Source organism: Aporhodopirellula aestuarii, assembly GCF_023701485.1.
In the GTDB taxonomy this organism is placed as follows: Bacteria; Planctomycetota; Planctomycetia; order Pirellulales; family Pirellulaceae; genus Rhodopirellula; species Rhodopirellula aestuarii.
This window is the reverse complement of record NZ_JAMQBK010000029.1, coordinates 115343-173013: the sequence shown is the minus strand read 5'-3', so window position 1 is coordinate 173013 and position 57671 is coordinate 115343. Positions and strand designations below refer to the sequence as shown.

The window sequence follows — 57671 nt, the reverse complement described above, 5'->3', positions numbered from 1 at the left end:
CTCCGACACCCGCACCGGACACCGAAACAGTCTCTTGATCCCACGGAGCCCTGTCATCGGCAGCCGCGCGATCTCCGACGCTTCCGCTCGACGGCGAGCCGACTTCACCGACGGGTCCACGACCGGATATTCCAAGCGGTGAGGAGGCTCCATCCGGAAACGGCCTAAAATCGGCAACGCCCCCCAGACCGGTCGCGTTGGAAGGCTGCTGAGTTGGATGAATCGGCGACGAATAGACCGGCGATCCATCGATGCGATTCACACTCGAGGCGGACGAGCCGATGCCGGCGTCAGATCGATTCGAAGACTCCTGGCCGGTGCGAGCCCATTCGATAACGGATTGGCGTTGTTGATCGACTTCACGGGCCGGCATCCCCATCACCGACTCACTCTGCGTCCGCAACGCATCCCCTTCGACAGGCTCAGGCGCCGGCGCCGAACCCACTCGGTGCGTCATGTCGGTCGAAAGAAATCGTTGTCGCAGTGTCTGCAACAGACGACTGTAAACCCGGCCGCTGTCGGTGAATCGCACCTCGAGTTTCGCCGGATGAACGTTGACGTCGATCATTTCCGGTGGCATCGTCATCCTTAGGAAACACACCGGATGACGCCCCACCATCAACAACCCGCGGTAGGCTTCGCCGAGGGCATGTTGCAATGCACGGTCGCGAATATGCCGCCCGTTGAGGAACAGGTACTGCATCCGGTTGTTGCCGCGATTAACGGACGGGTCACAGGCAAAGCCGAAAATTTTGACTTGCGCGTCATCACTCTCGATCAAGATCAACGATTCAGAAATTTCGGTCCCAAAGAACGCTTCGATGCGATCGGCCCAACGCGGCGTCGGCAACAAGTCGAACATTTCTTTGTCACCGTTGCGCAAAACGAAATGAACCTTCGGGTTGGCTAACGCCAAACGTGTAAACGCCTCAACAATGTGCCCACGTTCGGTCTGCGGCGTTTTCAAAAACTTGCGTCGAACCGGCGTATTAAAAAACAGATTGCGGACTTCGATGGTCGTCCCGACCGGACACCCGCATGGACCGGGTGATTCAATCACGCCACCGCGAATGTCGATCTGGCTACCACTCGACGTGCCCTCCGCACGGCTGCGAATCGTCATCTGCGAAACGCTCGCGATCGACGCCAGCGCCTCGCCCCGAAACCCGAGCGTGCCGACATGAAACAGCGAATCGTCCTCGGGCAGTTTGCTCGTCGCGTGGCTGGTCACCGCGAGCGGCAATTGCTCGGCCGTCATGCCACAACCATCATCGCTAATCCGAATCATCTCGACGCCGCCACCGGCGATCGTCAGTTCGACCCGCGAGGCACCTGCATCAATGCTGTTTTCGAGTAATTCTTTGACCACCGAAGCGGGCCGCTCGATCACTTCACCGGCAGCGATCTGGTTGACCAATTGGGGTGGCAATTGGCGGATAATCCGCGGGCCCGCTGGTGGCTGGGCCGGGGATCCCGATGAATCGGCGGAGACGGTGCTGGACGATGCGGGGGTGGTGGTAGCGCTCATGAGATTGAATGTAACGAATGAGACTCTCTGGACAATCGCAAACCCTACCCGGGCCACGCTAGTGACGCCCCCCGGTGTTCGGATTGCACAGAAAAAGAGGCTTGCCTCCGCTTTAACGACCAACCTCCACCCATCGTGACATTCGGCGGCCGAACGCCCCCTGACCGCCACCGACCTCATACCCGCATCCGGGGCGTCACGACACTGCCCCCAATGGCACGGCCGGGATCAATCGTATTAGCCAAGATCCTGCGCCGAACCAAGCTCTACGCGTGGAGTACTCGGTACCGCCTGAATCGCACCGGCAAGCGTCATCATCCGATGCACCAACACCACATTGATCAGTGCCACCGCGGGAGACAAACAAACAATTTTTGCGGCATAATTCGCCTGCAATTCAATCAGGCGTTCCCAGGGTTCTAGCGAGAGGATCCCCGCCTCCGCTGCCAACATGCTCGCCCACCCCAATCCTGCGACGACGAGCAGGATCAGCCATCGCGTCTTTCGTGAGCACAATCCGGCGATCACGTTTCCCAACAACGCGGTCAACATCGCCAAGCCGAGATACCCAAACGCAACCAAATATTGACCGCCGTCTTGGGAAACCCGCATGACAGTAATCAACAGGGCGACGATGACGGTCATCACCATCAGCCACCCGATCGAGGCCTTTTGGTGGCGTTCCGAATTCGCTGGCCTGACAACCCAGGGTGGGATGCGTGTCATTCGCAACACAAAAACCTGGATCATTGCGACAACGGCGCTGACCACGGTCAACTCGACAAGGCTATCGCTTTGAATCGAAAAAACGACGCCGCCAATCAGAATCGCCGCAGCCGCCATCGCCAGATGAGAAATCCTGAATCCCGGCGATAGCAAAATCGCGGCAAGTGTGGGCGATCCGATCATGAGGCTAATAAACAACACCCAGTCCCACGGACTCTCGCCGTCAAAACCCGTCATTCGCTCAATCGCGAAAAACGCGATGAACTGGCCGACTAGGTACACCGTCGGCATCACCCACCAATTGCGTCCCATCGCGAACTCGCGAAACCGCCCCCGTCTTCTGCCACGCTGCACCTTGCTTTCACGCTGCGCCTTGCTCTCACGCTGGCCGCTGCTCTCACGCCTATCGCTGCTGTCACGCTGACCCATGCTGGCCTTTGGGGTTTTCAATGCACTCAACCAACCACCCTCGACAGAGACCAATCCTCGGTCGCGGATTCGTCCCACAAGACCATCCACGAAAAATGACGACGAGATAGCTGTTGGAAGGCGATTGATCCGGATCAATCAACGGTGGGGCAGACGATCCATCCCCCGCCCAAAACACGATCTCCATCGTAGACGACCGCGGCCTGACCCGGGGCGACCGCCTTTTGCGGCTCGGTAAATTTCACCTCAAACCGACTCGCGTCGGCGGCGTCGAGTTCGACCTGAGCGGCATGGGGACGTCCGTTGTAGCGAATCTGCACGCTTACCTGCTCAGGCAGGTCACTCGGATCGATCAGCCAGTTCGCTTGGTCAGCTTGCAGTCCCGGGGCCAATAAATCGGCAGCGTCACCGAGCACGACCCGCCGAGTTTCGGGCTCGATCCGCACCACAAAATGCGGCTTCCCGAGTGCCACGCCCAACCCTTTTCGTTGGCCAACGGTAAACGCCTCAAAACCATCATGTTCCCCCACGACGCGGCCATCGATGGTGACAATTTCCCCCGCGGTGGCACCGACCATTTCGGGCCGACGTGATTTCACGAAATCGCTGTGATGCCCGTCGGTCACAAAACAAATCTCTTGGCTATCTTTCTTTTCCGAGACACCTAGGCCGAGAGATGCCGCGATTTCGCGAATCCGGGACTTTTCATAATCGCCCACCGGCAGCATCATCCGCGATAATCGCTCGCGACCGATGCCGAACAATGCGTACGACTGATCCTTCGAATCGTCGAGGCCGCGGTGCAGTTGCCGGCCCGATGCTGTTTCGCTAATGCGGGCATAGTGCCCCGTCGCGACGTAATCCGCGTCGACGCCATCGGCGTAATCAAAAAGTTTGCCGAATTTGATCCAGTGATTGCATTTCACACACGGGTTCGGTGTCCGAGCGTTCAGATAATCGTCGACGAAATAGTCCACGATTTTGCGAAAGTCTTCCTGCAAATCGAGTGAATAAAACGGGATGTCCATCGACATCGCCACCCGTCGTGCGTCCGCGGCATCGGTGGCGCTGCAGCAGCCCTGTTTGTGGTCGGCCCGTTTGCCGGTGGATGCGGACGGCGAAATGCCGCCTAAGACCGGCAAACCCAGCGGATTGGTGTCCGTCGCATCGTCGGATTGAATCCGACACGCCGAGGCGGACGCTTCGCCATGGCGCATGAATACGCCGATGACTTCATGGCCGGCTTGTTTGAGCAGGTGGGCCGCGACGCTGGAATCAACTCCACCACTCATCGCGAGAACGACACGTGACATGTATAAACAACTTGGTTAAAAGCTTAGAGCTACAAAAACATTCCCCTTTATCATACCTATGGAGTCCAATCCGTCATGGACGCTGAACTCACCTCACGCAGCAAATCGATCCGAGCTCGCCTGACACAACTACAGGACTCTCTTTGACCACGCTGGCAAAAACGAAAAAATTAAGTCCATCGAGGCCAAAATGTCCGCCCCCGATTTCTGGGACAACAGCGAGGCGGCTCAAAAAGTCGTCATGCAACTCAAGTCTCTCAAAGGGGTTGTCGGACCGCTCGACGATCTGACTGAGTCGGCAGGCGACCTTGAAACGCTGTTCGAAATGGCCGAGGAAGACTCTTCCATCGAAGAGGAACTTCGTGCCGAAATCGATCGCCTCGAAGAAGTGCTCGACGATCTCGAACTCAAAGCCTTGCTCAACGGTCCGCACGATTCGGCGGGTGCGATCCTCACGATTAATGCCCGCGACGGGGGTACCGATGCCAACGACTGGGCGGACATGATGTTGCGGATGTACTCCGCTTGGGCCGTCGGTCAGGGTTACAAAATCGAATTGCTCGACCGTCAGGAAAACGAGGAAGCGGGGATCAACAACGCTTCCATCGCGATCCGCGGGCCGATGGCGTACGGTTACCTCAAAGGGGAACAGGGCATGCACCGGCTCGTCCGGATCAGCCCGTTCAATAGCGAAGGCAAACGCCAAACCAGCTTCGCCGCCGTTAACGTCGCTCCCGAAATCGACGATTCGATCAAGATCGACATTGAAAAGAAAGACGTGCGGGAAGACACCTATCGGGCCGGTGGCGCGGGCGGGCAACACGTTAACAAAACGGACAGCGCCGTGCGGCTGACGCACCTCCCGACCAACACCGTCGTGCAGTGCCAGAACGAACGCAGCCAACACCAAAACCGTGAAACGGCGTGGAAGATGCTTCGCGCGAAAATGGCGCGAATCGAAGAAGAGAGACGTGAGGCCGAGGAAGCATCCAAGTACGCGACCCAGGCCAAAACCGGATTCGGTAGCCAGATCCGCAACTACTTCCTGCACCCCGACCAGCGAGTCAAAGACTCACGCACGGGGCACTACGTCGGCAACTTCGAAAGCGTCCTCAACGGCAGCGAACTGCAAGGATTCTTCGACGCATTCCTACGCCTCAAAGCTGGAAAGATGGAAGCCGTCACCGGCGATGACGACGAGTAATCGTCTCACGACGGAAAGATTCTTTAGCGTGACGGCGGCAATCGGTTCACGCATCATCGTCCGATCAAATGAATAATCGGGCGATGATGCCCATTGCCTAGAAATCAACCTGCGCACGCATCCCCAAAATACCGGCTTCACTCTCACCGGCGCGCCACACGTCGGCATGAATGTAATTGAGCTGGAACTTCGTTCGTGGGTTGAGATACCAGTTCAATCCGGCGGTGAAGTTGGCCATCCGCCCGCCCTGGATGTTTTCGTCACTCAAGTCCATGTACGACCATCGAGCGGCAATCTCCCACGCGCCGATGCCGCCTTCGCTACCAACGCTTTTTTGGGGCGTCACCCGACCGAACACGCCCTCTTTGCCTTTGTAAACGCGTGTCTCACCGGTCAAGAAATAACCGGCGTGAATGTATGCCCCGGGCAGGAAGAGGGTGGGACCACCACGCTGATCGACAACGCTGTAGACGGCTTCGGACTGCGCGTAAAACGATCCGCAAACTGCGGCGAGTTCCGCACCAAATAGCTGCGTGTATTCGGTGTCGATGTTCCCGGTATCGATGAAAGGCGGCAGATCGCTCGGAACGCCTACCGGAACGCCGCCGCCGGTTTCGCCGATGAAGATTTCTGGCGTGCTGCGATAACGCAGCAAGTCATTTGCCGGATCAATCAAACTGTAGGCGCCACCAATATGCAGCAACCCCGGACCATCACCCTGCTGCATGACGACCGCGGTAAGCCGACTGGCTACTGCATAACCGCCGTTGTCACCAACGTTTCCGCCGTAGAAATCGGACGGGAATCGATACACAGACAGCGCCCACGTCGCGAGTTCATCTTCGCGGCTACCCGACAACATCGCACCGGTTTGGCGAAACGGCAGAAACGTCGCCGGCAACGCCCGCTCAAGGAACGTCATCTCACGGGCGCTGGTCATCACATCCATCCCGATCGGTTGACGGTAATACCCGACCCTCAAGTCGTTCCGACCGAGCACATCCTCCACATCCAATCGCACGTCCGCGAAACTCGGTCGCCCCCCGAAGCCGAAATCCATGTCAATGCAATAACCAACATTGTCCCACGCCTTGCCGACTGCCGACAAACGGGTTCGGCGGAAATCGGCACCGTCCTGCACGTCGCCCACCAACGCCAAGTTGGCTGCATCCTGACTAAACCACGCCGCATCGGCTTGCATCATCCCTGACAACCGCACGGTCGGAAACGACGGTTTGGACTCCGCGACACTCTTGGGATTGGCATTCCCGGACGGCGTTCCTGTTTCGTCTCGGCAAAACTGCGTAGACTCGTCGAGAGATCGCAACATCCAAAGTTCGTCGAGCTCACGCCGCATGCGAACCAGTTCCGACGCCATCGACTCCAATTCGGAGGGAGCCAGCCCCGCTTCGATTGAGATCTCTGGGTTGATTGAGATCTCTGGGTTAATCCCCGCTACTTCGGCATGGATGACTTCGTGATCCTGCGTTGCCCCCGCTGGCACCGGGCCATCCGCCCACGCCGGAATCGCAGCCGCTTGCAGACACATCCACGCCCAACCGACTCGGCGTGCCACCCCTCCGAGCCACGAACACCGCCGGCGCACGCGTGCGACGATCCGGCTGTTAGTTTCATTCATGTCGACTCGGACTCAGGCATCTGCAACGAGGTCACTCCTAACAAAGGTGGCATTACTGGTATTGTCGGAAAAACCAGCCGTGCGTCTGAAGCGACTGACGCCAATCGTTACAACCTGACTGATTGAATCCTCTTTTCGTTTGCGTGGTTTCGAATCGCAACCTATTCATTGAGCGACCGTCCACCAGGGCGGACTTTCGACACTGCCGATTCGGCTTCCTCGTATACAAAATGGTTGTGTTGTGGCACTGCTTCGACGCTTTTGGGCTCCCGCCGTCATCCTTCTCATGGTTGCGATACACGCAGCCGTGATCGGATACGTGCGCAGCCGCGTCGCACGACTCAGCAATCTGGAAAGCTCGGCGATCGAGATCGGACGACTCCGATTTCAAAACGTCAACGATCCCGACATGATTTATCAGCTGCACCTCCACGCGGTCGTCGACCCGACGCGTCACTTCCGAGGTGAACAGCGATTGACGCAGACTCAAATGGAAATTGTCGAGTCCTCCGAACAAATGCTCCGCCAAGTCGAGCCGGCGTGGTTGGCCGATCCTTCCCAAAAGGAAATTCGCGAACGGTTGATGGACGTCGTCCTGCAACACCTCGACGAACCGCTCGTCCAACGAGTCCTGATCACCGATTGGCTCCGGGTCCCCAGCTCGGCGACTTCTTCAGCCATCGGCGCGGCGCCTCCGTTGCTCTAAAACGGGCGTGCTTCCGCCGTGAACCCCACGACGGAACTCGTTCCCGTCGACCGATCGACGACGGCCTCGCCCCCCTGACCTGTTGAACTCATGCCGGACTCACCCAACGAGCGTATCACCCAGCTTGAAATCCAGCTCGCACACACCCAACGCACGTGCGAACAACTCAACGAAATCGTCACCAAGCTATCACTCGATGCCCAATCGAGAGACCGGATGCTGCAACGCCTGCTCGACCAAGTCAAAGACTTTAAGAACAAGCTCGATGCCGGGGGCGGCGTCTCACTCGAAGACGAAAAACCTCCGCACTACTAACCGATCGTGGACCTTTTGGATGTCCTCCACCGTGGTGGCGTTAGTCGCGGTAGTTCGGACGGTATCCGTCGTAATACGGCGCAACCGGGTAAGGTGTCCCGCGACCGGCCGGGTAAGGAGCTAAACCGCTTGTCCCCGCCGCCGGGTTCGGACGTTGCCATTGATGCCCTTGTCCGTGTCCGTGTCCGTGTCCGTGTCCGTGTCCGTGTCCTGGCTGATTTGGCCCATAAGGAGCCCCACCACCACCTGGTCCCGATGCCGCCCCTGCTCCCGCACCGCCTGTCCCCGGGAGCATCTGACCGCCACCGCCGCCATAGCCGTATCCGTAGCCTGGATAGACATTGTTGAAACTGAGACCAGCGAACGGTGCGCCCCAATTGGGATACGGAGTGCTGTAGGGGCGATATGGAAAACGCCATTCACCATACGGACGCACGGGATCTCCCCATTGCTCGACTTGGTGGTAATTGTCGGCCGATTGGCCGTACGCGAGTGAGCTGCGGTAATGGGTGTAGCCGCTCGTGCGGAGCGGCGGCATCGCTGCGGTCGACGGAATCTCGACGGGAGCAAATTGGGCCACCCGTTCGCCCGAAAGAACATCGTGCGTGAATCGCCCCGGCAGCGTCAGCCAATCAGCCGAGGCCGGAACGACGCCGTACCCCACGAACATGACGCAGGCGAACGCAAACGGTAGGAATCGGGTGACACATCTCATGACTCCCAAAATAGTTCGCGTTTGCGGTGGAGGCGGTCTTCAAACACAAAAAGCCGCCGGCCATCACTGTCCACCTCGTCACAGTCACGCTAACCCGCACAACCGTCACCCATCGCCACTGGCAGGCGGCTCATCTTAGCGAGATCACGACGAAACTTGAGTCGCCTTTTTGATACGAGCAGTCGCATCGTCGAGAAGTGAACGCATCGCTTCTCGAGCCGCATCGGGATCGCGGGCACAAATCGCTTCCATGACGATGCGGTGTGGCGGTATCGAGGTGCGGTTGTCGGAAGCTTGGCGGTTGGTCACCCGCAAACTCGACGCCAGTGAAACGTGGATCACATTCGCAACCGGAGAGAAAAACAGATTCCCGGTCGCATGCAAAATTTCCGTGTGGAACTGAAGGTCAGCGTCCAAGAACTCTTCAACGCTGTCAGTGTTACTCTCCATGCGTTCAAACGCGTTTCGAATCGCCTGCAACTGCTCCTCACTGGCCCGCTCGGCCGCCAGTGCCGCGGCAGCAGGTTCGATCGTTTGGCGAAACTCCGTCAGATGGAAAAGCTGTGAACCGCCCGTGTCGGCTTGCGACTGCCAATCGAGCACCTCGGGGTCGAGGTAATTCCATGACCGCGTGGGCAAAACGATCGTCCCGCGCTTCGCTCGCGAATCGACCAACCCCTTGGCCGCTAACGACTTAATCGCTTCGCGAATGACCGTGCGGCTGACGCCCATGGTGTCACAAAGCACAGCCTCTTGGGGTAACGGATCCCCCGGCTTCACCGCTCCCGCCAATATTTGACATCCCAAATCGTGAACGACTTGGCCACAAAGATTCCGGCGAGATCGTAGGTGTACCATAAAGCTAGGCTATCAAAACGCGAGCATGTTTAACAGTTAAGGAACCCTGAGGAGGCCGATCATGTGAATTCGGTCCCACTCTGCCAGTGAAAGGATTTCCGACATCGGGCAGATCGAACGCACAATCGATAGGCAATTACCTGGATTTGCGATCATTCTCATTCAACAGCGAAGAACCCGCCTTCGGGAGCTGCCCAACATAGTTTTCATTCAGCACCACTTGCCCCCCATCATAGTAGTAGCCAGCGGCTCAATCTATAGACATAAAACAAAAGTAACCGACCACAGGCCCCGAATCGATCTCAACATTCGCTAACCAGAGTTGATTCTCGCTCGTCACGCCACGCAGACAAGAACCGAGCAGCCAAACAGAATGGCTGGCAATTTCTCATCGGTCACCCCGTGAATCGGCTTTTTCACGTGCCTTGATACGCCATCACGAACCGCAGCGAGCCGCTGGACTGCCCGCTATTTCCTATTCTTCGGTGTCTGCGATTTCATTGGTGCCTGCGATTTCGCCTTGGCGGTCGTAGCAATCGCACGCTGGATCCGTTTCCCCGCATCCTGCAGCATCGACAACATGGCGCCCTCTGCCACCTGCGGTTGGCGATCGCAAATCGCCTTGAGCACCGTCTCATGCAGCGGAACCGAAGAAAGGTTGTCTGACGGCAGACAATTGGTCACCCGCAGACTCGATTCGAGCGACGCGCCGATGACATTCGCCACGGGGGCGAAAAACGGGTTGCCAGTTGCCTGCATGATCTCGCTGTGAAAACGGATATCTGCCGCGAGAAAACCTTCCACATCATTTCCTGCCGTTCGGTCCATTTCTTCCCACGCTTCCCGAATCTGCTGCATCTCCTGCTCCGATGCCCGCTCGGCCGCCATTGCCGCCGCTCGAGGTTCCACCGCTTGGCGAAATTCCGTCAACCGAACCAGATTCCGCCCGTCATCATCCGTCCCCGCTTGCCACTGAATGATCGCCGGATCGAGATGATTCCAGTCGCTGGTCGGACGCACAATCGTGCCTCGCTTGGCCCGTGACTCCACCAACCCCTTAGCCGCGAGCGACTTGATCGCTTCTCGAATCACGGTGCGACTGACCCCCATCTGCTCGCACAGCGTCCATTCCTGAGGGATCGCATCCCCAACGCGGATTTCTCCCATCACGATGCGAAATCCCAGATCGTGAACCACCTGCTCACACAGATTGCGACGAGTTCGAGCCATTTTCTATCTCACCCTATTGATTAACGAAGTCTATTTATATTACAATACCACAAGCCCTGCAAGAATGGGGTACGGATGCTCGCGAGACGCTCGGACGCAGCTTCACCTCGCTGCCAGACCAAATGAAATAAGCGTTCGTCCGCTCATCCCCGATTCGCTTCGGTCCTTGCAGAGTGGTTCAATCGTGACGCAGTAAAAACGGACAACACCCCTCGAGGTAGACGATTCAGACCATGGAAAATCACGAATGGTACCCCGCGACATCGCCGCTGCCGATGGCGACACCGTCTAGACGTGTTCTCCCACGTGGCGAAACGCAGACGAAAAGTCCCAGCATCAACGAGTCGCCACGCATGAATATTCGCTGCATCCGAACCCACCACCTTCGAGACCACCTGGATGTCCCCTTCGGGTTCTCTCAGTGGTACTACAACACTCGCAACACGTTGTGGGTCGAGATCATTGCCGAAGACGGAACGACGGGCTGGGGCGAGAGCTACGGGCCTTCGGAAGTTTATCAAGCGGCGATCAACAGTTTTTATGCACCGCGATTGCTCGGCCAAAACGCAATGGCGACGGACGTCCTCTGGCACCTGATGTGGCGTTCTTCGCTCGACTTCGCACGAGGCGGTGTGATGATGGGCGCGATGTCGGGGATCGACATGGCCTTATGGGACCTTCGCGGCAAAGCGTTGGGGCAGTCGGTTTCTGAATTGATGGGCGGTCGGTACGTCGATCAAATCCCATGCTATGCCACGGGCATGTATTTCAAAGACATGCCTGAGTCTGATTTGATCGCATCGATCGTCGACGAGGCTCGCAGCTACCAACAGCAAGGCTTCCAAGCCCTTAAAATCAAAGTCGGCAAGAATCTGCCGTTTGATATTCGTCAAATCGAATCGATTCGCGATGCGCTGCCAAATATGCAAATGATGGCGGACTCCAATCACGCCTTCGATTTGCCCGAGGCGATTCAGATCGGTCGAGTGCTCGAAGAGAATGACTTCAGTTGGTTCGAAGAACCATTGTCACCCGAGTTCGAAGGACAATTTCGACAACTGCAAGACAAACTCGATATTCCGATCGCGACCGGTGAATGCGAACAAACGCGTTATGGGTTTCAACGTCTGCTCTCGACCGGCGGCGTTCAGATCGCGCAACCAGACCTGGCCTACTGCGGAGGACCTTCCGAAGCCCTCAAGATCCGCAACCTGGCCTCGTCGATGGGAATCAACGTTGTGCCTCACTGCTGGGGTACCATGCTCAACTTAGCCGCCGCGACTCACTTCATCGCCTCTGGATATCGGGAACCGGGCCGCAAAGAAGTGGCCTCGCCTCTGCTCGAATTTGACCGCACACCCAACGCACTGCGTGACGAGTTGTTCGACATCCCCGTGGTTGTCCAGAACGGAATCGCTCAAGTACCGACCGGTCCCGGACTCGGCGTGGTCGTCAACCAAGAGAAGATGAAATCATTTACCGTTCAACAAACCGAACTCAAGGCGTGAGTGGTGCCGGACAAAAATTTTTCAATGTTGATCAATGGCGAATTGGTCACAACCGACAAGACATTTTCAGTCACGAATCCGGCAACCGGCGAAGTGACTGCCGAGGTACCGGAGGCTGACGACGCTTCCGTCCAACTCGCCCTCACATCCGCTCGCGACGCTTTCCAAACTTGGTCGCGGATGCCCTTGTCTGAGCGTCAACCGATCATCTCAAGATATGCCGAACTGCTTGAGCAGAACCGGGACGAGATCATCGATTTACTGATCACCGAAACGGGCAAACCGATCGATAACGCCGAATACGATTTCGGCATGTTAACGACGTGCCTGCGTTTCTTTTGCGAGGAAGCGGCGCGGATCGACCAACAGGTGATCACCGACCCCGATGGTCGATTTTTGAACTACACGCTGCGTCAACCGCTGGGTGTGGTCGTCGGATATCTGGCTTGGAATTTCCCGCTGCTCAATCTCGGATACAAGTTAGGCCCGGTATTGGCATCGGGATGCACCGCGATCATCAAACCGTCCCAACTGACTCCCCTGGCGTCCTTGCGTTGCGCCGAATTGCTTGTCGACGCAGGCATCCCCAAGGGCGTGATCAATGTCATCAGTGGCACCGATTACGACGTGACCACGCCGCTTCTGGAGAGCGACATCCCGGCGATGTTTACGATGATCGGATCAACCCGCGCCGGTGTTGGAGCGATGAAATCCGCCTGCACGAACGTCAAACATTTTTCGGTCGAACTGGGAGGCAATGCACCCGTGCTCGTCTACGACGACGCCGATGTGGTCGCGGCCGCCAACAGCATCGTTGATCTCAAATTCGCCAATTCGGGACAAGTGTGCGTGTCCCCTAATCGTTGCTTTGTCCACGAATCCGTCTACGAAGATTTCATCACCGCTGCCGCGAATCGCACCGCCGGAATCACGCTCGGTGCCGGGCGTGGCGAAGGACGCCGGATGGGGCCAGTCCTCACCGCACGGGCACGCGACCGCATGCTGTCGCTTATTAAATCCGCTCAAGAGAACGGCGCGTCCGTCGTATGTGGAGGCAAAGCTCCCGAACCGAAAATGCGGGGTTTCTACCTCGAACCGACAATCCTCCGCGATGTTCGCCGCGACATGGAGCTCTCCTGTGACGAGATCTTCGGACCGATTTTGCCGGTGATCCCGTTCAATGATGACGACGACGAAATCGCACTGGCCAATGACACCGAATACGGTTTGGCCGCATATGTTTACACGACGAACATCACACGTGGCCTACGCGCCGCGGCCGAAATTGATGCCGGCAGCGTCTGCGTCAATGAAGTTCACTATGCGGTTCACTTGCCCCACGGCGGGTTAAAGCAAAGCGGTGTCGGCAAAGACTGTTCACGGTATAGCTTGCAAGAATATCTCACGCTCAAACGCGTTTCTGTTCTGGTCAGACCGTGAACACGCTCCGGTTGAATTGATCTCACTCAAGAGGGTGTGAATCTATTCGCCGGAGACGAAGCAATGTGGCCGTTTGCTCGGGACGTTGATCGTTTAAGTGCTTTTTTTAGCGGAACGGCGCAAGCCGTCCGGTCCCAAGTCACCGGACGACTCGCGCCGTTCCGCTACATTTGAAATCCTTCAGTAATACAATCGACGTCCCCCACAAACAAAGCTTACGGGAACGCTCGTTCGCGGAGCGAACGGCCACACTCATAACGTCACAGCCTCTCAACAGAATCTCCACAATCCATAACGACTCTTGTCGCCCGCTCATGAGCTTCCCCACCGAAATATTAGATCGACTCAAAAAGTCCGGCGTCGTAGCGGGCTTTTCGGTAGACAAGGTTGAACATGCCGTCCCGCTGGCCAAGGCGTTACTCGCCGGTGGCATCGATGCGATCGAGTTGACGCTGCGAACCGCCGCTGGCATGCAGTCCGTCCAAGCAATCTGTGCGGGCGTTCCCGAAATGCTGGTCGGCGTCGGTACCATCTTGACTCCGGAAACCGCCGTCGAGGTGAAAGCGGCAGGAGCCGATTTCGGCGTCGCCCCGGGGATGAATCCACGTGTGGTTCGCGCCGCACAAGAAGCCGGGCTGCCTTTTGCCCCCGGCATCGCCACCCCATCGGACCTCGAGGCCGCGATCGAACTGGGTTGTCGATTCGTCAAATTTTTCCCAGCCGAACCTGCAGGGGGAATCGCATACCTGCGCAGCATGGCGGCGCCCTATCAGCACCTGGGCATCGAATACTTCCCGCTTGGCGGAATCAACGCGGAGAACATGTCGACGTATCTGAGTGAACCCTACGTGCCCACCGTCGGTGGATCTTGGATCGTCAAAAAAGAACTGGTCGACCGCGAAGACTGGGCCGGGATCACCGCGCGAGCCGCTGCCGTCACCAGTCAAAACCGATAACCCATCAAGCTGCGGCTACGAAATCGTTCAGGGACATTGATTGAATGACTGCGGCATTTCAACTGTAGCAAAACGGCGCGAACCGTCCGGTGACTCGGGACCGGACAGCTTGCGCTGTTCCGCTATAGAAGTACTAAAACAATCCACGTCCCATAACGTTGCTGAGTGCGATTTCGGGGCCCCGGTTTCTACACAAACAACCTGAAGAGAACGCGGAACAATCTCCTTAGTTCTTTGTTGTCCCCATTTAATTTCTGACCCGCGAGTGGAATGAGAGTATGAAAACGGTAGTGACTTTTGGCGAAATCATGGGACGCCTGGCCGCCCCCGGAAACCTTCGTCTTCGCCAGACCCGCGACTTGGAAGTCACCTATGCCGGGGCCGAAGCCAGCGTGGCGGCATCGATCTGTAACTTCGGCGGGACCGCTCGCTACGTAACGGCGCTTCCCAAGCACGCGTTGGCTGACGCGACGATGGATGCGGTTCGCGCCGTTGGGATCGACACACAGTATGTGCTGCGAACCGACGAGGGCCGTCTCGGGCTCTATTTTCTTGAAACGGGTGCGAACCAGCGTCCCAGTAACGTGATTTATGATCGCGACGACTCAGCGATCTCGATCACTCCAGCGGACCGGTACGACTGGGCCTCAATCTTGAAGGGTGCCCAGTGGCTGCATCTCAGTGGCATCACCCCTGCCCTGTCCAAGAATGCCGCGGAAGCCACCCGCATCGCGGCCCAGAAAGCCAAATACGCCGGCGCGACCGTTTCAATCGACCTCAACTTCCGGGGTAAGCTGTGGAAATGGGCGCCGCCGAAATCATCACGAGAACTTGCTCAAGAAACCATGAAGGAAATCCTACCCTTCGTCGACGTGGTCATCGCGAATGAAGAAGACTGCCATGATGTGCTCGGAATCCAAGCCGGCGACACTGACGTGCACTCAGGATCCCTAGACACGTCCCGCTATCCCGAGGTAGCGCGCCAGGTCATTAAGCAGTTTCCCAATATCAGTAAAGTCGCGATCACGTTACGCGAAAGCCTTTCGGCGACCCACAACAATTGGGGCGCCATGCTCTACGACGTCGCTGCGGACCAACCCGTCTTCGCGCCGCTGGACCCCAACGGCAACTACCAGCCTTATCAGATCAAGAACATTGTCGATCGAGTCGGCGGCGGAGATGCATTTGCCGGTGGGCTCATTTTCAGCCTTATCACGGAAGAACTGAGCGAGCCGCAAACGGCAGTCAGCTTTGCGGTGGCCGCGTCATGCTTGAAGCATTCCATCAAAGGTGACTTCAACTATTCGACGCGTGGTGAAGTGGAATCGCTGATGGGCGGATCCGCCTCGGGACGCGTCATTCGATAGCGAGGTCTCGGCGTGTTTATGCCCGGCGAAATGCCTCCGTCCACGTCGGCCGCGACGTGAGAACGGGCGGCGTCGAAATCGGCAAGCAACAACGCCGTTGCCCAAAAAGGCACCCATGCCGGATACGATCCAATCCATCATCCGCTTAACGGTGCCAGACATTTCATAAGAAATCGCTTATCAGCGACTTCCAGCCCATTGACTCTGCGATTTCTATATTGTATTACAATAGGATGTGATGAGCTGGGTAATTCCGCCCGGTTCCCACATCACGCAGCCTCTGCGATCGAGGCGAAACACGTAATCAGTACTCAGAGGTTCTAAATTGCGATTCATCCGGTTCCTGTTGCTCGCGGTCCTTGGGTGCCTGCCGATAGGGTGCATGGCTGCGGACCAACCCAATATCGTGCTGCTGTTTGCTGACGATGCAGGCTATGGCGACTTTGGTTTTCAAGGCAGCCAACATTTCAAAACACCCCACCTCGACCGCCTCGCCAAATCGGGAGTCCGCTTAACCCAGTTCTATGTGTCTGGTGAAACGTGCGGACCGTCTCGCGCCGGCTTGCTCTCGGGTCGCTACCAACAGCGGTTCGGTTACGAGGAAATCAACGTTCCCGGGATCATGAGCCCCCACAGCAAACTGCTCGGCGACGAGATGGGTTTGCCGACTCATCTCAAGACCATGGGCAACCATCTGCAAGACCTCGGTTATCGCACGGCGGTGTTCGGAAAATGGCATATGGGAGTCGCCGATCGATATCACCCGCTCCGTCGTGGCTTCGATGAGTTCTACGGGATGCGAGGTGGCGCTCGCAGCTTCTTTGCGTATGAAAACCTCGATCAGGTCGCTCATGAAAATTGGATCGAGCGAGACTTTGAAAACTATCAGGAGCACGAGGGTTACCTGACCAACGTCATCGCGGACGAAGCCTGCGACTTCATCCAACGCAGCGATGACGCTCCCTTCTTCGCCTACGTGTCCTTCACCGCGGTACACACCCCGATGCAAGCGGACCCCAACGACAAAGACACGTTCCCTCAACTCGAAGGGACTCGCCGAACCGCAGCCCAAATGATGCTGGCCTTGGACCGCGCGTGCGGAAAAATCATCGACAAGCTCAGCGATCTCGGTCTCAGCGAAAACACCATTGTCGTGTTCACGAATGACAACGGCGGTCCAATGGATACCAACGGATCGAGCAATTATCCCTTGAGCGGAATCAAGGGCACCCAACTCGAAGGCGGCATTCGCGTTCCCGGAATCATCTCTTGGCCGAGCAAGTTAAAAGGCAACTCGGTTTATGAATCACCGCTGATCACGCTCGATCTGCTCCCCACATTCGTTGCCGCAGGTGGCGGCGATCCGGAGGCCATCGAAGGACTCGACGGAGTCAACATGTTGCCCTTCCTACAGGGCAAAACAGACGGCAGGCCACACGAAACACTGCACTGGAAAATGGAAACACGCGGTGCCATACGCGAGGGCGATTGGAAGCTACTGCGTTACCCAGATCGCCCGGCGGAACTGTTCGATCTCGCCAAAGATCCCGCCGAGCAAAATGACCTCGCTCGCCAGCATCCCGAAATCGTGAAACGGCTCTTCCGCGATATGTTTGCTTGGGAACTCGAACTCGAACGCCCCCTGTTCATGCTCCGGCGAGCTGAAGAAGGATGGTCATCGCGGCGCACGGATCAATTCCGCTCACCACCCGCAAAAGAATATTGATGCGATCTTACAGAGGTCCTCTTCCTCTCGATCGCCTTTCCCACACCTCCTGTCTATCCAGTCAAGGAAATCACCATGAGCATCGCCAGCTCAGAAATTTCTGCAGTGCGGAGCATCCTCGGCATCAGTCTCTTGTTGATCGCCTCCTCCAACACGCAGGCTCAAGACACTCGTTCGACTACGGTGTACCCCGCCTCGGACCCAACCAACTCAGGCAACTGGATCCTTCGCGAAGACATCAGTGACGAGTTTGAAGGCGACGAGATCGACCAATCCAAATGGTTTGTTGAAGGCCAGAATGGCGAGTATTACATTTGGAAAGGTCGCGCCCCCTCCCAATTCGCTCCTCACAACGTTTTCGTCGAAGACGGCAAACTCAAAATCCGGTCGCAATGGGAACCCGACTTTGATTTCGCCAAGGACGAAGGACATGAAGGAAACACCTACCGCACCCACGAGGGCAAAGACGTCCCGGTCACCACCGGCGGCGTGATCAGCCGCAAACGTTTTCTAAACGGCTACATGGAAGTCAAATCCAAGCCAGGTGATTCTGCGATGACCGCCGCGTTTTGGGCAATCGGCTACGAGTCCGAACTCGATGTCTACGAACAAATGGGCAACCCCAACGCAGGGAATGACATCGAGGAAGACAGCACCAAAATGAGCGTGCATGATTGGCAACCGCCCGCCGAACGACCGACTCGCAAATTCGGCTACAAGAAAAAGCTCCCGTATCGCTTGGCCGATGACTTTCACGTCTTTGGTTGTGAGTGGGGCGAAGATTACTTGAAGTGCTTTATTGATGGCGAACTGGTTTACGAAACGACGCAAGAAAAAGAAGGCAAGCACTGGGTGCTGACCAACCCGCTGGAAATTTGGCTAGATTCCGAAATTTTCGTCTGGCTCGGTTTACCGACCCAAGAAGAACTACCTTCCGATTTCGAAATTGAATACGTACGAGTCTGGCAGAAACCACAAACCAATCTCCTCGATCGCGCCTTCTTCGGATTCGAAGGTCCCTATCTGTTCCAAGAGAACGAACGACCGCTTGACCTCGTTCCTGAAAGTTCTGCTAACAACCGCTACCAACAATTCTGGCGTATCGACCAAGAGTCCTCAAAACACTTTGAGATCGTTCGTCATGAGACGTTTGCATCAGGAACACGGAGCCTCCGATTCACAACGGACGGTGAGATGCAATCCGAAGTCGCGTCGGTGGTCGGCCCCGAAGGAAGCGTCGATCTCCCGGCAGGCGATTATGAACTCACAACCCAAGTTTGGATCGATCCAAAGAGCACTGCTAAAAAGCTACAGATTTCGTTTACCGCGCCGGCGGTCGAACTTCTCACGATCGACCTAGCCGCGTGCGAAAAAGGCGAGTGGGTCACTGTGACACATCGCTTCTCGTTGGAAAGGGGCTCCACCGATTCAGACCGAATGAAAATCTCTTTGAACCGCAGGGATGTCCCAAGCGGCAGTAACCTCATCTACCTCGATGACATCACGATCGAGCGTTTCGAAACGTCGCTCTGAATTCCTCTTTTTTCCCCACGCTGTAGTCAAACAAAATGAAACTGGTCGCTTCCTATTTGGCAATCTTGCCAGCCCTGTTGTTGTCAATGACGTTGCCATCCAACGCGACTGAACCGTCTCCGGTAGGAGCAATCTTTCAAACGAGCCCCGGTGACTGGGAATTCGTTGCGGATCAATCCGACGAATTTGATAGCGGTCAGATCGACACGAAGAAGTGGAACATCGACACCGAAGATTGGGGAACGTGGAGCTGGGAACCCGAAAATGCGTTTCAGCAAGACGGATCGCTGCACTTGCAAATGGTGCAAGAAGATCACCAACGCGGAAGCACGAAACTCGCCTACAAGTCCGGCATCGCCCGTCAGTACTCCACGGCGGTCTACGGTTACTTTGAAGCCCGCGTCAAAGGCTGCGACTTGTTTCCTGGTGCATCACCGGCGTTCTGGCTGCACAGCAAAGGCCCTGAAAACCGCTATCTAGCACGTGATGGCGAGACCGTAGCCTATTCCGAAATCGACATCATCGAACTTCAACAGTGCGAGTTCGACAAAGAAACCAAACAATATAACGGTGTCGACGTGATTGACTGTAACCTGCACGCGGTCTTGATCCGTGACGGCCAACGACAGTGGATCCGTCCTGGCACCCACCCAGAAACGAACAAGAACGAGTACCACGCCCCGTTTGATCCACGTGAAGACTTTCATGTCTACGGCGTGGAAAACAATAAAGACTTCGTCATCTGGTACATCGATGGAAAAGAGGTAGCCCGTAAACCCAATCTGTACTGGCATCTCCCGATGCACGTGACGTTATCGCTGGGGCTGCGTCATCCTTTTGAGGCTTACAAGAATGGGCAACGTGTCGCTGTTCTTGAAAAGACCACTCAAGAAGGATTCCCGACCGAGATGTTGGTCGACTACGTCCGGGTTTGGCGGAACAACGACGTCGTCGCAGAATCATCCACGCCGGCAAAGCAATCCAAAGGGCCGGTCACCAATGCGAAACCTGCGATGGGCAATAAGCCGAAACAGACAGCTACAGGTAACGGAATGAACCGAGACCAATTCATCGCCATGGAAAAAGCCAAGTGGGAAAAAAATGGCTGGCCATGGAATCAAGCCAAGGTAGAAGCCAACTTCGCGGAAATGGATACCAACAACGACGGCATCGCGTCAGGCATCGAACGCCAACAATGGTTTACCAATAAAAAGGCCTCGGCGAAGTAACCCAGGAGCTTTCCAAAAAGCTAAATTGGTCTCATTGATTTTCCGATTGCAACACCCCCACTGTTCGACGAATCAAACATGAAATCTTACAAGACGAACGCCTTGATCTATTCGACGATCGTCGCCATGGGAGGGTTTCTGTTTGGATTGGATGCGGCACTCATCTCGGGAACGATTGACTACATCACCGCGGAATTCTCGCTGACGCCTGAACAGCTCGGAACCGCCGTCAGTGCTCCGGCGTTAGGCGTGTTGGTCGCGTTGCCGTTTGCAGGATATATCTGCAACCAGTTCGGTCGCAAAAAAGCGATCCTATTGATCGCAGTGCTCTATTTGATTTCGGCAATTTGTTCGGCACTGGCTCCCAGTTACTGGACCCTCGTTGCGGCTCGATTCCTGGGCGGACTCGCGTTCAGTTCGATCTCGTTAGCATCGATGTACATCGGCGAGATCGCGCCACCCAAACTACGTGGCAAACTGGTTTCGATGACACAAATCAACATCGTGATCGGGCTCTCAGGAGCCTACTTCGTCAACTATCTGATTAATCACTGGGCCACCTCCGGTGCTCCGTGGGTAGTCAACATGGGACTCGACACGAGCACGTGGCGTTGGATGTTGGGTTCCGAAATTCCGTTTGCCGTCATCTGGTTTGGCTTGCTGCTGACCATTCCAGAAAGCCCCTCGTGGTTCGTTTTCCAACATCGTGATGAAGACGCCAAGAACACATTGCGGAAACTGATGCCCGAAGACGAGATCGAAGCCCACGTGGACGAAGTTCGCGAGAGCATCCACAAGAGCACCGAAGACCATTCGATCGTCGCCCAGCTACGAGTGATCTTTGGCAAGCCGATGCGATTGACGTTTGTGATCGCCATGACCATCGCCATCGCCCAGCAATCGACAGGGATCAACGCCGTCCTGTTCTACGCCCAAACCATTTTCAAACAACTCGGAATCGGGTCCGACGCCGCCTTCGTGCAGGCCATATGGGTTGGCTTGACCAGCATCGTCTTCACCGTGATGGGATTGCTGCTGGTGGATCGACTCGGCCGTCGACCGCTAATCATTTGGGGGATGGTTTGGATCATCGCGAGCTTGGGCATTTGCTCGTACGCGTTCAAGAACGCTCGCTACGTCGTCAGCGAACAAACGATCGCCGCCATGGAAGCCGCGGAAATCAAAGACGCTTCACTCGAGGAATCAGAGCGAACCGCTCTAAACAACGTCGACCGCCTGAATTCCCTGGCCGGCGTCGAGCACACCAGCGACATTGAATTCAAACAGGCGATTCGTGGAGCATTGGGGATAGAAGATGCCAACAAACACATGGGCACCATTTTGGATGCCTCCATCCAGATTAACGCCAAGCTCGTGTTGATCGGGATCCTGAGTTTCATCGCCGCATTTCACTTTTCGGTCGGCCCCGTGATGTGGGTTCTGTTCTCGGAAATTTTCCCGGTCTCGGTGCGCGGGATCGCGATCCCGTTTTTCACGATCGTCACCAGCTTAACCAGTTGGCTGGTTCAGTTTTTCTTCCCGCGACAACTCGAAAGCATGGGAATGACCGCGGTTTTCCTGTTCTATGCCGGTACCGTTTTTGTCGGATTGGTAATCCTGTTCTTCACACTGAAAGAAACCAAAAACATGAGCATCGAGGAAATTCAAACAGCACTACAGGCGAAAACTTAAGCGGCTTAGACGTCACGGGTTCGCAAATGAGTCCGCTGCCCAGTTATCTGAAAGCAGCACTTTCATGATCTCATCTATCACGTCCAATTAACAACCATGATCGACACAACCAATAGCCCACACGTCAAACTCAAAAGCATCGGCATCGGCGATTGCCGATGGACAGATGGCTTCTGGGCCGAGAAATTCAAACAGTGCGAAGAAGTGATGGTGCCCCACATGGGCACGTTACTCAAAGGCGACATCGGCCATGGTTACAATAATTTCAAGATCGCCGCCGGCCTCAAAAAAGGCAAACACCAAGGTTTTGCCTGGCACGATGGCGACTTTTTCAAATGGATGGAAGCCGCCGTCTACATCTACGCTGTCAATCAAGACGCCAAGATCATCGATGAACTCGACGAGATCATTGAGGTCATTGCCAAAGCACAAGAAGACGACGGCTACCTGCATACCAACATCCAAATTGATGGCACCGCCCACTTTTCCAACCGCAAGTACCACGAGATGTACAACTGCGGTCACCTGTACACCACCGCGTGCGTGCATCACCGCGTCACGGGGAAGACGAACTTCTTAGATACCGCGATTAAGAACGCAAATCTGCTTTACAAGCTATTCCAACCACAACCCAAGGAGCTGTCGCGATTCGGTTTCAATCAGTCTCAAATCATGGGTCTGACCGAACTTTACCGCACCACTAAGGACAAACGCTATTTAGAGCTTGCGGAGATCTTCATTAACAACCGGGGCAAGTCCCCAGTCGTCGAAGATTCCAGCACCGAAGGTTACCCGATCGGCGACATGGTCCAAGAAAGGGTGCCGCTCCGTGAAGAAACCGAAGCGGTCGGCCACGCCGTGTTGGCATTGTATTACTACGCCGGCGCCGCAGACGTGTATGCCGAAACCGGCGAGCAGGCACTGATCGATGCACTCGATCGGTTGTGGGACAACGTCGCCAACAAAAAAATGTATGTCACCGGCGCGGTCGGGCAGGCTCACTTCGGGGCGTCAACTCGCCGCGACAAGATCGAAGAGGGGTTCCTGGACGCGTACCTGATGCCCAATGCGACGGCATACAACGAGACCTGTGCCAACATCGCCAACGCGATGTTCAATTTCCGAATGCTCGGCATCAAAGGCGATTCGCGACATGCCGACATCATGGAACTGGTCGCATACAACAGCGCACTGGTCGGCATCAGTGCGGATGGCAAACACTACTTCTACGCCAATCCGCTGCGTTATAACCATGGACAACGTGAGTACCAGGACAACCGCGACTGCACCGAATCAGCCAACCGCGAACCGTACATCGAGTGTTTCTGTTGCCCGCCCAACCTGGTTCGCACCATCGCCAAAATATCCAACTGGGCCTATAGCCTGACCAGCAACGGGGTGGCAGTGAACTTATTTGGCGGCAATCGACTAGCGACAAAGCTTACCGATGGCTCCGAAATCAAACTCCACCAGGATTCCGGCTACCCATGGGAGGGTAACGTCAAGATCACGATCGATGCGTGCAAGCAAGAACCGTTTGAAATCTTGATCCGAATCCCGGGATGGGCCGACCAATGCACACTGCTCGTCAACGGCGACGCCTCGGGCGAGGAAATCAGTCCGGGAACCTTCGCAAGGATCCATCGTGCGTGGAAGCCTGGCGACACCATCGATCTCAAATTGCCGATGGACGTCAAACTGATGAAAGGCCATCCCTTCATCGAAGAAACTCGAAACCAGACCGCGATCAAAGTCGGCCCGCTGGTGTACTGCCTCGAGTCACCCGACTTGCCCGAGGGCACCCGCACGCTGGATGTTTATGTCCCCAGTGACATTGAACTCGAAAAACAAAACGACCCCGATGTCTTGGGCGGCATCACGACGCTGACCGGGAACGTTCACGTCAAGTCAGACGAACGAACGTCGATGTACGAACCGATCGGCAAACCTGAATGGAAGAACACCTCGGTTCGGTTCGTCCCTTATTACGCGTGGTCCAACCGAGGCAACGCCGAAATGACAGTCTGGCTGCCAGTCGTTTGGAAGTAGCGAACCGAACATCGCATCCACTCCGAAACACGTCGGCGGACTGCCGCATTCCCCATACCATCCGACGAAAGAACGGCGCATCCAATGAAAACCGCATGGCTTCCAACCTTACTCTTGATACTTTTTGCTGGCTTGTCGGCGCTGCCGGCTTCATGCGACGCTGCTGAAACATCATCGTGCCCAAATATCTTGGTCATCATGTGTGACGACTTGGGTTATTCCGATGTCGGCTTCAGCGGCGCCCCCGACATTCGCACTCCAAATTTGGATTCGCTCGCCAAAGCGGGCACGATTTGCACCTCTGGTTACGTGGCGCACCCGTTCTGTGGCCCCAGTCGCATGGGCATGATGTCGGGACGATACCCGCATGCGTTCGGCGGCCAATACAACTTGCCGCCAGTGCATGCCGGCATGGACGACTACAACAAACTCGGTATCCCCAAAGACGAAACCATCATCAGCACCGTTCTTCAAACTGCGGGCTACACCACCGGGGCGATCGGCAAGTGGCACCTCGGGGAAGAAGCCGATTATCATCCCAACCACCGTGGTTTTGATGACTTCTACGGGTTTCTCGGCGGCGGCCACAACTATTTTCCCGAACAGTATTCCGCCGCTTACGAAAGACAGAAACGTTCAGGAAAGACAAACATCAACGACTACCTACTGCCGCTCGAGCATAACGGTAAACAAACCACGGAAGACGAATACCTGACCGACGCGCTGTCCAAACAAGCAGTCCGTTTCATCAACGAAGCCTCAACGAAAGACAGCCCGTTCTTTCTGTACCTCGCATACAACGCGCCCCATTCGCCGATGGAAGCCAAAGAGGAGGACCTGGCGGCAAACTCGCACATCAAAAACCGCAAACGACGCGTCGTCGCTGGCATGGTAACGGCAGTCGACCGGGGCGTCGGTCTCATCACGCAAACGTTGAAAGAACAAGGCCAGTTCGAAAACACCTTGGTGATTTTCCTGAGCGACAACGGCGGTAAATCTGTCTTCGGATCTTCCAACGCGCCGTTTCGTGGAGTGAAAGGTGACACCTGGGAAGGTGGTTTTCGCGTACCGATGTTCTTCCACTGGCCGAACAAGATCCCCGCCCAGAGGTTCGACTATCCCGTTACGGCGCTCGACTTCTATCCCACCTTCGCCGCACTCGCCGGGGCCGACATTCCAAGCGGCAAGAAGCTGGATGGAAAAAACATCCTTGCGGACATCACCAGCGGCACCAACCCACGACCCAACGACGTGATCTTTGCGATGCGGCATCGCGATGGTTATAGCGACGTCAGTGCACGACGCGGTGACTGGAAAGCGGTCCGCTATGCCAACCACCCCTGGCGATTGTTCAACATCACCGAGGACTTGGGAGAAACGCACGACCTGGCTGCCAGCAATCCCGAACGACTCGAAGAGTTGATCGCTGCCGCCGAGAATTGGAGTCAAACGCACACGGAGCCTTTGTTCTTCGATTCACCCGTTGCTCGCGACAAATGGCATGAAGCGGAAATGCCTCACTTTGACCAAACATTTGAAGTCAAAGTCGGCGCACCACCGCTTCGCCCTGCCACTCACGTAACCGACAGCGACATCGCCGAGCCGGTCGTCGAAGCCCCTCAAGTGACGTCGTCGGGAATCAAACTCAAACGCGGTGACAGCACACTCGAACACTTCATCGGCTTGGAAAAAGCCAAGTGGGACAAGAACGGCTGGACCTGGAATCAGGAAAAGGTGGAAGCGATTTTTCAGGAGATCGACACCAACCAAGACGGCATCGCATCGGGCTTGGAAAAGAAAGCGTACTGGGCAAAGTAACCCAACACACAACTCACCACGTAGGTCAGTCTCTCGGCTACGTGGTTTGCACACTCCGACAGATTCCTTTTGAAATCCGCGAAGACGTTCCCAGGATTCCTGCTGATGAAAATCATCCCCACACTCTGCCTGCTGCTGCCCCTTCTCTCGGCAACTAGCCAAGCCGCCGATCGCCCCAATATTCTGTTCCTCGCCATCGATGACCTCCGCCCCGAACTCGGGTGCTACGGTTCCGAAATTGCGATCACCCCCAACCTCGACAAGTTGGCATCACAAGGTTTGTTGTTCAATCGAGCGTATTGCCAACAAGCGATCTGCAGCCCATCGCGTGCCAGCCTGATGACCGGAGCACGACCGGACACGATCGGCGTGGTCGAGAACTATGCCTACTTCCGTGAACTCAACCCGGACATCGTCACACTCCCGCAACACTTCATCGCCAACGGGTACGAAGCCGTCTATAGCGGGAAGATTTTTCATAACGATCCGACTGCTGATCAAGACAAGTCTTGGAGCCGCAAACCGACCCGGCCCAAGGTCAAACGGATCAACACAGCAGGCGGTTACGCATTGCCAGAGAACCAAGCGATCTGGCGTACGAACAAAGAAGTCCTCGACGCTAAATACGGCACAGCGATCGCGGGTAGCGGACTGATCCATGGTCCCGCGTACGAAGCCGCCGATGTCCCCGACAACACCTATGAAGACGGATACAACACCGACTCCGCGATCGCGACGTTGAAAGAACTGGTGTCTGACCAGGACAAACCGTTCTTTCTCGGGCTCGGCATGAAGAAGCCGCACCTCGAATTCATTGCACCGAAACGTTATTGGGACCTCTACGATCCCAACGACATCCCGCTGGCGGAACACACCACGCCTCCGGAGAACGGTGCCGCCATGGGGCTGCATCCATCGTTTGAACTACGCGTCCGAGATGGCATCCCTAAACATGGCCCAATCGACGAGGAAATGTCACGCACGCTCAAGCACGCATACCTGGCATGCGTGAGCTACGTTGACGCACAGCTCGGGAGGATGATTGATGCACTGGACGAAGCGGGCGTCCGTGAGAACACGATCATCATCGTGTGGGGCGACCACGGTTGGCACCTCGGCGACATGGGCATCTGGGGCAAGGCGACCAATTACGATATCGCCACGCGGGTTCCCCTCATGATCTGGACGCCCGATATGCCCGAATCTGTTCGCGGATCCAAGACAGATGCCTTGGTGGAGTTGGTTGACATGTACCCAACGCTTTGCGAGCTGGCCGGCATCGCTCAACCCGAGCACTTAGAAGGGCACAGCTTCCATCCCCTCATTCGCGATCCCAACCTGCCTTGGAAAACAGCCGCGTTCAGTCAGTTCCCCAACCCGGCGCTGCGTGAATGGGCAGCCAACCCGTTGTCCGCCGGGATGCGTGAAACGTTCTTCGGCCCGCTGATCCAAGAGGTTGAAGAACGCATCATCGAGCAACAGGGTGATAAGTGGGATCGTGACTTATTCGAGACGCATCTGATGGGTTATACAATGCGGACCGACCGGTACCGTCTCGTGGTGTGGCAAGACTACCGCAACGCGTTGGCCGATCCGATCGACATCGAACTTTACGACCATCAATCCGATCCGTCCGAAACGGTCAATATCGCCGACGATCACCCGGAGCTGGTCGCAGAATTACTCGCAACGTTCAGAGCAGGCTGGAAAGCACAGCTTGCGACCGCAGCCAACTAGCGTGCCGCAGTTCCGAACGCGTCAGAGCCCCAAAAGTGTCAGAAAACGGTCTAATGCCACCAAGTTGAGGTAACGAGCCCGTCTAGCTGTCTTTCCCGGTTGCGGCGGCACCGAGGACGGGTGGGACCAAGAAGAAACCGTCCTGCGAGGCGGGAGCAGATGCTGTGGCGGTTTCGGGGGAAAGACTCTCACCGGGGACGTCATCGCGAAAGCGGTTTTGAACGTCCAGCGCACTCGTCATCGGCTCGACACCCTCGGTATCGAGCTGCGAGAGTTGTTCGACGAAAGTCAAGATTTCGCCCACCTGGCGACCAAAGCTCTCTCGTTCCTGTTCGGTCAGATCGAGCTTGGCCAATCGGGCGAGTTTGTCGATGTCGACGCCGTCAGTCACTATTTCTTCGCGCCGCTGACGTCAAACGGCTTGGTCTTGACCGTTTTACGAACAATTCCGCTGCGGATGCATTGCACACAAACGCGGACGGTTTTGTTCTCACCGCTGGGCAACGTCACGTGCACACGTTGCAGGTTCGGGACAAATTTGCGGCGAGTACAACCGGTGACTTTGGTACCGACACCACCGAGATATTTTGCTTTCCCGCGTGTTTCGATCCGATTGCCCACTTGAACTTTTTTGCCGCACGCTTCGCATTGTCGTGCCATCGAAATTCTCCGCCGCCGTTAATTAAATGTGTAGTTGATCGTGTATACCACCGTGCGAAACACGCACCGAGGCAAGATTTCTTTTTTGGAAGCCCGGTAGAATAGCGACTTTCGCCCTTGATGGAAAGCAGGATTTGGCGGACAGACGCCACTCCTTTGGATGAGGGCCCCATTTTGAGCGGTTGCGCAGCAATCTGGGAGCGGCCAGGGGGCCGGATCGATCATCCCGCAGAGGCAAAAATGGCTGTTGACCCCCAGCAGACAACCTCCTCCCACCCAACCGAGCCGCCTTTCGCGTCCTCAATCGCCACACTTTCCCTGGCCGTCAATGTCACCTGAACCCGCAGCCTTATTCTCACGTGAATGTTAGGACCTGCGATTGGCTGTTCCCTCGCATTTCGACCAGCTTCATAACGGGACGGAGCCTCCACGCACCGATGAAGTTTGCGACGACCCGGTGTGGAACCGGAAACAGCCATTAGTCTCAATCACGATCGTCAGTGGCGGCTGGCGTCGTGGGAGAGTCCGGCAGGACCGAAATGTGTTTTCGGTCGCGGAGGTTCGAAACGTAATGCACTCACGCGAGTGCGTCGCTTCGATCGTCTGGCCACATCGAATTATCTTGGTGCCACAAATCGACCCCATTGGATTGGGATAAACACGGAGAAAGCAATGAAGCTTAGTAAATTAGCCCTGATCGCAGCCGTTGCATGCGGAATCAACGCACACAACCTCACCACTGCGACAGCAAACGATATCAACATGGTTTCCTTCTGCGAAACCAGCTGCGACTGCGGCGAACCAGTATGTGGCTGCGAGCCAACATGCTGCGACCCAGTTTGCGGCGACAATTTGTGCTGCGAGCCTGAGTGCGGCTGCGAAGTGGCTTGCTGCGAAGACACTTGCTGCGACAGCGGCTGTGACTCGGCAGGATGTGCAATCGGCGGATGTGAACTCGGCGGATGCCTGCCTATGGGCGATTGCGGCGACCCCTGCTCGCTCTTCGGCGACATCGGTCACGGAATCAACGTCGGCGGCTGGGCTTCGCTCGGTTATCACTCCGCAGCTCTTCCAGCGTTCAACAACCGCCCCGATGAAGTTCAGCTTCAGCAAAGCTGGTTGTACGCCGAAAAAGCTCTCGACACGTCGAGCGGCTTCGATTTCGGTGGACGCATCGACTACATCTACGGTACCGACGGCCCCAATACCCAAGCGTTCGGTTTAGATAACGGACACTGGGATAACGACTGGGACAACGGTAACGACTACGGCCACGCATTGCCGCAGCTTTACGGTGAAGTCGGCTACGGTGACCTCTCGGTTAAAGTGGGCCACTTCTACACCATCATCGGATGGGAAGTCGTCGGTGCTCCTGGCAACTTCTTCTACAGCCACGCTTACACGTTCAACTTCAGCGAGCCTTTCACGCACACCGGTGCGTTGGCGACCTACAACGTTAGCGACGATGTGACTGTCTGGGGTGGATACAGCCTCGGTTGGGACAGCGGCTTCGAAGACAACGGCGACGCATACTTGGGTGGATTCTCGCTCGGTCTGACGGACAACGTCAACATGACCTACGCAACCACCATGGGTCGATTCGGCGAAACCAAGGCCGGTGCTGGAACTCGTGAAGACGGTTACATGCACTCGCTCGTCTTCGACGTGACCCTGTCGGACCGACTTCAGTACATCTTCCAAAACGACATTCTCGAAACGGAAGATGTTGCGGGCAACACCCAGCGTAGCACTGCCGGCATCAACCAGTACCTGTTGTACTCGATCAACGATTGCCTCGGCATTGGTTCACGCTTCGAGTGGTGGCACGTCGACGGCGAAAGCCAAGGTTTCGGTGGAGTTCCTGGAGCGACTGACGCTGACGTCTACGCTTTGACTTTCGGTTTGAACTACAAGCCTCACTCGAACGTCATCATGCGTCCTGAAATCCGCTGGGACTGGGTCGATACCGACGCCGCCACCCTGGCGGCCTCGACCGTCGCTCTCGAAGATCGTGACGACAATCAGTTCACCTTCGGCATGGACACGATCTTCCTGTTCTAAACAGAACACTTAATCGTTCTCTAGAACCCGCCAAACCGTCCGGTTGCTTCCAGCGATCGGGCGGTTTTTTCGTGCGCGGTGGGCAACGGCGGGCAGTGACAAAATGTCAGCCATTTGCCTCCAGACGCCATTCCCAACGGAAATCAAGCCAATCCGCCATTTTTCGCTGCCGCACGGCGGTCTGATCGAATCGATTTTTCGGGCCCCGCATCCCAAGATGTCCGCAATCGGACCGAAAAATGCATACAAACCGTATTCCCTGCCATCTGTGCGGCATTCACGGTTGCGGCTCCCGATCTCGCCCTCCGGTCAATCCAATTGGATGAGCTACACTAGGGGGTCTGGGGAATTGATACCTAGACGAATTGGTTGCTTGCGGCTAAGAAGCTCGTTTTTGGTCGCACCAGATTGCCCTTAAATAACAATGTCTCGTGGACTACGAAACCGGAATCCAATCGTCGCCCCAAGTGTCCGGAATATGGACACACGGTAGTCCGCCACCGGCGGATTCATCGACGTTGATTCATTTCTGCCGATTTCACGCCTGCGGTGAATTCGCTGATTCGCCGGCGTTCACGCATGTTTTGGGCGCACCCGGCGACCACGATCGACTGAGTTTCTCTCAATTGGATGCGCGTGCCCGAGCGATCGCCGCCGAGATCCAAGCCCGCGGCGGTGTCGGAAAACCGGTCCTGATCGTGCTCGATCCCGGTGCCGATTACGCTGCGGCGCTGTTCGGATGCATGTACGCACGCGCGATCGCCGTCCCGATCTACCCGCCGCAAATGCTCCGGCTGCAGCACACCCTGCCACGTCTCAAGGCGGTGATCGCCAATACGGGTGCCCAATTGATGCTTAGCGACCGGGCCACGATCGGGCCATCGCTCAGCAATCTTTGGCAGATGCCGGAGCAGGGCGCCATTGCCGTCGATGAAATTACGTCGGAATCGGCGGTCCGCTGGGACGGTCGACTGCCCAAACCCGATGACATTGCGGTCCTGCAATACACCTCCGGCTCAACCGGTAACCCTCGCGGCGTGGTCCTGACGCATCGGATTCTGCTCAGCAATCTGCATGCAATTATCGAACACATCCACTTTGAAGGCGCCCGCAGCGTGCAGTGGGTTCCTCCGTATCATGACATGGGATTGATCGGCGGAATCTTGCTGCCCATTTATCGTGGCGTCGAGACCGTAATCATCTCGCCCACCGATTTTGTCCGCAGCCCGCTGCTTTGGCTCCGCTGCATCGACTACTACAACGGATCGAGCAACGGGGCGCCCAACTTTGGCTATGAACTCTGTGTACGTCGAATCGACCACGCCGATTGCGAAGGCCTGGACCTGAGTTCTTGGAAGGTTGCCGTCGCCGGGGCGGAACCCGTACGCGCCTCGACGCTGCGTCGCTTTGAAGAGAAATTTGCCCGCTACGGGTTTGAATCCACGACGTTCTGCCCCGCTTTCGGGATGGCAGAGACGACCGTGATGATGACGGGCTCGCGATTGGGGGAACCATACAAAACCTTCCAAGTTGACTCCCAAGCGTTGCGGCTCGGCCACGTCATCACCCTCCCCAAAAGCACTCGCCCCACAAGCGATGCGACACCGAATACCCAGGAACTGGTCAGTTCCGGCACTCCGGTAGAAGGGATGCAGTATGAGATCGTCGACCCGCAAACATTCCAAGCCTTGCCTGATGGCCAAATCGGAGAGATCTGGGCACGAGGCGGTTCCGTCGCGGCCGGTTATTGGAATGACCCCGAAGCAACTGAGGCAACATTTCGTGCTCAACTCGCGCCGACGGCATCTAGTAACGGATGCCCATCGCCCGATCCAAAGGCGTACTACCTCCGCACCGGTGACCTAGCCGCTCGCGTTGACGGCGAATTGATCGTCACCGGTCGACTCAAAGAACTGATCATCGTCGCAGGCCGCAACTTTTACCCGCACGATATCGAACAGATCGTGCAGTCGACGAGCGAAGCGTTCAAACCCGATACCGGCACCGCGATCGGTATCGATGTCGACGACAGCGAAGAGATGGTGGTGATCCAAGAACTCTGGCGTCCCAAGAAGTTTGATCCGGAAAAGCTGCTACAGGATGTCGTTGCTGCGATCGCGGAAAAGGCCCAAGTCACGCCCCACGCGGTCGTCCTCGTGCGCAGCGGATCGTTGCCAAAAACCTCCAGCGGCAAACTACAGCGAGCCGACGCCAAAGAAATGCTCCTCCGCGGTGAGCTGGTTGAAATCGCGCGTTGGCCGGCATCAGCCTCAACGACACCGCAGACGACTGCATTTGAACCGCCGCAAACGGCCACCGAAAAAGAAATCGCCGCGCTCTGGTCGGATGTCCTCCGGGTCAGTTCGGTCGGCCGCAACGATGACTTCTTTTATCTCGGTGGCAGCTCACTCCTGATCGCTCAAATGTTGGTCGAGCTCGGTGAACGTTTATCGGTATCGATCCCAATGACGACTCTGTTCCGCAACCCCACGCTACAAGCATTTGCGGCCGTTGTGGACACGGAGCGAGACAATAACGGTTCGCCACTGACGATCGATCGCGCAACCGAATCACTCGATGCGCCGCATCCACTCTCGTCTGCGCAGCAGCGTTTCTGGCTGCTCGATCAGCTCGGCCAAACCAACGCGTTTGTGCACGTCCCCGTGACGATCTTCCTCGACCAACCGATCGACGCAATCCGTCTCGAGACAGCTTGCAATCGCGTCATCAAAAAACATGCGATGTTGCGAACGCGATTCGTGGAGAGCGATCAAGACATCCACCAAATCACGACCCGCCCCACAACGATTGAGATCCGATCTCTCGATCTGATCGCTAACAAAGCCTCGGCTGCGGGCGACGAACATCCGACGGCATTCAACGAATCCTTAATGCGTTTCGTCCGCGAACCGATGGATCTGAATAACGCCCCGTTGATGCGAGTTGCGTTATCTTCGCGTGCCGAAGGTGGTAGCCGAATTGACATTGTGCTGCATCACCTCGTATGCGACGCCGGTAGCTTGCAAACGTTGATCGGCGATTTGTCGCAAGCGTTCGACTCCGAAATCGAACCAAGCATCGACACGGATGAAGAACCCATCCGTTATGTGGATTTCGCGCGATGGGATCGTGGAGACGAGCATCGGCAGCGTATCCAAACGCGAGTCGCCTATTGGCAACAACGCCTCGAAGGCATGCCTCCTGAACTGAACCTGCCGTACGATGACGCGGACTCCAACGACGAATCGAGCACTCGCGAACAGCGTGCTTGGGTCGAACCGGTCTCGTTGCGAGTGGATCAAACCGTCTGCAAGCAAATCTCGCAAATCGCCGTCGAACGGGGACTCACTCCGTCGATGGTTTACCTGACCGCATTCCAATCCGTCCTCGCTCGGTACGGAGACAGCGATGATTTCGGAATCACCATCCCAACGTCAAATCGACCATCGTCACAACTGAAGGATGTCGTCGGCTGCTTCATCAATCCGATCATCTATCGCGCCCGCGTGGATCAGAAGCAATCTCTCGCCGATGCGTTGCAACACACGCGAAATGAGCTGATAGCAGATCTCGATCACGCCGACGTGCCTTTCCAAGACGTCGTCGCGGCAATGGATCAGTCGCGAGACATCTCACGAATGCCGTTGTCACAAGTGATGTTTCTGTACCAACCGCCGTTTGAACAAATCAACAAACTCGGCGACGCTAACGTGACCTCCGTTCGCCCGGGTTATTCGGCGGTGACAGCCTACGACATCACTCTCGTCGTTCATCCTGGCTCCGAAACTGAGATGGTGATGATCGTCGGCGATCGAGTTCCTCCCTCGCTCGCACGTCGAATGATGGCATCGATGCATGAGGTACTCACGCAGATTGCCGATTCTTCAATGTCGAGCCGCATGATTGCGGATCTGGCCATTCCCTCCCGTGCCGAACGGCAAACGCTGGAGTCAGCCGCGCAGGGAAAACAGATCGGCGCATCGGCGACCCAATGTCTGATCAGCCGGCTTCGAACGCACGTCAAACAAACCCCCGCCCGCATCGCCATCCAAGACGATACGACGTCGTTCAACTATCAAGAAATTGACCTCCTGAGTGATCGCGTCGCCACCTCTTTGATTGCCCGTCAGGTTGAATCGAAAACGCTGGTCGGGGTGGAAATGTCGCGAACCGCCAACGCCATCATCGCGATTCTTGGGATTTGGAAAGCGGGCGCCGCGTACGTACCGGTAGATTCAAAATTGCCGAGCCATCGGCGAGATCAAATCAAAACCGGTGCCGGTTTAACATTCGTTATCGACGATGCCGAATTTGAAGAACTCGTCCAAGACACGAAGACCGATCCGGTGGAATTGTCTCAACGTCGTCCTGAACAATCCGATTTGGCCTACGTGATATTCACGTCAGGTTCGACTGGCACGCCCAAAGGCGTTGCGATCGAACACGGCAACGTCTCCAACCTGCTCGCCTCGTTCGCCGAACAACCGGGCTTCACGAATCAAGATTCGATGCTTGCGGTCACGACGATGTCGTTCGACATTTCAGTGCTCGAGATGTTCTTGCCGCTTTGGTGTGGCGGTGAAGTATGCATGACGGCAAACCGAATTGGCGACGACCCTGAGTCCGTCGTCGATCGCATCCAAAACGCCCAGCCGACGGTCATTCAATCGACGCCCTCCGCATTCCGGATGCTGTTGTCTGCCAACTGGCGTCCCGATCCCCGCACACGACTACTGTGCGGCGGTGAACCATTGATGCCCGATCTGGCACGCGACTTGACGGCGTCAGGATGTGAACTTTGGAACGTTTACGGACCAACCGAAACCACGGTTTGGTCGACGATCACCCGTGTCGAAAGCCCAGAACGAATCACGATCGGTCACCCGATTGCGGGAACCATCTGCCGCGTGATCGATCGCAACGGTCATTTGTGTCCTATCGGTGTGCCGGGAGAACTGCAAATCGGCGGCCTCGGCGTCGCCCGTGGCTATTTCCGCGATGAAGATCAAACACAATCGAGATTCATCACCGGCCAAGGCAACCGTTTTTATAAAACCGGGGATCAAGTCCGACGTTTGAACGACGGTAACCTAGAGTTTCTCGCGAGGAATGACCGCCAGGTCAAACTTCGTGGGTTCCGCGTCGAACTCGATGAGATTGAGTCCGCACTGCAACAGTGTGGAGGCGTCGATCGAGCCGCCGTCGTGCTCAATCGTAACGATTCTACCGGTGGTGACCGGCTGATCGCATTCTGCTCCGGTTCGGGCGATTGCGAGACCGCGCGGACCCAGCTGGCAGATCGACTCCCCGACTACATGATCCCGGCGACAATCCAGTGGCTCGACGAACTGCCACAAACGCCTGCCGGAAAAACGGACTACCAATCGCTTCCGACCGAATCGCTGGTACCACGCACCACAACCTCTCCACCACAAACTCCGCTGGAAGCGGCCTTGGCCGAAGCGTGGTGTGAGGTCCTCGAGTGCGACAGCATTGGCCGTGACGACAACTTTTTCGACCTCGGAGGAAACTCCCTGATGGCGGCCCAGTTGTTCGCACGACTCCGTCAACGGTTTGATGTGAAATTACCACTGCGAGAAATTTATTCCCGACCGACGATTGCGATGTTGGCCGGTGCCATCGTTTTGCACCAAGCAGAAACGGATGCTGATGATCTGACCGACATGCTCGCAACGATCGATTCACTTTCGGATGACGAAGTGATGCGGGCACTCGACAGCAACAACTATCCCTGATTTTTAAATTTGACCCCTGTCATGATCACGTCTTGCAACGAACGCGAAATCGACTTCCTCATCATCGGCGCTGGCCCCGCCGGGGTGCAGTTGGGCTATTTCATGAAACGAGCCGGCTACGATCATTTGATTCTTGAGGCACATGATCGGCCGGGGACGTTTCTCGAAAAATACCCTCGACACGGCAAGCTGCTGTCGATCAACAAAATCCACACCGGCTACACCGACCGCGCCTCGCAGTTGCGTTATGACTGGAATTCGTTGCTATGCGACGACGATGAAATGGCGTTCGGGAAATACTCCAAGGAATACTTCCCCAGCACCGAAGATTACGCGCGTTACACCCGTGATTTCGTCGAACGGTTTGATCTCGACATTCAGTTCAACACGACGGTCGAGTCCGTCGAAAAATTCGCGGACGGCCGCGAAGGGTATGTCGTTCGCGACAATCATGGCACGGTGTACCACGCTCGATGTCTCGTCGTCGCGGTCGGTGTGCAGAAACCATACATCCCGGACATCCCGGGCATTGAACTAGCCGAAAACTACATGGACATGTCGATTGACCCCGACGACTTCGCGGGCCAACGCGTCCTGATTCTGGGCAAAGGAAACTCGGCATTCGAAACCGCCAATCATTTGATCGCGGCGACTCGCGTCACGCACTTGTGTAGCCCCAGCCCGATCAAGATGGCATGGCAAACACACTTTTTTGGACACCTTCGCGCCGTCAACAACGATTTCCTTGACACCTACATTCTCAAAGGTCAGAACTCCGTTCTCGACGCCAATGTGGATTGCATCAAGAAAGTCGATGGCGAGTATCACGTGGAGATCACGTTCAGTCACGCCGAAGGTCAACGCGCGTCGCTCGCCTACGATCGCATTTTGTGCTGCACCGGATTCCGTTGGGATCCATCGTTCTTCAGCAATGATTGTCGTCCCGACATGGCATGCGAAGACCGCTTGCCGGCGATGACGAGCGCCTGGGAATCGACAAACTTGCCGGGTGTTTTCTACGCGGGAACGATCACGCAGATTCGTGACTTAAAGAAAACGATGTCCAGCGTATTGCACGGTTTCCGCTTCAACACCGCAGCCCTGTTCAACCTGCTCGCCGAACGATACATGGATGTACCTTGGCCTGCCGATTCGTTCGAGGCCACCTCGGAAAACATCGCTGACAAGATCACCGCCCAAGTCAGCTCCGCGGCGGGACTGATGCATCAACCCGGCTTCCTCGGCGATTGCCTCGTTGTCGACGACGAAACAGGCATGGCCCACTACCACGAGAACCTCGCGGTGGATTACATCCAGGACAGCCATTTCGCCGACCACCCTCACTACTACATCATCACGATGGAGTACGGCGAGTTCGATGGCGACATCTTTAACAAAGAACGCGTCCCAGATGCGGCCAAAGGATACGACGACGCTTATCTGCACCCACGAATCCGACGGATGTCTCGTGGCCAACTCATTTCCGAACATCACATCTCCGAATCGCTCGAGAATGATTGGCGTGTTGGCGAACATCCCGGTGAACGACCTTTGATCCGGGCGATCGATTTCATCGGTCAAACGGACCCGACCCGATATCAACAAACCCACCGCGATCAGTTGCTGTGTTTCTTAACGAAACAACTCGCAATAGGCTCACCGACCGAATCCGAGTTGCCTGACCTCGTCTGCGTATCGGCAGCCGATGTCGGTCCGACTTCGATCCCCAAGGTCATCCATTCGACAGGAAATTCATGTCCGATATCGAGAAACGGCTAGCCTCCCTTTCGCCCGCGAAACGCGCGCTCCTCGAAAGGATGTTGCTGGAACGTGCGGAAGCTCGAGGTTCGAACATCACTCCCCGGCCCGCCGACAGCGACGATTCACTGTCGAACGCCGAACGAAGGCTGTGGTTCGTCGATCAGATCGCAAAAGACGATCCGTTCTACAACATGCCGCTGGCTGCGCGATTGCGCGGGCCGCTGGATCGTCGCTCGCTCGACGTCGCGATCGATCAGCTCATTCAGCGTCACGAATCGCTACGCACAACCTACCATCTCGTCGACGGGGAACCACGCCGACGCGTACACGAATCCATGCCGATTCAGTGCACATGGATCGATGTCGCGGCGAGTCGCAACCTCGATTCCGACCTGCGGCGACGGATGCGGGTTGCCAGTCGCGCTCCGTTTGATCTCGAAAACGGCCCGCTGCTGCAAATCACGGTGTACCGCATCAATGATAATGAGCACGTGATCTTGCTCGTCATGCATCACATCATCTCCGACGGCTGGTCGATGATCGTCATGCTGCGAGAGCTGACGCTCGCGTACGAGATGAGCCGGTCACAGGGACGCGAACTCAACGGGGACACCCACGCTCTTCCGCAATTGCCGATCCAGTACGCCGATTTCGCGTACTGGCAGAACGAGCAAATGTCCGATCAACGAATCGAATCCCAAATGGAGTATTGGCGACGTTCGCTTGAGGATGCCCCCGCCGTACTTGATTTACCGACCGACCGACCACGACCGGCGATCCAAGACTTCATCGGCGCGACCGTCGAACTTGAATTGCCCACCGATCTGACGGCGGCAATCAACCAACTCGCCGCAAAACTGAGGACGACCCCGTTTGCCGTATTGATGGCGGCGGAAGCGGTTTTATTGGGCAGGTTCTCGCGACAACGCGACTTCGTTCTCGGCACCGCATCGGCAGGACGCGTCCATCCCGAAATCGAGCCGCTGATCGGTTTTTTCGTCAACACACTCGCGTTGCGAGTCCGTTTGGAGGCAGATCTTTCATTTGAAGATCTCGTTCGCCAAGTCCATCAAACGACGGTCGAAGCTCACGAACATGCCGACGTTCCATTCGAACGTTTGGTCGAAGATCTCGCGCCGACCCGTGACCGCAGTTTTTCACCGATCTTCCAGTCCGCACTCGTGATGCAAAACTTGCCACGAGACATCAGCGAAAAAGGCAGCATCCAAGTCGATCCGATCCTGGTCGACAACGGCACCGCGAAATACGACTTAACGTTCTTTCTTTGGGAAGAGTCCCAGCGATTGATCGGGCACGTCGAGTACCGATCGACGCTATTCAATCGTGATACGATCGAACGACTGATCGACTCCTACCGAACTTTTCTGATAGCGGCAACCAAGTCGCCTGAGAGTTCGATCGATCGACTACCGATTCTTTCAGACCAACAAAGAACTCAGGTGGTCGATGTTTTCAATCAAACGGAAACGGCCAATCCACCACCGTATTTGCTGCATGAATTAGTCGAAGAACAAGCCGCGAAGAACCCGAATAAGATCGCTGTCGTGCATGGCGATTGCGAAGTCAGCTTTCAAGAATTGCTGCACCGGGCCCGTGACATCGCCGCCCACCTGATCGCCGCTGGTGTAAGACGTGAATCTGCCGTCGTGATCAAGCTGCCCCGGTCGGTGGACTTGATCGCAACGGTTCTCGGCGTGCTCAAAGCCGGCGGCTCTTTTGTCCCGGTCGACCCTGAACTCCCTACCGCCCGAATCGATCGAATCGTTGCTGACACCGGCGCGAACACCGTCATCGATTCGAATTGGATCGAAGGACTCAGCGAAACACCGCCGAGGGTGGCGTTCCCAGCAATTGATCCAAGCGACCGGGCATATGTGATCTTCACCTCCGGCTCCACCGGCGTCGCCAAGGGCGTTGAAATCGAGCATCGTGGAATCGTCAATTTCGTTCGCGCTCAAATCGATCGGATGCAGGTCCAATCGGACGATCGGTTCAGTTTCAGTTTCTCGCCTTCGTTTGACGGCGCGATTTCCGAAATTTTCTACTCACTGAGTTGCGGTGGTACCTGTGTCGTCGTCGACAAACCGACGCTGTTGGTTCCGGATGAACTAACACGCCTGCTCAACGAGCACCGTGTTACGGTCGGAAAATTCCCTCCCGCCTTGCTGTCAACGCTAGATCCTTCGCAACTGCCAAATTTACGAACCGTCGCGTCAGCCGGCGACAAACTCACAGGGGAACTCGCGCGTCGATGGATTACCGGTGGGCGTCGTTTGTTCAACGGCTATGGACCTACCGAGGTTTCGGTTGGTTGCAGCATGATGCTTCTCGACGACAAGTGGACCGGAGAGAAGCCGCCTATCGGTGCGCCGATGAACAATATGCGGATGTACGTTCTCGACGAACATCGCGAACCACTCCCGATCGGCGCGACGGGCGAAATCTACATCGGCGGCCGTGGTGTCGGACGAGGTTATCTCGGTCAACCCGAACAAACTGATGCCGTGTTTGTCGAGGACCCATTTGTCGCCAATGGTCGCATCGATTCGACAGCACAAGATTCTTCGCCGCGAATGTATCGCACTGGCGATCTCGGCCGATGGCTGGCCAACGGCGTGGTTGAGTTCATTGGTCGTGTTGACGACCAAGTAAGCCTGCGTGGATTCCGAATCGAACCCGGAGAAATCGCCGCCACACTCGAAACACTTGACGGCGTCCGTCAAGCAACCGTGATCGAACGCACCGAAAACAACACATCGCAACTCGTCGCGTATGTCGTCCCACAAACTGGCGAGCTGCAGAGCACTCAATCAACGCAACTCGAATCCGCTCATGTCAGCCAGTGGCGGAATCTCTTCGAACAGACCCACCGACACGCACCACCGGTCCTGGATCCCTCTTTCAATATCACCGGTTGGATCAGCACTTACACCGGCAAACCGATTCCAGCGGAGGAGATGCGTCAATGGACGGAGGGTGCGGTCAGACGAATCTTAAACTTGAATCCCGAACGAGTATTGGAAATCGGTTGCGGTACCGGATTACTGCTTCTTCGGATCGCAGAACACTGCCAAGCATATGTCGGCTCCGATTTACTTGAGTCGTCTCTGCAAAACATCCACAGCGAACTGCGACGCCGCCCCGAACTCAAAGACACCGTCACGCTCGTCCAGGCCGATGCGGATCAGTTTGAACACCTCGGGGACGACGTCTTCGATTGCGTCGTTTTGAATTCTGTGGTGCAGTATTTCCCTGGCGTCGATTATTTGTTGCGGGTTCTTGAAGGCGCGATCGACCACATCACTCCGGGCGGATCCATTTTCATCGGCGACGTTCGTAACCTGCGGCTTCAGAGAGCGATGGCGACATCGATCGAACTCGCCAATGCGAACGGTGATTTATCCATCGCGGAGATCAAACATCGTATTGCGGCACGGCTCGAGCATGAAGAAGAACTGTTGCTTGACCCGAGCCTTTTTAAGCGACTGCAAGAAGTTCATCCGCGAATCAGCGGCATCCGCGTCCTACTGAAGGACACCGCCGAGAAGAACGAACTGGGCCGCTTCCGCTACGACGTCGTTCTGACCGTGGACGGCCCTCAAATAGATACAAACCCATCTGAAATCGAGTTTACAACGCTATCGGATCTCAACGAAGCAGAGAAACCTCCGATCGCCTACACCGGTATTCCTAATTCGCGAGTCGCGATGGATGTTCATGCCGCGGATTTGTTGGAATCGCTCGCGGACTCCGATACAGTTGCCGATCTCCAGGGAAAACTTGCTTGCATCGAATCGTCGCTAACACTCATCGAACCCAACGATGTCCTAGCGAAGATTTCCAAGCCTGCGATCGCGACTTGGAACGAACACGACCCGAGCCGATTTGATATCGTGCTCGGCGATGCAGACACGGCTGATTCGCCCGTCAGCACTCCGGCCAAGTCAGCGCCGACCGCTCCGTCGAAACCGGTCGACTTCACGACGCTCGCCAACGACCCCATCGGTACGGAACGTTCTCGCGACTTCACCAAGACTTTGCGTGACGAACTCATCTCTCGCCTGCCCGCATACATGATTCCATCCGCGTTTGTGGTACTCGACGAATTGCCGAGAACGATTAACGGGAAGATTGATCGTGCGAAATTGCCACGCCCTGCCGGACGCCCCGCCTGGGCCGGAAATTTCGAAGCGCCGACGACGCCGACACAGGAAACACTCGTCAAAGTGTGGGAAGATCTGATCGAGACGCGTCCCATCGGCATTCGAGACGACTTCTTTGAACTCGGAGGTCACTCAATGTTGGCCGTTCGCATGACGAGCGAAATCGAACGTCGTTTAGGGAAACGGTTGCCATTGGTCGCCTTGTTTCAAAATGCCACGATCGAGCACCTCGCCACCCTGATCGATCAGGGAGAACTCGCCACGATGGGCTCGACGCTGGTTCCGCTCAAAACCGTCGAACGAAGCAAAGATTCGTCGGAGTCACTTCCGCCGCTGTTCTGCATCCATCCCGCCGGCGGCACTGTGTTTTGTTACATGGAAATGGCGGCACATCTGCAAGCGGGGCGGGCCGTCTACGGTATTCAAGCCAACGGAGTCGATGGCACGCAACCGCCGCACGAAACACTCGCCGAAATGGCTGCCCACTACGCGCGGGCGATTCGCGAAATTCATCCGGAAGGCACGGTGCATTTGGCCGGATGGTCACTCGGTGGCAACATCGCGTTCGAAGTCGCACGGCAACTGGAATCTCGAGGCACCCGGGTGGGTATCCTCGCGTTATTGGACTCCGGGCTCATGTCGCCCGATACCGAACTTCGCGAAGAGGATTTCTTGCCCCTGTTGTCCGCTCTCTTCCCCGGAGCGATGAACCTTGATTTGGAAGAGATTCGGCAAAAGAGCCCCGCGGAACAATTGCAGTTTTTTGTCGATCGAGCAGCGCAAGCCGGCATCGTCCCCGACGAATTGAATGACATCGTCGCAACCAAAGACACACCCAACGCGGCGCACGTTTTCGGCGTGTTCCAGGCCAATGTCAAAGCGGTGCACGAATATGTCGCCGAACCGTTCGCCGGCGAAGTGCATCTCTTCCGTCCCGCCGATCAAGGGAAAACGAACTCATTGTTCGATGATCCCGTGCTAGGTTGGCGAGAAGTCACCCAGGACGTTCATATCCTTGAAGTGCCGGGAGATCACGCCCACATGCTGCAATCACCCGCAGCCGAATCGATCGCACAACAGCTCGATGAGCTGATGCAAAGCAAAGTTGCCGTTACCGCGTGAACACGCGACCAGAGTCATCACACGTAAAGCATGCTGGGCTGGTCATCGATACAGAGTTTCTTGATGAATGTAGGCTTCGACGGCGTGAGGCACTCGAAACCGAATTGATCGAGAATTCAACACTCGCGCTCTTAAATCCCGAGAGCTGATCTCGATTTGCGGCATCGAGATCTCGGCCGCCACGCACTCGTCAATCTTTTTCGGCGATGCGAAGTCCTTCAAAATGCTGTAGTCCGGCGGAGGCATGCCTCCGCGTGCGACCACCGCCAAGGTGCCTAGTTGCAAGATCCGATCCGGATCCTTCCAGCGATCAAACGACGCCAGCGAGTCCGAGCCGATGATGAGAAACAATCGTCGCTGTGGAAACAGCTCTCGTAAATGCTCGAGCGTCATAACGGTATAGCTCACACCGTCTCGATCGAGTTCTTGAGTGTCGATGACGTGCCCGCCCTGCCCCGACAATGCCAATTGCAACATGGCCAATCGCTGAGAGTTGCTGGCGACAGGCCCCGACTGCTTTAGCGGGCTCGTCGCCGCAGGAACCCAGCGGACTTCATCGATCGGCAGCTGCTCCAATGCAGCTTCGGCAATCCACAAATGTCCAACGTGCACCGGATCGAATGAACCGCCATAAACCCCAATCGCATTACTCAACGCCCGCTCCCTGTTTTCACTGGATCTATCGCATGACCGGTTACCGCTTCGGCGAGTGCCACACGACGCGCATGAAACAACTCAGCGGATTGGTGATCGCCACGCTGCGTGTGAACGTACACAAGACGTTCGAGCACTTCGTCCCAGGCCGGGGTTCGATCATGTGCGATTTGCAAATGTTTTGCCGCCTCATCCATGCATGCCACGCTTCCTGTTGAATGAGCTGCCGCGATCGCCAACACACCCAAATAGAAATGAGCTGCCGCACTCGTTTTGTCGTCACGAAGTGCGTCTAGCAAGAAAGCTCTCGCCGATTCCGACTGCCCCGTTTCCAAGCACAATCGGGCAATCTCCAATGCCAATTCGGGGTGTCCGTCAAAAACGCCTCTGGCCGCGTGATAACAACGCACGGCGGAAGCAAGTTCTCCGACATGACCCCATAAAATTCCGATCGCCGCCTCGATCAATCCACGTTGCACATCGAAGACCCCGAGAGCTTCTTTCTCGCACTCCATTGCGTGAATTTGTTGGGCACCAATCTCCAAACCACGTGCCGGAAATTCGCACGCACGCCGCAACAGCTCTCTAGCCTCCGGCGCAAGATTTTCTCGATCGTCTACCGGATGCGACTGCGTTTCCAGAGGACACGCGTCGACGCCAGCAAAGTGGCGAGCCAACTGTTCGGCGATCTCCGAATGTTGCACGGGGGTATATCCGCTATGAACCGAACGCGAGATCGTCACCTCGGTGAAATCCAAATCAAGGCTCATCAGATCAGCGACCACGCTCGCGGGCGACACAGCCACTTCCTCGCTCGGCAGGTCAACAAAATAGTCGATGTCGACATCTACCAGAGAATCTCGAGGCAGTTCCAACAGCGGCAACGCCTCACGATGACACACCGTCAAATCGATACCGAGCAGACTCCCTTCGACCGCGCAAAGGCTGTTATTGACGTCACGACGCACCGTCAAACTCGCGAGATCCGACAACGTGACGCCATCGGTTTGCTGCAATTGTTGAACAGCAGACTCCATGTCAAAGATCGGAATGTACGGCGGCGCAACCCATATCAATCGATCGATAATCCCCAAGCGAGACGCAGCGAAGAGAAAATCTTCAATTCCAAAACCAAATGGGCGAGTCGCACTGGCAGGCTGATCAGGGATGAGATGGTGAGGTTTCATCCGAGCAAGAACATTATCTGCGGACTCACACGAGAGCAAGTGAGCGAGACGCCCATCGGAAATGCCCTGCACATCCAAATGAGCGTCAAAACAGATCACCGTTCGACCTCGCAGTCCGCGACCAAACCAATGCGGCAGGACCGCTGCGTGCTCTTCAAAAAGGAACGATCGAACCGAACGGCTCACGGCGATTCCGCGGGATCTTCTGCAGCCGCTTCATCGGAAAACGTAAACGTCAACAGTTCGCTCTGAATCGTTGCGATAATCTGATCTCGGTGCGGCAATAACTTCACATGGGTTTCGATGCGATTGTTACGACTGCCGATGTTCTTTCCTAGCAATTCATAGAGCACGTGGCCGTCTTCAATGTCGAGCCCCCAAACATCGAGTTCGCGGCGGCGTGATGCGGTACTCTCGAAGTGTGAATGTCCGCGCACAAGCAGTAGCATGGGGGTCAACCATGGTTGGTAAGTGGTCACACCGCGGGGCTCGTCAAACGGCACCGACCAAGCCAATCGGGCTTGGGTTGTCGCGGTGTCCTGCTGCGTCGCTGCGGCTTCATCTCCCTCGCCCTCACCCTCGTCTTGCTCGCTTTCTTCCATGTCAGACGCGGTGGCTTCAGCTTCGGCTACAAAGTCATCTTCGCTCGCGTCCTGCCACTCAATGCAGTGCACACTGGTCGCACCCTGCACCGACAAACCGCTGGCGACCGTCACCGTACTCGTCGTACTCACGGTTGGCTGTGGCAACCGACATCGCGGCATCAGCAAGAAACGATCCTTGACCTGAACAACCGACAATCCGAATAGATTCGGACGGATCGGCACGGCAACGTCGGCGAGTTCGCGGCCCGACAAAACGTCCCAGATCGTGGTCCGACCGACGTCGTCGAGCAGCACGAAATACCGACCGTTCACAAGTTCCCCGTATGCGGCGCTGCGGGCTTGATCGGTCAGGTTCACGGGCGATGCGACCCGGCTTTGCACCCGCTCCATCGACACACAATTGACGATCTCGACCATATGAGGATCGTACAAATCGACCACCCCTTCGGCGTCGTCATATTTCGACACCAACAACGCATGGCTCCCCAACGTCGCGATCACCGAATCGATCGGCATCTTCTTGGACTCTAGCAGGCTGCCATCGAACCAATCGAAGTATGCGACCGCATCGGCACGCTCACTGAGCACGCCGACCCGGCCATCACCGACGACCACTCCGCTGCCCGGCAATCCGGTCCGACTCCGCCATAGTTGTTCTCCGGTAACGCAGTGGTAACAAACCAGGTCTTCGCCTTGCAGCAAAAACAGTCGGTCACCAAGCACGGGGCCGAGACGCAATTGGGCATCGTCCGCATTCGCGGTCGGTGAATTGGAAACGTAGCGATAAACTTGATCACCAAACTTGGATGTTTCGCTGCGTCGTTTGGCCACCGGTTGCCCGTCGGGATGCAGACTTTGTCTCCACCGCACAATTTCATTCACACCACCGGCCGACACCCGGAATAGATCGATGGCGATCAATTCCGATGGCGTCAAGACGAGCATCAACCCACCGCTGATGGTGACTTCCTTATCACTCGAATTGCGATTACTCAGTCCTTCCACCGGCACCGGTCGTGGGATTCCGTCATGATCCAAAAGCGCGAGCGGATTATTGTCACTGATCGCCTGCCACCCCAACATTCGCCGCCCCATCAACCGAGTCGTGCGAGCGTAGCGGCGGTCCGAGACGAGTGGCTGTGTTTGCGGTAGTCGACTCGACTGCCATTGCAAATCCACCTCACGCGGCCACATTTCAGGTGGGATCCGCCCGACCCCTCGCACATGAAACTCGTCAAGTATCGTGGCAATTTCCGCGACCGTCTCCGGTGTAGCGTCCGGTTCTTGGATCCGCGACTGCAGAACTTCACCGACATGTCGTCGATCCTCGCTCCACCCGGTCAAGCTGTAAACTTGAGCGAGCGACAACAGACGAGATGTGTTGAGCATTTCTGTCGCTTCATCCGACGGCAAACGGATTCCCCACGTCAACCGCTCCGTCGCCAGAGCATCGCCGAGGCTTTGATATTGCTTGAGCAGATTTTGCTGCAACGGTTCCACCGCAGATGCCAGCGGCGAAAAATGCTCCACGATTTGATCCAGCGTCATGCGGTTGGGTCGCATGCGAGTGGACAGATGCGATAGGAGTTTCTCGCTAATCGCGTCGCGAGTTGCTTCATCCGCCGCGTCTGAGATTTCCGCAACGCGAGCGGTGACCCAGGCCGACAAGGTGAATTGCCGTGCTTCGTTTGGGAAAATCAACGCCTGCTGAGTTGCGATGGTGGGCCGCTCAATCATCAGAGCAGACAACTCGAGCAATAAATCGAATCCGACCAGCAAATCATCCTGAGAAACGCCGTTGCCCCCTTCTCCGGACCGCAATTGACGCAAAATCTGCAGCACGAATAACTCGGCCTGTTGTTCGGGGCGATCGATCAATTGCCGCAGCGTGTCCAAATCGGCTTGCGAGATTTCGTGTTGCTCACGAAGGCTGCTGAGCATGGCCTCGACGGATAGCGAGATCACGTCGTCATTGTCTGGATCGAGTTCACGTGCCTTGCCGAGCAACGTGAGGGCTTCCGCTCGACGGTTGTCTTCTAACAAAAGTTCAGCTTTGTGAACGATCGCAAACAGGTCCTCAGGATCCGCCTCGAGCAAGCGGTCCACCTGCGGTCGCAACGACTCTTCACCATATGCGACCGACGTCGTCGTCGTCGCCTGAGAAATAATATCGCCTTCCACGGCGACTAAGTTCCCGAGCGGATACCGCACGTTCCTTCGCGACAGGACACGTCCCGATGCCAGTGCGATTTCGATCAACTCGTCGCTCGTCGTCGGCAAGAAATAACTCGTTTCGCCAAACACGCCACGTCCCGCGACTCTTTGGCCGGGACGCATCATATCGACCGGCGTCGCCCACGTTTCCGTCCCAGTATTCACGTCGTAGGCCATCACGCGATCCGCTCGAACGATGATGTATTGGTCGAAACGGATCCCCGCGAGATAAAGATTCTTGCCTCGCGGTTGGGGGTGGAATCGATTCTCGCCGGTAACCGCATCCACGACGATCATGCGGTCGGACTCGACCGGCGTGAGCGCGACATTCGTCCCATCACCGATGGCGACCGACGTCATCCATCGCTGGCTGAGCTGGTTCATCGACATGTCCGCCGGCTGTCGGAACGCGTTGTTTGTGAAGCTAGCATTGCGGGGATGACGATTAACCCAACGCAATGTCTGGTCGATCAGATCAATCGCGATCGTGACCCCCGCCCCGGTCGGACAAATCAGGAGTCCTTCATGATAGGTCGGCATCGCGCCAGCGACGCGTCTGACCGGGTCGGTGGTGATTCCACTCGATTCGATCGAGACCAAAACTTGCCGCCACAGCTCGGAACCGTCCTGTGGATCCAAACAGACCAACACGATTTCACCGGCCATCTCGGCCATCACGTACAACCGCCCGCGAAATGGCAACGGAGGTCCCAAAAAGAACGCCTCGGAAAAACGTGAAGGCGTTGTCTCATCGGAGCCGAGCCGCCACAGCAACTTGCCTTCAGTCGCCAAGTCGAGCGCAACGAGCGTGTTCTTGCTCGCTTTGACCGATCGCATTCCGCGCATTCCAAACGGATTGAAACGCTCCACCTCGACCAATCGCAAATCATCGATCATGTAGACCCGCTCCCCATCGCTGGAGATCTGGCCGTAGGGAACATCGTTCCAAACTCGCTGCACCAAAATATCTTTCGGGTCCTCTTCGCCCCGGCGGCCACGGGAATCCTCGTCATCCGAAGTCGGGATCGCTTCAGGTGGGGCGAACCAAGGGTACTGCCACACGCGTTTTCCCGTGCGGTAATCCACCCCGAGTAATCGCTCGGTGGTTCGCATCAGCAATTGATCGCCCACCCGCAACGGCATCCATGACGGCGGTGGCAATTGACCGGTCGCTTTGAGCTGCGCCGTTTCGGATTCAAGAAGTCGTTCCTGTCTCGGACTTCCAGACGACTCGACTTTCCATCGCGCATTGCTCAGCGGCATCTGACCATCGGAGTTATCACTGCGGCTAGGACGCCCGCCCAAATAGGCGTAGTCGACCGACGTCGGATCAATCGTGAACGCCATCGACGAAAAACGCGAACGGACTGCAGATTCCCAGGCCGCCTCGTCAAAATCGTTTCCCTGAACCGCAGCCGACCAATCTGCCGGGACGCGAATGGGTTTCGGCAAGGAGCGGCCCGCCATCCAACACGCACCGGCGTGCAACCAAATCACTTCATCGCCGAGTTGCGAAGTCGCCCGCGGTAAATCAACCACATCATCGAGCAACAAAGACACTGCCAACGGATTGCCGAGCAACCACTCTCTCATCGCGAGCAAATATGAGGCCCGATAACCAGCCTTCGTATGAAAGAACTCTCGGCGAACTTGTTCGACCGCCTCCCAATCACGAGTCGGTTGAGCATCTTGCAGGAGCTTTGCCGCTAGCGGCCCATAACGGAGTTCATAAATCTCAAACGCCTGATCCGGCAGCCTTCCGATCATGTCACGGACCTGACGAAGAATCGTGGCAGCGCCTTCGGAGTCGAGAACATCGTCTTCGTCATCAAGCAATCGCTCGATGCGTTGCTCGATCATCCTGTTTCGCAGTTCCTCGCTCGATGGAGACGTTCGCACGAAATAGTCTTGGGTAATCTCACCGGAGTTCCCGTTGAACGTGCGACGGAGCAGATCACCCAAACGCACGACCGCGTCGCTATAGCGTTCTTGCTCTAAGGCTTCTTTAGCTTCGCGAATCTGCTGACGCACGCTCCGGGGTGCCGGCAACAGCTCCGAGGTCGCCGTGTCCAACGACGTCTGCATCAGCCCTTGGGCGTTGCAGATGTTTGCGTCGGTCAGAAAAGTACCCCATGCCTGAATCACCAGGGCAACCAGCAGCGTTGGCACTGTCAAATTCACAGAACGTTTCACATCAATGCCTTTAGACAACAATCAGCGTTTCGGATCAGAAATGTTTTTAATTGTAAGGTTTGTTCGTGAGCAAAAAGCGAAAGAACAACGCATTTTTAAAGCTCTCGGTCGTCAGTCCACCACGTGCGTGCGGTGCCCATCAAGCTCCATCGGGGAAGTCCACGCGACATCAAAAGAGACTCGCTGGATCGGCACGCAATAGCTTGCGAAGGGCGAGCAACCCGCTGATCAGACACATCGATGTCGTTAGCCCCAAGACCAGCAAACAGCGCATCACCGTTAGACGCATCGGCAATCCCGAAAAATATTCAAGCGCCAGGAACAGCCCCCATGCCACCAAGACCGCCGGAACAAAACCAAATAGCGACAAGAAAACGGACTGCCGCACCACCAGCCCGATGAAGAAACGGTTCGGGTAACCCATCGCCTTCAAGGTGGCAAACTCCGGCATCGCATCCTGCAAACTGGTGAACAGGATCTGATAACAAATGATCACTCCAACGACGAAGCCCATCACAGTGCCGATCGAAAAGATCTTCCCAACCGGTGTTTGCTCTTTCCAAAAATTGGTTTCTTTTTGCTTTAATTCGGCGCGACTGAGCACCGTCCAGAGTTTTGGAGCGAGACTCGTTAGACGAGCGGCAACCTCCTTCGGGTCGTCTCCCTCGCGAACGCGGATCATCCCCACGTCGACGACTTCGAGCGGCTGCCATCCACCGCGAACAGGAAAATACTCCGCAAATTCACTTTCGCGCATCAGCAACGTGCCCTCGTTGGCAAAATCGGTGCCGATCGTGATGCTGCCGACCAAATGAATCCGCTTGCCGGCTAACTCAACGACCTGCGGGACCGGCTCGCCGTCCTGCAGATTAAAACCGTACTCGCGTCGTGTCTTGCGATCGATCAACGCCGCCCCGGGAGGTTGCAGCTTTTGGCGTAATTCACTGAGCCCCGGAATCGATAACCACCCCGGTTGCGATGGTACCGACACCACGCGAATCGGCCGCGCCTTCTGCCCTGCCACACGAACCCGCGCCAGTAACCGCTCAATCAGCAGTGGTTCAGCCGCTAACACCGATGGGTCCGACAATGCCCGGCGTAGCAAGTCGCGAGGAAAACGCTGATTGACCGGCAACATGTATCGAGCCTTGCTGACGGCAACCAAATCACAATCCATCAGCTCGATCAATTGCACCGGGCTGTCGAGCAACGCGTTGCGAAATCCGTTTTGCGTGAACATCAAAACGGCGGCAAAGCCGACGCCGGCTGAGGCCAAGAACAGTCGCCGCGGTTCGTTAACGAGGTTTTTCCAAGCCAGCGGCGTTCGTCTCATGAACGATCCCCGGCGGCACGTGACTTCTTCGTCAATTTCGATCGCTTCTCTTTATCGTACGATTGGTTGCTTTTGGACTCCCCGCCGTCCGCATTTTCAGTGGACGATTTGGCGAATTTCGGAGGTCGTGTCGACGACGTTTGCACGTTCGGTTCCTTGTTTTCCTCCCGCGTTTTGTCCAAAACGGAAATGATCCTCAAAAAATCCTTCGCATCGGAAAACTCACGATAAACACTCGCGAAGCGAATGTAAGCCACTTCGTCCACGGTCGCGAGAAATCGGAGGACGACCTCCCCAATCTTCTCCGCTGGGATTTCGAAATCAAACTCCGAATAGATGGCCGCCTCAATGCTCTGGACCGTGGCTTCAATCTTTTCGCTCGGCACGGATCGCTTGGAACAGGCCCGCTCGATGCCACGCCGGATTTTCTCGCGGTCAAAAGGCTCCCGCGTTTCATCACTTTTAACCACGCGAACATTCAACGCCTCGATGTGCTCCATCGTCACGAAGCGACGTCCGCATTCCTGGCAAACCCGCTTGCGACGCACGCGATAACCGGCCTGCGCCGATCGGGAATCAAGCACTTTGTCGTTATCGGAATGACAAAATGGACAACGCATATCGAAGGTTCAAATCAAAAAAGTGAGCGGCCACGGAGAGATCTCGAGAAAATCCTAGACTCTCACGAGATTCTGAGCCCTGTGTTATATTCCATCGAGCCATATTACCCCATGGCAACCGATGTGTTCCCTGTGACAATTCAATTCCCGGCTCACCCAAACGACGACTCCAGAGTGTGAGCACGGCCGCATTTTGACCTTTTCGCCCCCCCAAGCACCCTACCATGAGCGAATCAGAGCATCCCAACGCTGGCCCCGCAGACGATCAACGCCCCGTGGCGGAATCGGCCGGAACCGCAGGAAAACCGCCGCAGTCCTCGCCCATGCCGTCCGATTCCCGGCCGGACACCGGGCCACCTGCCGGCCAATCGTCGCCGACAGCGAGGGGCACGTCGCCTCGCGACCGATTCGAGCAGGAAATCGCCAATCGACGCGACTCCCTCGACGATCACGAACCCGAACAGACGCTGTGGAGCGGTGGTTACAGCCCCAAAGCCATGGTCGGATGGTGGATTGGGCTAACAATTGTCTCCGTCGGCCTGCTGGTTGGGGCCTTCATGCTCCCCCAACTGTCCATTACCATCGCTCTCGTAATTATTGTAATTCTGTGGCTACTTGTCGCGGCAAATTATGCCCGCATGCGATTGGGGTTTCACTATGAATTGACCAGCCAACGTTTCATTCATAAAACGGGACTGCTCACTCGTCGCACTGACCGAATCGAAGTGATCGATATCGACGACGTCAGTTACGAACAGGGGCCGGTACAGAGACTCTTCGGGGTCGGCACGATCAACATCACCAGTTCGGACCGTTCGGACCCCGAATTACGCCTAATCGGAATCGATAAAGTCAGTGAAGTTGCTGGACTCATCGACGACGTACGGCGGGCAGAACGCCGACGACGAAGCCTCCACATCGAATCCATTTGACGTTTTTTAATTGCTGCGACATTCCAGATGACTGCTTGGTACGTGCAACGCGAACATGAAGAACTCGGGCCGCTGAGACCAGCCGAGTTGCTGACGTTGGTGCGTGACGGTAGCGTTCTGGCGGAAACGAGGGTCCGCAAAGACGACTCCCCGTGGTTCGCCGCCAGCGAAGTGGGCGGGCTATTCGAAGCCGCCCGGCGTCCCACCATTGAACACTTCTGCCCCCATTGCGAGGACGTCCGCGTGAGCGCGCCGCCGTCGACTTGCCCCAAATGCGATCGCATTCTTGCCAAGACGCGACAACGCATCATTGAGCACTCGATCGGCAAACCGAGTGCCGGATTGGTAATGCCGAACGGCCCAGCTGCCTCCGCCCGCCGCTGGCTTCAACGCCGAATCGGCAAAGACCATCCCTCCTAGGCAGCGTGTGTTACCGCCGGCAGGTCGGATTTCGAAACCGACTGCGGGAGCCAATCGACATGCGTTAGCACAGCAAGGCGGATTCGTGTTCTAGCAAGAACCGCTTGCGGTCCAGACCACCGGCGAACCCCGCCAACCCACCGCCACGCGAGATAACGCGGTGACAGGGAACAATGATCGAAATGGGATTGCGAGCTACCGCCGCTCCCACTGCCCGGACCGCAGCCGGTCTTCCGATCCTTTCCGCGATCTCGCTGTAGCTCCACGTTTTTCCTGGCGGGATTGTTTGCAGCTGTCGCCACACTTGAATTTGAAACGCTGTCCCCGCAAAACCACACGGTGTGTCGAACGCAAACCGACTATCATCAAAATAAGCCTGCAATTGTTCGACAATGCCCCTCGCGGTTTCACTCTGCATCCAGTCAGAAACCATCGAATCCTCGCACCAATTTCTGGGTGCGGGATGATGATCGGGGAAGTACAAACCGACACACACGTTGTCGCCATCAGCTTGTTCGCGAACCGTAATCCGCAGCTCACCGACGGGGCTATTCCAAACCGTTTGCACTAATCTCATTTTCAGCGTCTCATAACGTTCAAGATGCCGCGCCCGACAACTCACACACACGTGAGATCGCCAGCTCGTCTGGACAACTCCAAACCAGGAAAAACATGGCTTCGCGGCACCATCTTCCAACACTGTGGTGCTGAACAAACCCCGCACCCTTCGCCGCCATCAAAGCGGCCTGAGTGGACCGTATGACGAGGTCGTTCGCAAGACTGCGGATCTGCATCGCACTGTAAGGCGACTGTCCCTCGGCGGCCGAGAGAAGTTCTCGCTCGAGCTTATCCAACTCCTTTTCGAACGCCGCGGTTGGCCGCAACAGCTCCTCCCGTTGCTGGCAATTCCGTCGCAGGTAACCGATCGCTGATCGTGATAGACCGAGCGACAATGCTGACGTCTGCAATGAACCCGTCCCGCCTGTTGAGCCACCCTGGTTCGTCACCTTTTTTGCCGGGTCGGCCGGCCCCGATACGATCCATTCACTTCCGACCTTCACGCGATTAAATCGCATTTGGTCTGTGCCGCTTCCCGATAAAGCCATCAAATCGGTACCATCACCACAATGGATCCCCGGCAAATCAACCGGCACGGCAAACAAGATTTCTTGGCCGTTATCACAAACCGCACCCACCACCACCACGTCGGCCACACGCACGCCAGTGACCCATGGAGCAGTTCCGTCAAGAACGTACGCCTCGGGTTCAGGCGACCAAGCCTCCAAAGATCCATGCACGGGTTCGGCACGCAAAACCGGCCGGCTCAAATGCTGCCGACTGGTCGCTAAATGACTGATGCCAACCGTTGTGAACTGCTCCCCGCTCAACACGTCTGGCAACACTTGTTCATGCAGTAAACTGTTGTCGCTTCCCACCATGCGGGTAATCGCCGCTACGGATTGGGTCAGCACAAAAGCCGTCGTCAAATCCGCGGACGCAATCGCCATCAGACCTCGCAACCGCTCCGACGGAGTCCAGCCCCATCCGCCCAATTCAATACCACCTTTCGAAACGGGAGCAAACCAACGAAGCACGCCTGCTTGCATACAGTGGTACCACGCACCGGCCGGCCACGTCGCCTCGCTGTTGCTGTGCAGCGCGGCGCGACCAACATCTGCCACAAGTTGCTCGAGTGGACAACCAGCGAAGCTGACTTCGCTAGACATGACGCAGGAATCGATTTCAGATTGGATGGAAGACATCGTAAACAAGACTCTTAAGAATAGGAAAATAAAGCCCTCAATTCAAAGGACGCGAAATCGAATTCGCAATACCGCCCCTTTCGCATGCAATTGGTTCATCCCGTTAGAATGCCTACCAACAACAACCTTCTCGTCCCCTTAATCGACTAAAAACTCCTATGAAAATCACTTCCGACATGACTCTCATACCAGCCAGCTGTCGACTGCTGTTCCTTTGCACAGCATCAATTATCGCATTGCCGTTCAATCATCCACTTCCGGCGGATGAACCAATGCAATCACCAACGATCAACCTCGCCGATCCACCCGCCGATCTCAACATCACCCCGATGCCAATCGAAGTGGTCGAGGCCTATCCCAATCTACGCATCAGTCGCCCGATCATCATGTCAGGTGCAGGTGATGGAAGTGGAAGATTGTTCGTCGCCAGTCAAACTGGCGAAATCTACTCTTTCGATCAAGACGACGCGCAAATTGAAGACCCCGACCTGTTTCTCGATCTAAGCGACCGAGTCACCTACAAAGATCGCGAAAACGAAGAAGGATTCCTCGGGCTGACCTTTCATCCCAAGTTCAAAGAAAACGGTCGCCTGTACGTTTACTACACGACCTCGGCACGACCTCACGTCTCCATCCTCAGCGAATTCCACACCGTTGAGGGATCACAGAATCGTATTGGTGACCCCAACAGCGAACGCGTGTTGATGAAAGTCCAACAACCATTTTGGAATCACAATGGCGGCACCGTCACGTTTGGACCCGATGGCTATTTGTATATCGGACTGGGCGACGGCGGCAAAGCGAATGACCCTTTAAAGTCTGCTCAGGACATGAGCAAAGTGCTCGGATCAATCCTGCGAATCGACGTCGACTCGCGTGACGAAGGAATGCCATACGCAATCCCGCAAGACAACCCGTTGGTCGGTCGATCAAACGTTTGGCCTGAGATCTACGCTTGGGGCGTTCGCAACATTTGGCGGATGGCGTTTGACCCAGCCACAGGTGAACTCTGGGCGGCAGACGTCGGCCAAAACGATTGGGAAGAAATCAACCTGATCCGCAAAGGCGGTAATTATGGATGGAGTCTACGAGAAGGTGCCCACTCCTTTACGCTCGGCGGTGGGAAGGGATCGGGTCCCAACCCAAGACTCATCGAACCTCTGGTCGAATATCCTCATACCGATGACTGGGGAAAATCAGTGACCGGCGGGTTAGTGTACCGTGGAAAGGAAACTCCCGAACTCAACGGCTACTATCTCTACGGTGATTACGTCAGCGGCCGGTTATGGGCCATGAAAATTGACCCCGAATCGAAGAAGGTCATCGAGAACCGCCCGATCGCGTGGCAACAACTCCCCGTCTTCACGTTTGGCGAAACCGAATCGGGTGAAGCGTTGATGAGCACGATGATGGGCGGAGGCAGAATTTATCGATTCGTCGCTAAGAAGAATGATTCGGCACAGCCCTGATGAGCCCAGCCCTGGTGAATCTCATCCGCCGAATCCGAGGATGGTTGTTCGATGACAGAATCCGCATCGCCCCCGATGAGGGGCGATTGCTGAATCTGCAAATCGGACAACGTCTCATCCTGAACGATTCGCTGATGATCGTCGTTGACCGGCAGGACGTGCTAAACTCCGACCAGACCGCGGTGCGTTATTGTCTCGAGACCTACAACGAGAATGACGCATGCTTGCCCGCAGCGCCCGTGGTCATTGATTCGCCGCTAACGAGCGATGATCAGCCTAACAAGGTGAAGATCGAACCAGACGTGGACGGGCACCGCGTCTGGATGGAATGCTCCCTGTGATCCCATCCCTCCAAACGGTCGAGCTATTCCTTTTTGGCTTCGCATCCGTCGTCGACATCGCATTGCTGCTGGTCATTTTCGATCGTGTCAACCGCGAGAACACGGCCGTTTGGCTGAAGTCGTTGGTCGCCAGCACGGCGTTGATACATTCTGGAATCTTCTTCCGGCTCATGATCGATGACGCCAGCACGCTGGCGGCAACCCCAGTCGATCGCGTGCTCGTCGTTCTGATCTGTGTGGGACTGCTCGCTCTCCCTTCGGCGATGTTGCACGCGGCATTGCGACTCAAACAAACAGGCATCCTCGCCAAACCGCCTCTCGATCGACGATACGCATTGCTGTATCTACCGCTGTTGGTTCTTCCGCCGATCACGGTACAGGTTTGGCAATCGCAGGAAGTCGATTTCATATCACTGGTGGGATCCTGGAAGTCAGCATTTCTCATCTGGCTCGTATTCGCTAATTCCGCGTCAATTCTCGGATTTCTAAGGTCACGCGGAAAGTACACCGCCTCAGGTGGCGATCTCTTCTTGAGCCGTTTGTCGTTGATACTGGCGTTCATCACCTTGTCCGCGATCATCTACGTCGCCTTTGCGGTCGACACGGCCTACGAGGCTCCGTGTCGGTTGCTCACCACACTCTCGCCACTCGGTGCTGCTCTTCTCTTTGTATGGCATT

The 57671-nt window shown here is 56.2% G+C and carries 38 protein-coding genes and 1 pseudogene (2 of these 39 running past the window's edge); 23 read left to right on the top strand and 16 right to left on the bottom strand.

Annotated features, from left to right (window positions below; genetic code table 11):
* From mutL to mnmA, 3 genes are all read right to left on the bottom strand, one after another.
* A protein-coding gene (mutL, locus tag NB063_RS11235; RefSeq protein ID WP_250928818.1) for a DNA mismatch repair endonuclease MutL crosses the window boundary here: on the bottom strand, positions 1-1528 show its 5' portion. The gene continues 653 nt to the left of window position 1, outside the view; the window shows 1528 of its 2181 coding nt (coding positions 1-1528); it begins with the start codon at positions 1526-1528; the stop codon falls past the left edge of the window.
* A gap of 237 nt (positions 1529-1765) precedes the next feature.
* Positions 1766-2713 (bottom strand): hypothetical protein, encoded by a 948-nt coding sequence (locus tag NB063_RS11230; RefSeq protein ID WP_250928817.1) that lies wholly within the window; start codon positions 2711-2713, stop codon positions 1766-1768.
* A gap of 104 nt (positions 2714-2817) precedes the next feature.
* The gene (gene mnmA / locus NB063_RS11225) at positions 2818-3996 is read right to left on the bottom strand and encodes a tRNA 2-thiouridine(34) synthase MnmA (RefSeq protein ID WP_250928816.1); all 1179 of its coding nucleotides are present in this window, start codon (positions 3994-3996) and stop codon (positions 2818-2820) included.
* Positions 3997-4071: 75 nt separating this feature from the next.
* On the opposite strand from mnmA, the gene prfB reads away from it, so the two are divergent.
* Positions 4072-5200, top strand: a protein-coding gene (gene prfB, locus NB063_RS11220; protein WP_322975121.1) for a peptide chain release factor 2 whose coding sequence is annotated in 2 segments (ribosomal slippage) — positions 4072-4140 and positions 4142-5200 — 1128 coding nt in all. Because the reading frame shifts where the segments join, the coding sequence is not laid out codon by codon here.
* A gap of 97 nt (positions 5201-5297) precedes the next feature.
* Here prfB and NB063_RS11215 read toward each other — a convergent pair.
* Positions 5298-6839: an OprO/OprP family phosphate-selective porin gene (locus NB063_RS11215; protein ID WP_250928815.1), complete on the bottom strand. Its 1542-nt coding sequence runs from the start codon at positions 6837-6839 to the stop codon at positions 5298-5300.
* A gap of 241 nt (positions 6840-7080) precedes the next feature.
* On the opposite strand from NB063_RS11215, the gene NB063_RS11210 reads away from it, so the two are divergent.
* Positions 7081-7545: a hypothetical protein gene (locus NB063_RS11210; RefSeq protein WP_250928814.1), complete on the top strand. Its 465-nt coding sequence runs from the start codon at positions 7081-7083 to the stop codon at positions 7543-7545.
* Between the two features lie 90 nt (positions 7546-7635).
* A complete protein-coding gene (locus NB063_RS11205; protein ID WP_250928813.1) occupies positions 7636-7860 on the top strand; it encodes a SlyX family protein in 225 nt (74 codons plus the stop codon).
* Positions 7861-7900: 40 nt separating this feature from the next.
* Here NB063_RS11205 and NB063_RS11200 read toward each other — a convergent pair whose 3' ends face one another.
* From NB063_RS11200 to NB063_RS11190, 3 genes are all read right to left on the bottom strand, one after another.
* Positions 7901-8575, bottom strand: coding sequence for a hypothetical protein (locus NB063_RS11200; RefSeq protein ID WP_407652606.1), 675 nt, complete (start codon positions 8573-8575; stop codon positions 7901-7903).
* 144 nt (positions 8576-8719) lie between these two features.
* A complete protein-coding gene (locus tag NB063_RS11195) occupies positions 8720-9433 on the bottom strand; it encodes a FadR/GntR family transcriptional regulator (protein WP_250928812.1) in 714 nt (237 codons plus the stop codon).
* 468 nt (positions 9434-9901) lie between these two features.
* Positions 9902-10663 carry a FadR/GntR family transcriptional regulator gene (locus NB063_RS11190; RefSeq protein WP_250928811.1) on the bottom strand — a complete coding sequence of 254 codons (762 nt, stop codon included), beginning with the start codon at positions 10661-10663 and terminating at the stop codon, positions 9902-9904.
* A 233-nt stretch (positions 10664-10896) separates the two neighbouring features.
* Between NB063_RS11190 and NB063_RS11185 the strand changes: the two genes are divergently transcribed.
* From NB063_RS11185 to NB063_RS11135, 11 genes are all read left to right on the top strand, one after another.
* Positions 10897-12171 (top strand): mandelate racemase/muconate lactonizing enzyme family protein, encoded by a 1275-nt coding sequence (locus tag NB063_RS11185; RefSeq protein WP_250928810.1) that lies wholly within the window; start codon positions 10897-10899, stop codon positions 12169-12171.
* 24 nt (positions 12172-12195) lie between these two features.
* The gene (locus NB063_RS11180; RefSeq protein WP_250928809.1) at positions 12196-13611 is read left to right on the top strand and encodes an aldehyde dehydrogenase family protein; all 1416 of its coding nucleotides are present in this window, start codon (positions 12196-12198) and stop codon (positions 13609-13611) included.
* 314 nt (positions 13612-13925) lie between these two features.
* Positions 13926-14567, top strand: coding sequence for a bifunctional 4-hydroxy-2-oxoglutarate aldolase/2-dehydro-3-deoxy-phosphogluconate aldolase (eda, locus tag NB063_RS11175; RefSeq protein ID WP_250928808.1), 642 nt, complete (start codon positions 13926-13928; stop codon positions 14565-14567).
* A gap of 278 nt (positions 14568-14845) precedes the next feature.
* Entirely contained in the window at positions 14846-15934 is a 1089-nt protein-coding gene (locus NB063_RS11170) for a sugar kinase (RefSeq protein ID WP_250928807.1), read from the top strand.
* Positions 15935-16316: 382 nt separating this feature from the next.
* Positions 16317-17660 (top strand): sulfatase-like hydrolase/transferase, encoded by a 1344-nt coding sequence (locus tag NB063_RS11165; protein ID WP_250928806.1) that lies wholly within the window; start codon positions 16317-16319, stop codon positions 17658-17660.
* Between the two features lie 75 nt (positions 17661-17735).
* The gene (locus NB063_RS11160) at positions 17736-19193 is read left to right on the top strand and encodes a family 16 glycosylhydrolase (protein WP_250928805.1); all 1458 of its coding nucleotides are present in this window, start codon (positions 17736-17738) and stop codon (positions 19191-19193) included.
* Between the two features lie 35 nt (positions 19194-19228).
* Positions 19229-20422: a kappa-carrageenase gene (locus NB063_RS11155; protein ID WP_250928804.1), complete on the top strand. Its 1194-nt coding sequence runs from the start codon at positions 19229-19231 to the stop codon at positions 20420-20422.
* Positions 20423-20500: 78 nt separating this feature from the next.
* On the top strand, positions 20501-22114 hold the full coding sequence (locus tag NB063_RS11150) for an MFS transporter (RefSeq protein WP_250928803.1): 1614 nt from the start codon (positions 20501-20503) through the stop codon (positions 22112-22114).
* A gap of 96 nt (positions 22115-22210) precedes the next feature.
* Positions 22211-24163: a glycoside hydrolase family 127 protein gene (locus NB063_RS11145; RefSeq protein ID WP_250928802.1), complete on the top strand. Its 1953-nt coding sequence runs from the start codon at positions 22211-22213 to the stop codon at positions 24161-24163.
* Between the two features lie 84 nt (positions 24164-24247).
* Positions 24248-25981, top strand: coding sequence for a sulfatase-like hydrolase/transferase (locus NB063_RS11140; RefSeq protein ID WP_261367315.1), 1734 nt, complete (start codon positions 24248-24250; stop codon positions 25979-25981).
* 105 nt (positions 25982-26086) lie between these two features.
* Complete coding sequence (locus NB063_RS11135) at positions 26087-27718, top strand: sulfatase (RefSeq protein ID WP_407652605.1); 1632 nt, start codon at positions 26087-26089, stop codon at positions 27716-27718.
* Positions 27719-27800: 82 nt separating this feature from the next.
* Here NB063_RS11135 and gatC read toward each other — a convergent pair whose 3' ends face one another.
* Together gatC and rpmB are read right to left on the bottom strand one after the other, a co-directional pair.
* Complete coding sequence (gatC, locus tag NB063_RS11130; protein ID WP_250928800.1) at positions 27801-28109, bottom strand: Asp-tRNA(Asn)/Glu-tRNA(Gln) amidotransferase subunit GatC; 309 nt, start codon at positions 28107-28109, stop codon at positions 27801-27803.
* On the bottom strand, positions 28109-28378 hold the full coding sequence (gene rpmB / locus NB063_RS11125) for a 50S ribosomal protein L28 (RefSeq protein WP_250928799.1): 270 nt from the start codon (positions 28376-28378) through the stop codon (positions 28109-28111). The genes gatC and rpmB overlap by 1 nt, the downstream gene beginning before the upstream one ends.
* Before the next feature lie 672 nt (positions 28379-29050).
* Here rpmB and NB063_RS11120 point away from each other — a divergent pair.
* The 4 genes from NB063_RS11120 to NB063_RS11105 all read left to right on the top strand — a co-directional run bounded on the left by NB063_RS11120 (position 29051) and on the right by NB063_RS11105 (position 43262).
* Complete coding sequence (locus tag NB063_RS11120; RefSeq protein WP_250928798.1) at positions 29051-30439, top strand: outer membrane beta-barrel protein; 1389 nt, start codon at positions 29051-29053, stop codon at positions 30437-30439.
* Between the two features lie 431 nt (positions 30440-30870).
* Positions 30871-36195, top strand: a complete 5325-nt coding sequence (locus NB063_RS11115; protein WP_250928797.1) for a non-ribosomal peptide synthetase — start codon at positions 30871-30873, stop codon at positions 36193-36195.
* A 21-nt stretch (positions 36196-36216) separates the two neighbouring features.
* Complete coding sequence (locus NB063_RS11110) at positions 36217-37974, top strand: NAD(P)-binding domain-containing protein (RefSeq protein ID WP_250928796.1); 1758 nt, start codon at positions 36217-36219, stop codon at positions 37972-37974.
* Positions 37950-43262 (top strand): non-ribosomal peptide synthetase, encoded by a 5313-nt coding sequence (locus NB063_RS11105; RefSeq protein WP_250928795.1) that lies wholly within the window; start codon positions 37950-37952, stop codon positions 43260-43262. Before NB063_RS11110 ends, NB063_RS11105 begins: the two co-directional genes overlap by 25 nt.
* A gap of 42 nt (positions 43263-43304) precedes the next feature.
* Here the strand turns inward: NB063_RS11105 and nadD are convergent, their stop codons facing one another.
* From nadD to nrdR, 5 genes and pseudogenes are all read right to left on the bottom strand, one after another.
* Positions 43305-43916: a nicotinate (nicotinamide) nucleotide adenylyltransferase gene (gene nadD, locus NB063_RS11100; protein ID WP_250928794.1), complete on the bottom strand. Its 612-nt coding sequence runs from the start codon at positions 43914-43916 to the stop codon at positions 43305-43307.
* Positions 43913-45289 (bottom strand): tetratricopeptide repeat protein, encoded by a 1377-nt coding sequence (locus NB063_RS11095; protein WP_250928793.1) that lies wholly within the window; start codon positions 45287-45289, stop codon positions 43913-43915. The genes nadD and NB063_RS11095 overlap by 4 nt, the downstream gene beginning before the upstream one ends.
* Positions 45286-50115 (bottom strand): outer membrane protein assembly factor BamB family protein, encoded by a 4830-nt coding sequence (locus NB063_RS11090; protein ID WP_250928792.1) that lies wholly within the window; start codon positions 50113-50115, stop codon positions 45286-45288. The genes NB063_RS11095 and NB063_RS11090 overlap by 4 nt, the downstream gene beginning before the upstream one ends.
* A 169-nt stretch (positions 50116-50284) precedes the next feature.
* On the bottom strand, positions 50285-51448 hold the full coding sequence (locus NB063_RS11085) for an FtsX-like permease family protein (RefSeq protein WP_250928791.1): 1164 nt from the start codon (positions 51446-51448) through the stop codon (positions 50285-50287).
* Between the two features lie 164 nt (positions 51449-51612).
* Positions 51613-52068 (bottom strand): annotated as a pseudogene (nrdR, locus tag NB063_RS11080) (transcriptional regulator NrdR); the annotation flags it as partial.
* A 224-nt stretch (positions 52069-52292) separates the two neighbouring features.
* Here nrdR and NB063_RS11075 point away from each other — a divergent pair.
* Positions 52293-53000, top strand: coding sequence for a PH domain-containing protein (locus tag NB063_RS11075; protein ID WP_250928790.1), 708 nt, complete (start codon positions 52293-52295; stop codon positions 52998-53000).
* Between the two features lie 27 nt (positions 53001-53027).
* Positions 53028-53420, top strand: a complete 393-nt coding sequence (locus tag NB063_RS11070) for a DUF4339 domain-containing protein (protein WP_250928789.1) — start codon at positions 53028-53030, stop codon at positions 53418-53420.
* Between the two features lie 64 nt (positions 53421-53484).
* On the opposite strand, the gene NB063_RS32460 is transcribed toward NB063_RS11070, so the two are convergent.
* Positions 53485-53997, bottom strand: coding sequence for a methylated-DNA--[protein]-cysteine S-methyltransferase (locus NB063_RS32460; RefSeq protein WP_322975119.1), 513 nt, complete (start codon positions 53995-53997; stop codon positions 53485-53487).
* Between the two features lie 19 nt (positions 53998-54016).
* On the bottom strand, positions 54017-55183 hold the full coding sequence (locus NB063_RS11060) for an acyl-CoA dehydrogenase family protein (RefSeq protein ID WP_250928788.1): 1167 nt from the start codon (positions 55181-55183) through the stop codon (positions 54017-54019).
* Between the two features lie 272 nt (positions 55184-55455).
* On the opposite strand from NB063_RS11060, the gene NB063_RS11055 reads away from it, so the two are divergent.
* The 3 genes in view from NB063_RS11055 to NB063_RS32455 are tightly spaced (each overlapping or abutting the next) and all read left to right on the top strand, a layout consistent with a single transcriptional unit that may run on beyond the window.
* Positions 55456-56652 carry a PQQ-dependent sugar dehydrogenase gene (locus NB063_RS11055; protein ID WP_250928787.1) on the top strand — a complete coding sequence of 399 codons (1197 nt, stop codon included), beginning with the start codon at positions 55456-55458 and terminating at the stop codon, positions 56650-56652.
* A complete protein-coding gene (locus tag NB063_RS11050; RefSeq protein ID WP_250928786.1) occupies positions 56652-56993 on the top strand; it encodes a hypothetical protein in 342 nt (113 codons plus the stop codon). The genes NB063_RS11055 and NB063_RS11050 overlap by 1 nt, the downstream gene beginning before the upstream one ends.
* On the top strand, positions 56990-57671 hold the beginning of the coding sequence (locus NB063_RS32455; protein WP_250928785.1) for a sensor histidine kinase. 1463 nt of this gene lie beyond the right edge of the window; 682 of the gene's 2145 nt are visible here — the first part of the coding sequence; the start codon lies at positions 56990-56992; its stop codon lies beyond the right edge, outside the window. The genes NB063_RS11050 and NB063_RS32455 overlap by 4 nt, the downstream gene beginning before the upstream one ends.

Coding starts and splice junctions, on each gene's coding strand:
- mnmA (WP_250928816.1), bottom strand. CDS start 3,996: ATGTCACGTGTCGTTCTCGCGATGAGTGGTGGAGTTGATTCCAGCGTC.
- NB063_RS11215 (WP_250928815.1), bottom strand. CDS start 6,839: ATGAATGAAACTAACAGCCGGATCGTCGCACGCGTGCGCCGGCGGTGT.
- NB063_RS11205 (WP_250928813.1), top strand. CDS start 7,636: ATGCCGGACTCACCCAACGAGCGTATCACCCAGCTTGAAATCCAGCTC.
- NB063_RS11200 (WP_407652606.1), bottom strand. CDS start 8,575: ATGAGATGTGTCACCCGATTCCTACCGTTTGCGTTCGCCTGCGTCATG.
- NB063_RS11195 (WP_250928812.1), bottom strand. CDS start 9,433: ATGGTACACCTACGATCTCGCCGGAATCTTTGTGGCCAAGTCGTTCAC.
- NB063_RS11190 (WP_250928811.1), bottom strand. CDS start 10,663: ATGGCTCGAACTCGTCGCAATCTGTGTGAGCAGGTGGTTCACGATCTG.
- NB063_RS11185 (WP_250928810.1), top strand. CDS start 10,897: ATGGAAAATCACGAATGGTACCCCGCGACATCGCCGCTGCCGATGGCG.
- NB063_RS11180 (WP_250928809.1), top strand. CDS start 12,196: ATGTTGATCAATGGCGAATTGGTCACAACCGACAAGACATTTTCAGTC.
- eda (WP_250928808.1), top strand. CDS start 13,926: ATGAGCTTCCCCACCGAAATATTAGATCGACTCAAAAAGTCCGGCGTC.
- NB063_RS11170 (WP_250928807.1), top strand. CDS start 14,846: ATGAAAACGGTAGTGACTTTTGGCGAAATCATGGGACGCCTGGCCGCC.
- NB063_RS11165 (WP_250928806.1), top strand. CDS start 16,317: ATGGCTGCGGACCAACCCAATATCGTGCTGCTGTTTGCTGACGATGCA.
- NB063_RS11160 (WP_250928805.1), top strand. CDS start 17,736: ATGAGCATCGCCAGCTCAGAAATTTCTGCAGTGCGGAGCATCCTCGGC.
- NB063_RS11155 (WP_250928804.1), top strand. CDS start 19,229: ATGAAACTGGTCGCTTCCTATTTGGCAATCTTGCCAGCCCTGTTGTTG.
- NB063_RS11150 (WP_250928803.1), top strand. CDS start 20,501: ATGAAATCTTACAAGACGAACGCCTTGATCTATTCGACGATCGTCGCC.
- NB063_RS11145 (WP_250928802.1), top strand. CDS start 22,211: ATGATCGACACAACCAATAGCCCACACGTCAAACTCAAAAGCATCGGC.
- NB063_RS11140 (WP_261367315.1), top strand. CDS start 24,248: ATGAAAACCGCATGGCTTCCAACCTTACTCTTGATACTTTTTGCTGGC.
- NB063_RS11135 (WP_407652605.1), top strand. CDS start 26,087: ATGAAAATCATCCCCACACTCTGCCTGCTGCTGCCCCTTCTCTCGGCA.
- rpmB (WP_250928799.1), bottom strand. CDS start 28,378: ATGGCACGACAATGCGAAGCGTGCGGCAAAAAAGTTCAAGTGGGCAAT.
- NB063_RS11120 (WP_250928798.1), top strand. CDS start 29,051: ATGAAGCTTAGTAAATTAGCCCTGATCGCAGCCGTTGCATGCGGAATC.
- NB063_RS11110 (WP_250928796.1), top strand. CDS start 36,217: ATGATCACGTCTTGCAACGAACGCGAAATCGACTTCCTCATCATCGGC.
- NB063_RS11105 (WP_250928795.1), top strand. CDS start 37,950: ATGTCCGATATCGAGAAACGGCTAGCCTCCCTTTCGCCCGCGAAACGC.
- NB063_RS11085 (WP_250928791.1), bottom strand. CDS start 51,448: ATGAGACGAACGCCGCTGGCTTGGAAAAACCTCGTTAACGAACCGCGG.
- NB063_RS11075 (WP_250928790.1), top strand. CDS start 52,293: ATGAGCGAATCAGAGCATCCCAACGCTGGCCCCGCAGACGATCAACGC.
- NB063_RS11070 (WP_250928789.1), top strand. CDS start 53,028: ATGACTGCTTGGTACGTGCAACGCGAACATGAAGAACTCGGGCCGCTG.
- NB063_RS32460 (WP_322975119.1), bottom strand. CDS start 53,997: ATGAGATTAGTGCAAACGGTTTGGAATAGCCCCGTCGGTGAGCTGCGG.
- NB063_RS11060 (WP_250928788.1), bottom strand. CDS start 55,183: ATGTCTTCCATCCAATCTGAAATCGATTCCTGCGTCATGTCTAGCGAA.
- NB063_RS11055 (WP_250928787.1), top strand. CDS start 55,456: ATGCAATCACCAACGATCAACCTCGCCGATCCACCCGCCGATCTCAAC.
- NB063_RS11050 (WP_250928786.1), top strand. CDS start 56,652: ATGAGCCCAGCCCTGGTGAATCTCATCCGCCGAATCCGAGGATGGTTG.